Annotated in this window: 28 protein-coding genes, 1 tRNA gene and 3 pseudogenes; 14 read left to right on the top strand and 18 right to left on the bottom strand. The window is 38.1% G+C overall.

Translation table 11 applies throughout. The features are described from left to right. The 3 genes and pseudogenes from HWX04_RS04580 to HWX04_RS04570 all read right to left on the bottom strand — a co-directional run. A pseudogene (locus HWX04_RS04580) lies at positions 1 to 317 on the bottom strand (DUF7146 domain-containing protein); the annotation flags it as partial. 103 nt (positions 318 to 420) lie between these two features. Then, positions 421 to 621, bottom strand: coding sequence for a helix-turn-helix transcriptional regulator (locus HWX04_RS04575; protein WP_175869030.1), 201 nt, complete (start codon positions 619 to 621; stop codon positions 421 to 423). Positions 622 to 795: 174 nt separating this feature from the next. Further along, positions 796 to 1,974 carry a tyrosine-type recombinase/integrase gene (locus tag HWX04_RS04570; RefSeq protein ID WP_175869029.1) on the bottom strand — a complete coding sequence of 393 codons (1,179 nt, stop codon included), beginning with the start codon at positions 1,972 to 1,974 and terminating at the stop codon, positions 796 to 798. A gap of 227 nt (positions 1,975 to 2,201) precedes the next feature. Here HWX04_RS04570 and HWX04_RS04565 point away from each other — a divergent pair. Both HWX04_RS04565 and HWX04_RS04560 read left to right on the top strand, forming a co-directional pair. Continuing rightward, positions 2,202 to 2,599, top strand: a pseudogene (locus tag HWX04_RS04565) (helix-turn-helix domain-containing protein). Positions 2,600 to 3,091: 492 nt separating this feature from the next. Continuing rightward, positions 3,092 to 4,123: an aspartate-semialdehyde dehydrogenase gene (locus HWX04_RS04560; RefSeq protein ID WP_175869028.1), complete on the top strand. Its 1,032-nt coding sequence runs from the start codon at positions 3,092 to 3,094 to the stop codon at positions 4,121 to 4,123. Positions 4,124 to 4,650: 527 nt separating this feature from the next. Here HWX04_RS04560 and HWX04_RS04555 read toward each other — a convergent pair. Then, complete coding sequence (locus tag HWX04_RS04555) at positions 4,651 to 5,289, bottom strand: SH3 domain-containing protein (RefSeq protein WP_175869027.1); 639 nt, start codon at positions 5,287 to 5,289, stop codon at positions 4,651 to 4,653. A gap of 525 nt (positions 5,290 to 5,814) precedes the next feature. Here HWX04_RS04555 and HWX04_RS04550 point away from each other — a divergent pair. The 3 genes from HWX04_RS04550 to HWX04_RS04540 are packed head-to-tail and all read left to right on the top strand — an operon-like array spanning position 5,815 to position 8,368. Further along, complete coding sequence (locus tag HWX04_RS04550) at positions 5,815 to 6,633, top strand: MetQ/NlpA family ABC transporter substrate-binding protein (protein WP_175869026.1); 819 nt, start codon at positions 5,815 to 5,817, stop codon at positions 6,631 to 6,633. Positions 6,634 to 6,681: 48 nt separating this feature from the next. Continuing rightward, positions 6,682 to 7,716, top strand: a complete 1,035-nt coding sequence (locus HWX04_RS04545; protein WP_175869025.1) for a methionine ABC transporter ATP-binding protein — start codon at positions 6,682 to 6,684, stop codon at positions 7,714 to 7,716. After that, entirely contained in the window at positions 7,709 to 8,368 is a 660-nt protein-coding gene (locus tag HWX04_RS04540) for a methionine ABC transporter permease (protein WP_175869024.1), read from the top strand. The genes HWX04_RS04545 and HWX04_RS04540 overlap by 8 nt, the downstream gene beginning before the upstream one ends. Positions 8,369 to 9,624: 1,256 nt before the next feature. Here HWX04_RS04540 and HWX04_RS04535 read toward each other — a convergent pair. Then, entirely contained in the window at positions 9,625 to 10,104 is a 480-nt protein-coding gene (locus tag HWX04_RS04535; RefSeq protein ID WP_175869023.1) for a MaoC family dehydratase, read from the bottom strand. A 162-nt stretch (positions 10,105 to 10,266) separates the two neighbouring features. On the opposite strand from HWX04_RS04535, the gene HWX04_RS04530 reads away from it, so the two are divergent. Beyond that, a complete protein-coding gene (locus HWX04_RS04530; protein ID WP_175869022.1) occupies positions 10,267 to 11,637 on the top strand; it encodes an NAD(P)H-dependent oxidoreductase in 1,371 nt (456 codons plus the stop codon). 181 nt (positions 11,638 to 11,818) lie between these two features. On the opposite strand, the gene HWX04_RS04525 is transcribed toward HWX04_RS04530, so the two are convergent. After that, positions 11,819 to 12,259 (bottom strand): hypothetical protein, encoded by a 441-nt coding sequence (locus HWX04_RS04525; protein WP_175869021.1) that lies wholly within the window; start codon positions 12,257 to 12,259, stop codon positions 11,819 to 11,821. 1,004 nt (positions 12,260 to 13,263) lie between these two features. On the opposite strand from HWX04_RS04525, the gene HWX04_RS04520 reads away from it, so the two are divergent. Genes HWX04_RS04520 through HWX04_RS04510 form a run of 3 tightly spaced genes read left to right on the top strand, consistent with a single transcriptional unit; the run spans position 13,264 to position 16,043 of the window. Then, complete coding sequence (locus tag HWX04_RS04520; protein WP_175869020.1) at positions 13,264 to 14,007, top strand: creatininase family protein; 744 nt, start codon at positions 13,264 to 13,266, stop codon at positions 14,005 to 14,007. 21 nt (positions 14,008 to 14,028) lie between these two features. Further along, the gene (locus tag HWX04_RS04515) at positions 14,029 to 15,060 is read left to right on the top strand and encodes a CobW family GTP-binding protein (RefSeq protein ID WP_175869019.1); all 1,032 of its coding nucleotides are present in this window, start codon (positions 14,029 to 14,031) and stop codon (positions 15,058 to 15,060) included. Positions 15,061 to 15,071: 11 nt separating this feature from the next. Further along, positions 15,072 to 16,043 (top strand): WD40 repeat domain-containing protein, encoded by a 972-nt coding sequence (locus HWX04_RS04510; RefSeq protein WP_175869018.1) that lies wholly within the window; start codon positions 15,072 to 15,074, stop codon positions 16,041 to 16,043. A gap of 1,053 nt (positions 16,044 to 17,096) precedes the next feature. Here the strand turns inward: HWX04_RS04510 and HWX04_RS04505 are convergent. From HWX04_RS04505 to HWX04_RS04460, 11 genes are all read right to left on the bottom strand, one after another. Further along, the gene (locus HWX04_RS04505) at positions 17,097 to 20,435 is read right to left on the bottom strand and encodes an autotransporter outer membrane beta-barrel domain-containing protein (protein ID WP_175869017.1); all 3,339 of its coding nucleotides are present in this window, start codon (positions 20,433 to 20,435) and stop codon (positions 17,097 to 17,099) included. Positions 20,436 to 20,843: 408 nt separating this feature from the next. Beyond that, a complete protein-coding gene (locus HWX04_RS04500) occupies positions 20,844 to 21,329 on the bottom strand; it encodes a hypothetical protein (protein WP_175869016.1) in 486 nt (161 codons plus the stop codon). A 658-nt stretch (positions 21,330 to 21,987) separates the two neighbouring features. After that, entirely contained in the window at positions 21,988 to 22,287 is a 300-nt protein-coding gene (locus tag HWX04_RS08975; RefSeq protein WP_439330025.1) for a hypothetical protein, read from the bottom strand. After that, positions 22,260 to 22,682 carry an autotransporter outer membrane beta-barrel domain-containing protein gene (locus tag HWX04_RS08970; RefSeq protein WP_439330026.1) on the bottom strand — a complete coding sequence of 141 codons (423 nt, stop codon included), beginning with the start codon at positions 22,680 to 22,682 and terminating at the stop codon, positions 22,260 to 22,262. The genes HWX04_RS08975 and HWX04_RS08970 overlap by 28 nt, the downstream gene beginning before the upstream one ends. 277 nt (positions 22,683 to 22,959) lie before the next feature. After that, positions 22,960 to 23,799: a hypothetical protein gene (locus tag HWX04_RS08965; RefSeq protein ID WP_246257426.1), complete on the bottom strand. Its 840-nt coding sequence runs from the start codon at positions 23,797 to 23,799 to the stop codon at positions 22,960 to 22,962. Between the two features lie 9 nt (positions 23,800 to 23,808). Then, a complete protein-coding gene (locus HWX04_RS08960) occupies positions 23,809 to 24,261 on the bottom strand; it encodes a hypothetical protein (protein WP_175869014.1) in 453 nt (150 codons plus the stop codon). Continuing rightward, positions 24,224 to 24,481 (bottom strand): hypothetical protein, encoded by a 258-nt coding sequence (locus HWX04_RS08955; protein ID WP_175869013.1) that lies wholly within the window; start codon positions 24,479 to 24,481, stop codon positions 24,224 to 24,226. The genes HWX04_RS08960 and HWX04_RS08955 overlap by 38 nt, the downstream gene beginning before the upstream one ends. Before the next feature lie 147 nt (positions 24,482 to 24,628). Continuing rightward, the gene (locus HWX04_RS08950; RefSeq protein ID WP_175869012.1) at positions 24,629 to 24,892 is read right to left on the bottom strand and encodes a hypothetical protein; all 264 of its coding nucleotides are present in this window, start codon (positions 24,890 to 24,892) and stop codon (positions 24,629 to 24,631) included. A gap of 889 nt (positions 24,893 to 25,781) precedes the next feature. Continuing rightward, positions 25,782 to 28,817: an autotransporter outer membrane beta-barrel domain-containing protein gene (locus HWX04_RS04470; RefSeq protein ID WP_175869011.1), complete on the bottom strand. Its 3,036-nt coding sequence runs from the start codon at positions 28,815 to 28,817 to the stop codon at positions 25,782 to 25,784. A 343-nt stretch (positions 28,818 to 29,160) separates the two neighbouring features. Further along, entirely contained in the window at positions 29,161 to 32,367 is a 3,207-nt protein-coding gene (locus HWX04_RS04465; RefSeq protein ID WP_175869010.1) for an autotransporter family protein, read from the bottom strand. A 683-nt stretch (positions 32,368 to 33,050) separates the two neighbouring features. Continuing rightward, positions 33,051 to 38,864 carry an autotransporter outer membrane beta-barrel domain-containing protein gene (locus HWX04_RS04460; RefSeq protein ID WP_175869009.1) on the bottom strand — a complete coding sequence of 1,938 codons (5,814 nt, stop codon included), beginning with the start codon at positions 38,862 to 38,864 and terminating at the stop codon, positions 33,051 to 33,053. Between the two features lie 198 nt (positions 38,865 to 39,062). Here HWX04_RS04460 and HWX04_RS04455 point away from each other — a divergent pair, with 198 nt between their 5' ends. The 5 genes from HWX04_RS04455 to HWX04_RS04435 all read left to right on the top strand — a co-directional run bounded on the left by HWX04_RS04455 (position 39,063) and on the right by HWX04_RS04435 (position 42,907). Beyond that, complete coding sequence (locus HWX04_RS04455) at positions 39,063 to 40,013, top strand: siderophore ABC transporter substrate-binding protein (RefSeq protein ID WP_175869008.1); 951 nt, start codon at positions 39,063 to 39,065, stop codon at positions 40,011 to 40,013. A 101-nt stretch (positions 40,014 to 40,114) separates the two neighbouring features. Beyond that, positions 40,115 to 41,071 (top strand): ABC transporter permease, encoded by a 957-nt coding sequence (locus HWX04_RS04450; RefSeq protein WP_175869007.1) that lies wholly within the window; start codon positions 40,115 to 40,117, stop codon positions 41,069 to 41,071. Then, positions 41,064 to 42,014 carry an iron chelate uptake ABC transporter family permease subunit gene (locus HWX04_RS04445; RefSeq protein WP_175869006.1) on the top strand — a complete coding sequence of 317 codons (951 nt, stop codon included), beginning with the start codon at positions 41,064 to 41,066 and terminating at the stop codon, positions 42,012 to 42,014. Before HWX04_RS04450 ends, HWX04_RS04445 begins: the two co-directional genes overlap by 8 nt. Further along, complete coding sequence (locus tag HWX04_RS04440) at positions 42,011 to 42,769, top strand: iron ABC transporter ATP-binding protein (RefSeq protein WP_175869005.1); 759 nt, start codon at positions 42,011 to 42,013, stop codon at positions 42,767 to 42,769. The genes HWX04_RS04445 and HWX04_RS04440 overlap by 4 nt, the downstream gene beginning before the upstream one ends. Positions 42,770 to 42,833: 64 nt before the next feature. Beyond that, positions 42,834 to 42,907: transfer RNA gene (locus HWX04_RS04435), tRNA-Gln, on the top strand. 590 nt (positions 42,908 to 43,497) lie between these two features. Here HWX04_RS04435 and HWX04_RS04430 read toward each other — a convergent pair. Further along, positions 43,498 to 43,767: pseudogene (locus HWX04_RS04430) on the bottom strand (late control protein); the annotation flags it as partial.

Genomic DNA, 43,767 nt, shown 5'->3' with positions numbered 1-43,767 from the left:
TTGAGATCAGCACAAAACTGTTTTGAGAAAGAAAGCGTATGATCATAAGCTTTATCAAAAAAGGCTTGTTTCCCCAGCAAGCCAATTCTTCTAAGCGCTTGTATGATCTCTCTAAAAGAGCAACCAGCATAACAAGTGAGTAAAAGGGGCCCATCATGTCCATTAGAAAGAGATAAGCTAGGCAATTGATCATCATGAGCAGGGCAACGGGCAAGTCCATAATCCCCATGCCAAACTCCACGTAATGCACAAGTAATTTTTTGAGCTGTTGTATGCAATGCATAAGCATTGCTTGTTGTAGCATTTGTAAAATGCATAAAATCCCTTCCTGCTACTTGCATTACAGGACAGATTCTGTTATTTCGGGATTTGCGAAACTCGAAATACTTTGTCTGTCCTATAAGTAAGGCGAAGTTTTCTTTAGGCGGCGTCGTTGCCACGTTGGTTTTTTGCCTTTTCGATTACATCGTCAAGGTCAGATTGTAACCAACGCGCTAAGAAGCCAATCTTTAAAGGCTTTGGTACCGAGCCATCAGCGACCCGCCGCCAAAGTGTTGAAACACTTATATTAAGTATTTTTGCACTCTCACGCACCGTGAGAAGTGGTTCATTTGGAATCATGAAGTCCCCTCTCTATGTAAATGATCGAATCAGCATTGATTTACTATATATAAATAGCAATTCGTAGCAAACTTTTCCAGCAAAAAAACAATATCTTGTGACTTTTTATTCAAGAGGAGCCATAATTTGTGATTATATTATCCGTTATGGATTAAATGTGAAAAAGAGTTAGAGCTATCCACAACTATTGTTTTGACCAGTGACATAAGCCGCCCATTTATCCATATAGATACGACGCTGTTCTAAATAATCAGTCCGACGATAGGCACGCTCCACTTTCCCCCCAACCGTATGACCTAGAATGGTTTCTGCGACTTCATAAGGGGCATCGGTTGTTTCTGCGAGCCAATCACGTAAACTAGAGCGAAAACCATGGGTGCAGGCTTCAAGTCCAGCGCGTTTCATGTAGTGTGACATACATTTCTCAGCAAGGGGACCTCGACCAGTTGCAGAAAAAAAGAAATCATTGCGAGATAAAAGGCGCGCTTGTTTTAAGATTTCTAATGCTTCAGATGATAGAGGCACGCGAAATTCTTTTGTAGCATCACGCCTTCCTTTCATATTCTCAGCAGGAATAGTCCATATATTCCCCTCAACTTGATCCTTATGAATATAACGCAAAGGATTGGTACGAACGCCTGTCAGAATAAGCAAACGTAAAGCCAGTTGTGTTATGGTTGATGCTTCACAAAGTGTTTTATAAAAAGCCGGCACATCTTTCCAATCCATTGCTGGTCTATTAGTGACCTTATGACGCTGTTTACCTAAGAGAGCGCGTGCTTTTTCTGTTGCTTGTAAATCAACATCCAATCCTAATGCAGCCGCATGTTTGAGACAAAGATTGAGACGGTTTAGTGCTTTACGAGCTGTATCAGCTTTTATATGCCATATGGGAGCAAGTACATTGCGTATCTCTGTTTGCGTAATCTCTGAAATGGGAATACAGCCTAATTTGGGGAGAACATAAAGTTGTAAAGGTAGAAACCAGTTCCCAGCCTTGCCGTCACCTTCTAATTCAGCTTTACGACTTTCAAAAGCATCTAAGGCAATGTCTTTTAGATAATGGAGGTTACTTATTGCCTCACGCTTTTGTTTCTCACGTTCTTTAATGGGGTCACGCCCTTCACGAAGAACAGAGCGCCACCCCGTTGCTAATTCACGGGCTTGTTTTAAAGAGACATGTCTTAAAGCACCCAAGCCCATTTCACGGCGCCGCCCGTGAATGGTATAACGATAAAGCCATTGAGCACCTCCATCTTTACGCTTATGAAGAAGCAAGCCGGCACCATCATTATATTTGCCAGCCCCCAATGTTGCGACAGACCTTGCATTAAGACGGTTCATAAGAGGCATTTTTAGTCCTTTCTTCTATAGTTTTTACCCACACGCCAGCCCCGCTTTTGACATGCAAGCAAGTGATATTAATTGATACGATATGAGAAGGTTTGTGATGAAAGAATCTTACTATATTCGGAGCTATGATTCAAGTTGAAAAATGATGATTTATCATTATAAATCAATGTGTTACCAGATCACGGAATACTCATGCGAGGGCGCTTGCAACCGGAGGGGGGCTTAACATGCAAACCAAAAATCCACATTTTAACGATGTTTCTGGTCAAGCAAAGAATTCGTCAAAGACGCACTGCCATAGGACTTTCTCAAAAAGAATTAGGAAGCCATTTAGATGTCAGTTTCCAACAAATTCCAAAATATGAAAAAGGCTTCAATCATGTAGGTGCAGGGCGTTTACAAGAAATTGCCAACATACTGGCGGTTCCCATTACCTTTTTTTATGCGGATATTACTACACAAGAAAATAACCTCACAAAAGAACATCACTCACCCTATAATCAAGAAACCTATAGCGAAAAAGAACATGCCCTTTTGAGAAATTTTAGAGAACTCCACCATAAAAAAACAAAAAGCAATTTTGCAGTTGATTTCTGATGAAAAAAACAGCCGCTTATTTTCATGAATTTACTGAAAGAAAATCAACTGTGCTAAATAACATTGAAAAGAATTTTAACTGTCTCTCCAAAAGGAGAAAGATATCCGGTCTGAAAACAATCTGAGTAGAAATCTTTGTCTTTAGAAATGGGGAGAAGAGATCAAATAATTGAAGATTTAACAGATAAAAGATAAAAAAATCTTCTAACGCAATGCATCATACCATCTTTTAAAAATTTACAAGTGTGAAGAGAAACAATTGACAGAAGATAAAAAATTCCCTTAAGTGCTCTCACAAAAAGATGAAGACTTAGCGTAAAATATTCAATTTTTTTCAATTCTGAAAGATAAAAAAGACAGTATTATTTGAAATAAAACACGTTATTGTGCTGGCAATTATGATGGTGTGCACAAAATGGGATTGTTGAAGATATAATTTAAGAATGTTCCTTAACCAACTCACTCTCTCCTGAGTATAGCGCGGGGAATAAAGATGGAGAGATACGAAGGAGTATAGAAAATGAGTTTTAAAGTTGCAATTGCTGGCGCAACAGGAAATGTCGGTCGTGAAATGCTTACAATTTTAGAAGAGCGTGGTTTTCCTGCGCACGAAATTGTTCCTCTGGCATCACGACGCTCACTAGGGCAAGAAGTTTCTTATGGGGACAAAACTTTAAAAGTAAAAGCACTAGATACTTATGATTTTTCTGACACAGATTTGTGTCTGATGTCTTCGGGGGGAAGCATTTCCAAAGAATATGCCCCTAAAATCGCTGCAGCAGGCTGTGTCGTCATCGACAATTCCTCCACGTGGCGCTATGATGCCAATGTTCCGTTGATTGTCCCTGAAGTTAATGCTGAAGCGATAAGTGCCTTTTCTAAGCGTAATATTATAGCCAATCCCAATTGTTCAACAATTCAACTGGTCTTAGCTTTAAAACCTCTCCATGATGCTGCCACCATTAAACGTGTTGTTGTCTCTACATATCAATCGGTTTCTGGGGCTGGGAAGAAAGGAATGGACGAACTTTTCGAACAATCACGCGCAGTGTTTGTTGCTGATCCAATTACATCAAAAAAATTCACCAAACGCATTGCCTTTAATGTCATTCCCCATATCGATGTCTTCATGGAAGATGGTTATACAAAAGAAGAATGGAAAATGACGGCTGAAACGAAGAAAATTCTTGATCCGAAAATTAAATTAACAGCTACTGCTGTTCGGGTTCCGGTCTTTATCGGTCATGCAGAGGCTGTCCATGTTGAATTTGAAAAACCACTCAGCGCATCTGAAGCACAAGCACTTCTGCGCGATGCCCCTGGTTGTCAGCTTATCGATAAACACGAAGATGGTGGCTATACCACACCTTATGAATGTACAGGAGAAGATGACACCTTTATTAGCCGTGTTCGTGAAGATATCACCGTTGAAAATGGTTTAGCTTTCTGGGTTGTCGCCGATAATTTAAGAAAAGGCGCCGCATTGAATGCCGTTCAAATTGCTGAATTACTCATTTCTCGTCATTTAATAAAACCTAAGTCCGTAAATTAACGACTTATCCAAAAGGACGAAGAGCCCTAGCCGGTCTGTCAAAAGTCCGGCTTCTCTTTAGCAGAATCTTCCCCTACTGTGGATTCATATCACTCCCCTAAAGAACAGTCATTCAGAGCGTTGACAAATTCTACCCTTAGAATATCCTTGAATACCTCACCGCCTTAAAAAACGAAGATCTCTATCTGCACTGCTCTTGTACACAATCGCACTTTTTAAACAGTTTGCACCGATCACCGTCCTCATGCCGCCTTACAACACAACAGAATAAGGACAAAAAGCTTCTCACCATTCTCTTAAAAAATCCAGCTTTTCTTGAAAAAAATTCTATCAAACATCCCCCTAAAGAACAGTAGCTCGAGACGTTGACAAATTTTACCCTGAATATTCTTAACTCTCGCCGCCTTAAAGTTACCCCTCGCCATCTTGAAGCCCTTTATGATACAATAGGGTTAGCAGCATAAAGCATTTTTTGCTTCATGCTGCCATCCTGTTTGTCATTGCTTGTCGTGAGATTGACTTTATCCTTATGGTGCAGGATAGGTCACAACACGGTAACGCGTTTCATTGCGTTCAAAATTTTTGTCATTATCCTTATCTGGAAAGAATGGATTATAAGCATTGACGTGCTTTACAGAGACTTCTTGTGCTGTTGGCGAAGGATTTAAAATTGTCCGTTCATCCCTTTTTTTAACACCTGTGGAATCGATAATCACATCAGTTCTGTACAATTTTTGCATGTTTTTGCGTGTTTTTTGCATTACCGGAAGAGCTTTAAAATCGGAAACAACCTGTTTTACTTTTTCTTTTGGCGATTTTTTCATGGAAGTTGATTTTACAGGCATCTTTGTAAAAGCAATGGTAGGAACATTAGTGACATTGACATAACGTGCAGATGCCCACCCAACTTTTCCATGATAACCAAGAGAACACCAAGTTTTATTGGATAAGCAGCCATAAATTTGCACTTTTGCCCCCATTGGAACCATTGTGATCACTTTATAAGCTGTCGCAGGACCGGTGCGTAAAGATACCTGACCTGATGCAACACGAGCAACGGTTCCAGTTATGGTCCCAGCTTGTGCGTAAGAAACAGCCATTGCCACCACTGATGCTGCCAAAGCCCGTAAAATCATTATCGTTGATAATAAATTCTTTCTTAACATTATTTTTCTTCCTCTCTAACATGTGAAGGGCAAAATATTTTCCTTTGCAAAAATTTGCCGCTTTTAAATCCAGTCATCATCAATTTTTATTTTCCCCAAAGCCTTCCAACCCCATTGCAATAAAATCTCTGCAACAAAATCTCTCTTGTGCCCTCAACCCCTCTACACGACGGCCTTTTGATCTTAATTGCGCAGTAAGTCCCTCATGAATTGATCGCGAAAACATCATCTGATTGCTTGGCGCTTCAATCCATCGTCTCTTAAAGAAGTTTTTAAAGCGTAATTGGTTCCCTCAACCAACGATTACAATAGAAGAATTGATTGCCTAAATTTCAGAGAATTTCTATGAACAAATGATGATGTTTTCCCAAAACTGCGGAAAAGAGAGAAAAAAAGAATATTCTTTTTAAAATAAAAGTGATTGAATATTCTCTAAAGCTTTTATAACTTCAACTTTCCTTAAAAAAATATAGAGTATATTGAAGCTTTCTTCAAAAATCTCTTGGAAAAGAAAGTTAAAAGCACATGACATTAAAATTTTTTTCTCGCAGTCAGGTTATAGGCTTATTCCTCTCTCTCTTTACACTTTTTTTGTCTACTGCTTTTTCCATGGCCGCAGACAAATCAAAAATCAAACTTGGTATTATGGAAGGACACGAAGCAACTGTTTGGCAAGTCGCTGCAGAGCAAGCTAAAAAAGCTGATTTAGAAATTGAACTTGTTTACTTTTCTGATTACGCTTTGCCCAACGATGCTGTTAATGCAGGAGAGATTGATGCAAATGCTTTTCAGCACGCACCTTATCTTAAAAACCAAATGGAACAGCGCGGTTATAAACTTTCAATTGTAGGATACACGTTTATTGCCCCAATAGGTCTCTATTCTCACAAAATTAAAGACATAAAAGAATTGCGCGAGAGAGCACACGTTGGCATTCCTAATGATCCATCCAACGGTGGAAGAGCCCTCCTTCTTCTCAATTCTTTAAATCTTATTAAATTAAAAGACCCTCACGATATTCTTGCCTCTCCACTGGATATTATTGAAAATTCTAAAAACTTACAAATTCGGGAACTCGATACCGGCATGTTAGGGCGAGCCATTGATGATTTTGATATGGGCGTTGTCAATACAAATTGGGCTTTAGTCTCTGGACTAGACTTGCAAAAAGATGTCATCGCATGGGAAAAAACAGAAAATAATCCCTATAACAATATCATTGTTGTGCGAACCAGAGACAAAGATGAACCATGGGTCAAAAAATTAGTTGCTGCCTACAATAGCGAGCCTGTCCGTGCAAAAATCAAAGAGATTTTTGGTCCAGCAGCACAAACATCTTGGTAATTGTGCCTCATATTCTCGTCGTTTTGCTAAACATTCTGGTAATTTTAAATGGAAAAAAACGCCCTCATTTCCTTAAAAAATGTCAGCCGTTGTTTTAACAAAACGGCGGGCATTCCAGCAGTTGATAACTTATCTCTTGAGATCCATACCGGTGAAATCCTTGGTATTATTGGCCGTAGTGGAGCAGGAAAATCAACACTTATTCGCTGTTTAAATGGATTAGAAAAAATTGATACAGGCTCTCTTTTTTTTGAAGGTATCAATATTTCTAATCTATCAGAAACAGAATGGGCGCCTTATCGTCAACGAATTGGGATGATTTTTCAACATTTCAATCTCCTTTCATCGCAAAAGGTGATTGATAACATTGCATTACCACTCAAATTAACAGGAATAAATAAAAAACAACGCCACAAACGTGCGCTTGAACTTATTGAATTAGTAGGATTATGTGGTAAAGAATATTGCTATCCAGCAGAATTATCAGGAGGGCAAAAACAACGCGTTGGCATTGCCCGTGCGCTTGCTGCTAATCCTAAAATATTGTTATCAGATGAAGCAACCTCTGCTCTTGATCCTGAAACAACACAGTCTATTCTTGAACTTCTGGCTGATATTAACAACCGCCTCAATCTCACAGTTGTGCTTATTACCCACGAAATGGAAGTAGTACGGACCATTGCGCATCGCGTTGTTGTTCTCAATCAAGGACGCATTGTGGAAGAAGGACGTGTAAAAGATATTTTTACATCCCCACAAGAAGAAACAACCATTGCCATGCTGAAACTTGTTACACCACAACTTCCTGAAAAATATGCAAAGAATATTAAACCCATCGGTCAAGAAGCTGTTATTGAAATGAATATTGCTGGTGAAATTGCTCAACAACCTTTTCTCCATCTTCTAGAAGATGAAAGCGGTTTAAGAGCACGTATTCTCCACGGAGGCATTGATACCGTCCAAGGAGAAACCATCGGGCGACTCTTCCTTGCTCTTCCTGCTCAAGATCAAGAAGCTTTTAAAAAAGCTGTTCAATGGTTAACCGAAAAAGGACAATATTGCGAGGTATTAGGTTATGTTTAATGTTCTATCTCATGAACTTCCCAATGCCCTTTTTGATACAATCTTGATGACGATAAGTGCTTCTTTGATAGCACTTATTATAGGACTTCCTCTTGGTCTTCTTCTTCATACAACAGCACGTGGTGGAATTTTTTCTTCATCTCTTATCAATCGCCCTTTAAGCATCATCATTGACAGTATTCGTGCCATTCCCTTTATTATTCTTGCATTTTATCTTCTTCCCGTTACCCGTATCGTTGTAGGAAAAGGTGTGGGAATGCCTTCTGTAATTTTTGTTCTCACTATTTCAGCTATTCCTTTTTATGCACGCATGGCCGAACTCTCTTTTAAAACAGTTGAAAATGGTCTCATTGAAGCGATCCGCTCTATGGGTGCAAGCCGCCTTCAAATCATCAGACATGTTCTTATTCCTGAAGCTCTCCCTAGCCTGATTACCGGTTTTACAGTCATGGTCATTTCTCTCATAGGAGCCACCTCACTTGCCGGATATCTCGGTGGAGGCGGTTTAGGAGACATGGCAATCCGTTATGGCTATCAACGCTATAATACCTTCATCATGACCATCGTCATCATTTTGTTGATCATGCTCAATATTATAACCCAATGGACTTCTGATAAAATCGTACGAAAACTTGATAAAACGAAGCATTAAAAGACTGAAGATTTCACACGCCAGCATTATCATCCTCTCAGCCACATCCAAAGTGCCATACCTCACAAGGAGAAACACCCCTTGGCAATCGAAAACGCTCATAAAAAAAATAAGCACTTTTTCTTAAACGATTTTATCGACATAAGCCGCAGTTTATAACTGAGCAAATCGTTTGAATGGCTTCAATATAAAAGGGGATAAAATAAGAGAATCTTACAACATTCAAAACTCTCTCTCACCATAAAAACGATTGAGCAGACAGAACAATCCGCTATGACGAGCAAGGCTATAATACCGCCACTATAATTATGATTGATCACTCTTAATGTATGATTATTGTCTCCCCAAGTATTTGATAAAAAGTAGGAACCTCTCGCCAATCTATTGCTGGCCTATTATTGGTTTTATGACGTTATTTTCTTAAACAAGGTTTGTGCTTTAACGGCTACCTATATGTAAATCAACACCTAGACCGAATGCCACAGGATCTTTTAAACATAGATTGAGTTGGATAAGAACGCTAAACATTGTTCCTGCTTTTGTATGCCAAGCAAGCTAACATATTGCGTATCTGTCAAACGTAATTTCTAAAACGGGAAGATGGGTCTAATTTTAGAAGAATATTAAAGGCGTAAAGGTACAAACCAATTTTCATCTTTACCATCATTTTTTAGTTTGGCTTAAAGGCTTTCAAAAGTACCTAAAATAATAAATAATGGAGATTACGCATTGCCTCACGCTTTTGTTTATCCGTTCTTTAATGGGTCACAAACTGCTCGTAAAATAGAATACCCTAAACGAAATAGACTTTGCTCACATATTCATTGCGCTTGTTTGAAAGAGGTATCAAAGCCTCAAGTTCATTTCGCGACAGCATCCATGAATGGTATAATAATCAATCCATTGAGCCTCCATCTTGACGCTTCATAAAAGAGCAAACCGGCACCATCAGACACTTTACCAGCGCCCAGTGTTGTAAAGCCCCCTCTTGAGACAGTTCATGAAAAAGCATACCTTTTTTGTACAGTTTCACGCCATATAGGTTTACCCGCTTTTAAAAGTGCACATGCGTTATTTTGATTATTTCAACATGGAAATAAGTTTAAAATGAGAGAATCTTACGATATTCCAGACTCGCATTCAGGATGAATGACACGCGATTATCATGATAACTCAATATATTCTCAATTTTATCATCGAAGAAAATTCGAAAAAATTGTATGCCAATTCTTATCAAACAAAGCACTCAAATAATCTTAAGGATTAGAAAAATTTTCCCCCATCACAGCAACAATAAGCCATTGGGCCGTAAGGGCTGGTTTTTTTAACTGTTCCACTTCTACTGTAACCCCATAATGAAAAACCACGCGACCAGAAGGGCGAATTTCTGCCTCATCGAGCACAAAACGAGCCCGCACCCGTGCCCCTGTTTTTACAGGACTCATGAAGCGTACTTTATCAAAACCATAATTAATCCCCATTGTAGCCCCTTCTAACTCTGGAAGAGACTCATAAGCAAGCGTAGACAAAAGCGATAATGTCAAAAAACCATGAGCAATCGTTCCACCAAAAGGTGTCTTTTGAGCCTTTTCCTCATCAACGTGTATCCATTGATGATCATCCGTAGCGCATGCAAATTGATTAATCATATCCTGTGTAACAAGACGCCACTGCGATGACCCCATTTCTTTCCCAATAAAAGTAGTGACATCTTGTACTGTGATTTTTTGCCGCATAACGCTATTCCTATTTTATTTGATAAAAGCAACCGCTCCTCTTGCTTTTATAAAACCCATTGATTAGAGCATCAAGAATAAAAGATTAATTGTCTTAAAAACAAATACACCTTATGAATAAGAAAACTTTTTGAGTAGAATAGTTTTCAAATGGAAAAAAGAATGGCCAGCAATGTGAACCTAACAGGTTTAGCACATGATTTGAAGCAACGTGCAGAAAACCATGCCCCCATCCGTATTGGGCTGATTGGTTGTGGTGAAATGGGTACAGATTTATTATCAAGTATTGCACATATGGAGGGTATAACTGTCGCCGCCGTAGCCACAAGAACACCGTCACGTATTTTTGATGCCGCAATACTTGCCTATGGCGAAAAGGGACATGTCTGTGAAGTTGAAAATGCTCATGCCCTCACACAAAGCATTGAAAAAGGTTTGATTGCTGCAACAGACGATATCGACCTTGTTTTGCGCCATGAACAAATTGATATTATCGTTGATGCAACAGGCTATCCTGAAGCGGGAGCAGAAATTGGCTTTAAAGCGCTTGAAAACAACAAACATCTTGTCATGATGAATGTTGAAGCCGATGTTACGATTGGCGCGTATCTGAAGCATGAAGCAGAAAAACGAGGACTTATTTATACCCTTGGTGCCGGAGATGAACCAACTTCCTGCATGGAACTCATCGAATTTGTTTCAGCTCTTGGACATAAAATTGTTGCAGCGGGGAAGGGAAAAAATAATCCTCTCCTCTTTGATGCCACACCTGATGCTTACGAAGAAGAAGCAATGCACCGTAATATGAATGTGCGCATGTTAGTTGAATTTATTGATGGTTCTAAAACGATGGTTGAAATGGCCGCAATTGCCAATGCCACTGGACTTCTCCCCGATTGCCCAGGAATGCATGGCCCCCAAACAGCATTGCAAGATTTAAACAAGGTACTTATCCCAAAACAAGATGGCGGTATTTTAGAGCAATATGGTGTAGTGGATTATTCAATAGGTCAAGGAGTTTCCCCTGGTGTTTTTGTTATTGCAGAAATAGCACACCCACGTTTACGTGAACGTATGGAAGATTTAAAAATTGGTCAGGGACCTTATTTTACCTTTCACCGCCCCTATCATCTCACAGCAATGGAGGTTCCCCTCACGTGTGCACGCGTGATGCTTTATGGTAAAAAAGATATGGCTCCCCTTAATCATCCCGTAGTAGAAGTTTGTGCTGTTGCTAAAAAAGATTTATACCCAGGCGATCAGCTCGATTTTATCGGTCTTTATACGTATCGCGCTTGGATCATGAACATTGCAGAAGCACGCGCTCACCAAGCTATTCCTTGTGGTCTTTTAGAAAAAGCAACCGTAACAGCTGAAATTAAAAAGAATGAACTCATTACAGTGCATAATACGGCTATTCGTGAAGATCAATGGATTGCACGTCTTCGTGCCAAACAAGATCTTTTACTTCAAAACCCTTCCCGTTCATGTATAAGTCCCCCCTGCTATTGCTTTAATAATTCATCTTATTGATTTATATATAATTTATCATTTTTTTATTGTATGAGAGCCCTGAATACTGGAATATTTTTTATTTATTTAGCAATATTCCGAATAACCTTCATATCAGAGCAAGCAAATAATATTAAAAGACGAATAAAGAGAGTAAGAGTGCTAATCTTATAATAATTAAATAACCATAAACTATAAAAAATCAGCTTTCAGATTCTCTATCACCTATATAATTTAATACACCTATTACTCCCAGAAGAGATACAGTAGTACCTATTATATTCCCTATACATGCAGAAACAATAAATCCTGTAAGCCATAGCCCACCCACCATGACAGCTACACCATCGACAAAGTCCAATCCAAACCCGTACGAGCCATTGTTGTTACCTTTATCATTGCCTTTGTTTTTACCTATACCTATACCCTTCACCAAATAAAATCCATTTTGTTTTTCAATATCATGGATAACAGCTCTACCTACTGCTTCAGTAACAATATTTTTTTCTAATGTTGCAACAATTCCCACTTCTTGAAATTGATTTTGTACAAAACTTGCATTCTCCTCTATAATTTGTACAAAAAAAAGAATAAGGAGTGTAAAAGTAAACGAAAATACACGGTTTTTAAATATTTTAAACATAGCTTCTTTTTCTCCTCTTTTTCTTTACTGAAAAAGTAAAATAATATTTAAAATAAATAATACAATATGTATATATTATTATGTAATTTTATTATAAATATAATACATTATATATTGTATGTAAAGACATAATTTAAACTTGCAAAGAAACACTGCTGAATTCAAAATAATAACAACAATACTGGAAAATTTCTGAACGACCTGCCTAAGAAAATTTATTTAAAAATCAAATAATTATAAAACATAACGAACACAATTGAGCATCGCCTCACATGACGAAAAACCTTATCAAAGTAAAATGTATCGCTCGTTTCTATTCTATTATTATTACATAAAATTTAAAAAAATATTCATAAAGAATACAAATAATTTCTTCATTTTAAAATAAAATCATTTTCTATTGATGATATTAAGTTAAAATAACACAAATAATATTTTGTTATTATGCAATTTCGTCTCACGTAAATTATTCTCATTACATTTATTTTTTCATGAAAACTTATAAATATTAATAAATTATTCAAATTAAAGTAAAATTAGTAAACAATTATTATAAGATGGATATGTAAACTTGAATTAAAAATACAATAATTATCCTAGCCTTCACACCAACACAAATGCTTTAGTTATCCTTTTTGCATAGCAAAAAGAAGAATATTAAACTTCATCTAAAATTACCTCTTTAAGACATAATGAAAAAAATATTTTTCATGACATGATGTGAAGTATTTAAGCTTCCTCAATATTTACTCATCAAAAACAAAAAGATGCATTAAAAACGCTTACAAAAGATACCTATCTTTAGAAGAGGGACGCATATTCCATCAAAAATAATGTTAGCTTCTCTTAATAAAACTTTCACTCTTTTTAAAAAGCCTTCATTTTTAGAGTATCCCTATGGGATTAAAAATACGCTTATTTGCGTTTCTCTTATAGATAGATTAAACAGTGACAGAACCTTTAATCACTTTGTCTGTATTAACTTCTCTTTTGGGCAATAATTTATGGTATCTAACACGCCTTTTCTCGCTCTTTTACCTTTGGGTGCATACGAATATCACGGAGAGCACCTTCCCTTTGAAACCGACTGGATTATTGCTGAAGCTTTTGCAAAAGCCCTCACTTTACAAACAAAAGAGCAATATCATATCGCCCTTTTACCGGTTGAAAAGATTGGTTATTCTATAGAACATATGGATGTTATAGGGACACAAAGCCTGACCTTTTCTGATGCAGTTCAACGCTGGATAGAGATTGGTGAAAACTGCTATCACAAAGGGATCAATCGTCTTCTTCTTCTTAATGCTCACGGAGGCAACTCCCCTTTAATGAGCATTGTTATCACTGAATTGCGAAGGCGCTTCTCCATGCTCGCTGTCGCAACAAGCTGGAGCCGTTTTGGTTTGCCACAAGGTCTGATAGAACCTTCTCAACAGCATCTTGATATCCATGGAGGTTTTATCGAAACCTCTCTCATGCTCTATTTAGCTCCAGAAAAAGTCCATATGGAAAAGGCAAGAAATTTTCATAATAAACAAGCGGATATGATTACCAATTATCGCTATTTACGCGCTTATGGTCCCCATGCCTTTGGCTGGACCATGCGTGATCTAAACCCGCAAGGTGCCGCAGGAAACGCAAGCAAAGCAACACCAAAAGCTGGTGAAGCAATCTTTTCTCATGTTCTATCTCAACTTCGTAATTTACTTGATGATATCAATCGTTTTAACATAAACACATGGCAATAAAAAATAATAAAAGGTTCCCTCATGGAAACGACCCCCTCAAAAAAACTTCCCGTTACGGTTCTCACGGGCTATCTTGGTGCAGGAAAAACCACTCTTCTTAACCGCATCCTCAGTGAAAATCATGGCACACGTTATGCCGTCATTGTCAATGAATTTGGTGAAATTGGTATTGATAATGACCTGATCATTGAATCAGATGAAGAAGTTTATGAAATGAATAACGGCTGCGTTTGCTGCACCGTGCGCGGCGATCTCATTCGCATTTTGGAAACTCTGATGCAACGCTCTCATCGATTTGATGCGATCATTATAGAAACAACAGGACTTGCTGATCCCATTCCTGTTGCTCAAACTTTTTTCATGGATGATACGGTCCATGAAAAAACAATGCTTGACAGTGTCATAGCAGTCGTTGATGCAAAACATTTACCCTCTCAACTGAAAAAAAGCCGTGAAGCTGAAGAGCAAATTGCCTTCGCAGATATTATTCTTTTAAATAAGATTGACCTCATTACCGCACAAGAACGTGCCCATGCGGAATCTCTTATTCTTTCCATTAATCCTCGCACTATACTTTATACAACCCAGCAAACCAATATCCCTCTTGATAAACTCCTCAATCGTGGTTTCTTTGACCTCCAGCGAACGCTAGACCATGATCCCCATTTTCTTGATCATGGAGATACAGACCAATCTAAAGATCATGTGTGTGGTCCCGATTGTCATCATGACCATCATCATCACACAGCCCCCATTCATGATATTACCATCACTTCTGTAAGTTTAAAAACAGGTGCCCTGCAACCAGAAAAGTTTTTCCCTTGGATCCAACAGCTTACGCAGCAACAAGGACCTGATATCTTGCGTCTTAAAGGCATTATTGCCTTTCAAGGAGACGATGATCGTTATGTCATTCAAGGCATTCATATGCTTCTTGAGGGACAACACCAACGCCCATGGCGTGAAGATGAAAGGCGAGAAAGCCGCCTTGTTTTTATCGGACGCTCTCTTGATGCTGAAAAGTTAAAAATTGATTTTGAAAATTGCGCATAAAATGAGTGACAATGCCCAATATAACCCATTATGATCTCCAAAGTTACTGCCTTTCCTGCGGTTTTATAGGCAATAAACCAGCCTTTGTTTCCGTGGAAGGTTTAATTGTTTTTTTAACCCCAACCCCACAAATTTTTGAAATTCACCAAGGAATAATTTCAAGTCATTTTTCTCATGACAATACTGCAATCATCACAGGGGGAGAAGATGGAAAAGTCTGTCAAACCACAGTAGGTGGTCACACAGAATTGCTCAGTCAAAAAGAACGCAAATGGATCAATAATGTTGCTTTTGGCCCCCAAAAAGCTTTTGCTTTTTCCTCCTCACGTCTTGCATTTATGCATGTTGGAAAAGAACAACAAGAGCTCACGCATGAGCGCAGTGTAGAAGGTCTGGCTTTTGCCCCAAAAGGTTTACGACTTGCCGTTGCCCATTACAATGGTGTTACGCTTCATTGGCTCTCAACACAAATATCTCCCACCACATTGATATGGAAAGGCGCTCATTGTGGTGTTACCTTTTCACCAGACAACCGCTATGTCATTTCCACGATGCAAGAAAACGCCTTGCACGGCTGGCGTCTTACCAATCATCAACATTTACGGATGAGTGGCTACCCAAGCAAAGTCAAAAGCTGGTCTTGGAGTGCAAAAGGAAAATGGCTCGCAACATCAGGTGCTTCTGCTGCAATTGTTTGGCCCTTTCATACAAAAGACGGCCCCATGGGAAAAGCACCCCTAGAACTTGGAACACGAGCAAATGCACTTGTGAGCACCGTTTCATGCCATCCAAACAAAGAAATTGTCGCCATAGGCTTCAATGATGGAATGATTTTAGCGGCACATTTTCGTGATGGAAAAGAGATCCTACTAAAAGGTTATGGAAAAAGCGCTATCTCAGCACTCAATTGGGACCCAACAGGACAAAACCTCACCTTCGGTAGTGAAAATGGTGAATGCGGTATGATCAATATCACTGATTAAGCCAAGCACCAACAAGCACAACCATCACCGATAACAATATCCACTCAATCCTCTAGAAATCTAAGCCCCCGCGCATCTCTAGAACTCTCAGAAGTTCCACCCAAAATCCCCCAAGTCTTTATAATCATGAAGCCTTCTATCTTGCTAGCACCTCCCTTTAGACAAGAAAAGGCCTTCAACATGTTTTTTGACCTTTTAACATTGGTTTCCTCCATACAAGATATAAGCTATATTCTGCTGAAGTTCCAAGAACAGTGCTTTTATGAGAGTGTGCAGCCCATGGCATAGGTTATTATAGAAAAAGGTGGCTTTATAGGCGATGGGAGACGGTATTATAGGTAAGTATTCTTCATCGAAAAGGACTTTTTATTCCTACGATCAGAAGAAGGAAACTCAACATTCTTTTTTTAAATAAAAATTTTTGGACCGCTGCTCCACACCTCAAAGGATGGAACTCCCTACTCATTCTGATCAAAAGTCCGGCTTCTTATCTAGACATAAATTGGTTTATAATGAATTTAATAAAGTGTATTCATTGTTTTATATGTCGAATGAAAGCCCTTTAAATCAATAAAATTTTTTCATTTCAAATCTTTTTATATTGAAGCAACCACAACCATTTTCTTACACATTACCAATAAGGAGCCCGTATTGATACAACATATTTAAGAAAAGACTAAAAATACTTCTTATAAACACTTTCGAGTGCTAAAATCACCGCGATATTGAAAGCTGAAAAATAGAATGATGATGCCCACTTATTACAACAATGGAAATAATCTCTCTCTTATCAAAGTTAAAGTCTATCATTTGCAAAAAAGAAAAAACACCCCTAAAAGCATAACAAAGAATTCTTTACGTTTTATGATGATTTGACCTAAAACTCTCTCAGTCTTTTCTAATAAGTATCTTCAACCATAAATCAAATAAATCATTTATTGTAACCTTTTATATTCAAAAATAATCATATTGATGAAGGAATATAAATTTTGAGATATTTAAAAAGTAGAAAAAGATTCTGCCTTTCATATAAAAATACATAGTGGAGCTCTTTTAAAAAAGATGGCGCAATCCAGCAGAGAAACTCGCTCCAGAAAAACCAACTTTCTTCAATCGATGCTGATAAGTAACATCCCCATGAAGAGAAAGTTTTGATGAAAGACGCGCATTAAACCCAAGCCCAACTTCCAAAGAAGAACCAAAAGAACCTAACTGGAAATCATCTTTAAAAAAAACAAATTGCTTATCTTCAAAATTATGCAAATAAGAAAGCTTACTATAAAAAGAAACCTCACGTCCCTCTTCCACAACACCTAGCGTTTTACTTAAACGCCCACCAACACGCCCCATCCATTGATGAAATTTTCCCAAATCAACATCAATATCATCAACATCATACGCTTGATGAAACTGAAGATGCTGATATATAACCTGAACCTGTGGATCAAAAACAACACCCTTATACCCTATTGCAAACGTTTTGCCACTCGTTAAAGATCCACTAAACTGTTGCCCCTTTAACGCCACAACCTTGCCCCGTGCAAGCGTCAAAACATCCCCCTTTAAAAAACCATAGGATAACACACCATCGATATAAAAACCTGTATCATGCTGTAGACTTCCATAGGCCCCAACAGACCATTTATTAAATGCACTGTTTTTACTTTCTTCAACTTCCTGAGGTGCTAGAGAAAGATTTCCATAGTTCCCCAAAACCCCAAAGAGTGTACGACTGTATAAACTCTCAATTTCGTTTAACAAAACACCTGCTTGAAATGCATTATAATCGAGCTCAGCGCTATAGCCATATTCAAAAGCAGATAAATTGGAAGCATAATGATGGCTTCCTCCATAAGCATGTAGAAAAAAGGCTGTGTTTTTCTCATCTTTCCAAGAAGAATGAAAAGCATCCCGCATTGTCTTTAACGTCTTATTTTGCGTATTCATATCCATCAAACCCGCATGGAATAAAGCATTTGGTAACAGGAGATACGTTGGCAATTGAGGAACAACAGCTCTAATTCCTAGTTCAGGCTGCGCATCAAACGGGACAAGAAAATGAGACGAAAGTGCAACAGGAGCAAAAGGTTTAGAAGGCTTTGGTTCAACTGCTGCAAAAGGAGGAACAACAGAATCCGTAGATGAAGGAGATACCGGAACAGAAGTCCCAGAAGGCAAAACCTCATCCGTAGAAGTTTCAACCGGAACAGCCGGCATAGGCACAGCAGAGGGATCCTCTGGAACAGTTGGTACAGAGGGAAGCTCAGGCAGAACAGGTTTAGAAGGAGTAAGTGTAGAATCCGTAGGGACAGATGTTTCAGACGATTCAGATCCTTCAAGCAAAGAAGATGTAGATGGTATAAGCGGAGGCTCAACAGTAGGAGGTTGTTCAGGTGAAATAGTCTCTGTTGGTCGTTCAGAAGGGACCGTTTCTGCTTCAGAAGGGGGTAAAACTGTAGACGTCGGTTTAGAAGCAGAATCAGAAGTATCTAACTCAGAACCAATATAAACACTTTCGAGACGAAAATCCCAAAAATCTCCTTCCCCTGCAACCAATCTATTCTTTGGATCCGCTGCTCCAAAAGAAGAACTTGGACCATAGCCACGAAGTTTATATTGATAAGGAAATCCATTCACTGTAGTATAACTATTGGCGAGCTTAAAAGAACTTTCCTCTGCCGTCCCTGCAACTTGAATGAGTGAAATACTTTGACTGCCTTTACTGGCTGCTTCTTTATCTAAAGTTTTTTGAAATTTTTCCATCCCAATAAGGGTGGTTCCCAAAACATTCCCGTAGATCAAAATACGATCCGTTTGTTGAAGGTCAAATAAACCATCATTATTCATAAATGTGCTCATCTTAATCTGAGCATTACCTTCTGCACTGTATACTTTATTCTCCCCGTCATCCATACCAGCTTTTTTATTGATATTATCTAAGGCATGAATATCGTCTTCATTGTATATTTTGTTTCCAATATGCAATGTTTGATAATCTTGAGAGACATATTTCTCAAAAACAACGGTACTATCAACAAGACTTAAAGTAGAAAGCGATGAAGGCGTAAAGTCCGCTTTTTGTGAGCCTTGATATTTACTCTTCGTAAGATACCACGTTGAACCATTTTTTAACTGCAAATCAATACGAGATGTATCCTCAATGCGCGCTCCCCCTGTAAGGGTTGAAGAATACGCTTGAACAAGAAAAGAAAAATCATTTTCAGCTTTTAGGAGTAAGTCACCAGAGATTCTTGTGTTTTCCGATAATTCAAGGGTAGCTTCAGCCCCATAACCAGAATCCCCCGTACCATAAACGGCGATCCCCTCTGGGACTGAAAAAGTTGTCTTTGATAACTGAACAAATGTCTTTTCCAGAGCAACACCTTGCGCTCCCAAATTTCTCATATCGCCCCACATATCATTGGAATCTAATCCATAAAAATACAGACCATAGGTTTCCTTACCCTGAACAGAAATTTTGGATTTTTCAATCTTAATATTCGTCTTCTTAAACGCATCAGCTAAATTAAATCCTTGCCTCAACAACCAACCTTTATTATGTACATTTCCTGAAGCATTTTTAATCAAAAAGCCATGCATATCACTAAGTTCAATAGAACTATTATTCAATTGAACAAAACCACCTTGAGAGATATCAAAAGCTTCTGGTAATTTATTGACACTTGTCTCACCAATGATAACAGTTTTTTGTTTTCCTTTGCCCTTAATGACAGAACTATCAAAACTATACTCCCCCCCATAAAGTGATAAAAACGAGCCTTTCCCATTAAAAATAACGGTACTCCCTGACAGCCTAATCTTTGAACCAAAACTGCTAATCAGCGCCGTCTCTTCTATACCATTCAATTCTTTTGGTGTCGTTTCTTTTAGTGTCGTTTCAATCTTGACACGCACTACAGCAATATCTGTTCCTTTACCCAATGCAGAAATAGCATGAGCCCCCCCCATAATAGTGCCGTCTGTCATGCGAATAATCGCACTTTCAGCATGAAGAGCAGGTATATTCTTAAAATTTGAATTCGTTAAATTAAGATGAGCTCCCTCTTTTGCCAGTGCACCATAGCCATATATTTCATCTGCGCTATCACCCGTAACAGTTATCTGCGATGCATCAACAACTGTACCTGCTTTTTCTACATATAGAGCTGAAACAGGAGTATAGTCAGAAATATATTGTTTAGAATATTCTAAATGATAAGTTTTATTTTTAATCGTATGTTTTTTACCATCATTGCATTTATAAACCTGAGCGTTTGGATCACAGAGATTTTCTAAATTATTAGAATTCGCATTAACACTCATGATTGGCAAAAAAGAAACAATAGCCGTTGTGATAAATAAAAATCTATAATCCTTTAATACATTAACCATAATTCTATTCCCAATTTTCTCTTCCCCTCCCCTACGACTTAAAAATAAAAAACACGCGCAATAACGCTAACTAAAACATCCCCAAAATAAGAAGTATAAAACTTAGATATTCATTTATACTTCAAACAACACTCCATAACTTATGTAAAACTCCTCTTATATTTCATGAGCATCTAAAAACGATATTGTAAACTGCCTGAAAAAATCATCCCTAAAAAGTTGCTTTTCTAAGACGATGCTAATATTACCTCTCCATACAATGCAAAGTTTGAAGACAACTGGGCATTCAATCCCACTCCAGTTTCCAAAGAAAAACCAAAAGAACCCAAATGGAAATCATTTTAAAAAGAAACAAATTGTTTATTTTAAAAATTATGCAAATAAGAAAGTTGACTATAAAAAGAAACCTCACGTCCCTCTTCCACAACACCTAGCGTCTTGCTTAAACGCCCTCCAACACGCATCAGCCTCGGCATAAAAATTCCTATCAATGCACAGCTCCCCGTACAAAAAAGGAGCATCAGCTTCAACGCCCCCATGCGCGTTAACTTTAACATCTAAGAACAGACCAGCAAAGAAAGGCGCCCCTTCTAACGCAGTAATATAAGACAATCTTTCAGCATACTCGATATAAATAGCTGTATCATTAGGAATATTAGAGTTTGTCTTCTTGAACTGAATCTCTCCCAATGCAGCCAATGCCTCTGCTTCTATATATTCCTCTTGTGATGAACTTTCTTTTACATAAAGCCGGCGAGTTTCACACCCATGAAGAGTAATATCTGAATTCTCAAAAACAACATCAGAATAACGCCAACCCCACGAACCATATAAAGATTGACCATCCAATACGCCATATCTTGTCGCGCCACCAAGAATGAAAACGGCCTCCATACTCTCCATCACGAGACCATTAATATTTGAAACATTAATCTTACCATCCTTAACAAGAAGAAAACCATCTTGCTTTAAGCAAAAATAGCCTGATTAAAGACATGATCATAAGCTCTTATATTTTTATCATTGACCGTGTTCTTATCACTTTCAGAAATGGAAACCTTATCCAAAACAATCTTCATTTTTTACTGTGCGAACACCTTTGTTGAAATTATACCTGTGTTTTTTTACGCCAAAGCCCCATCAATCTTCAAACTTCCTTTTTCTCCCACTTTAATGCTTATTCGACCAAACTTTTTTGCCTTCGAAACAACAGAAAATCGCTATCAGCAGTATCTAAACGAAGGTCCCTCCACGACCAACGCTTCTCAAAAAGCATCACATAAATAGGATCTCAAAAGAAAACCACATGAAGGTGCTTCCTGTGCATTCACATTTATATTTTACACAAAGAATAAAGAAGATGTCGTAAGAGCATATAAACACACATGACGTTTTACTACTTTCATCATTATTGACTCTAAACTTTCCTTATTTCATCTTCATAAAAAAACCGAAAAATACATCTGGCTTATCGAGATATTATTCCTATTATGTGTTATTTACATAATTCGTTTTGTATTATATGTAAAGTTAAAAAACAGAAAAAACACAATTAAAAATGATAGCTTAATCCTCCAGAAAAATGCGTTCCCTCAAAGCCAGCTTTCGTAAATTTATGCTTATAAATCAGATCACTATGAAAAATAATTTTTTGAGATAGTTGCGAATAAATACAAAATCCAGCTTCTAAAGAAGAACCAAAAGAACCAAGCTGGAAAGTATCTTTAAAATACACATATTGCTTATCATCAAAATTACGAACGAAATGAAGTATACCATAGAAGGAAAGAACCTGTGCATCTTTCGTCAATGTCAGTGTTTTGGTTAAATTCCCCCAATACGCATCCCCCAATGATCTGGTCTTCGCATATTAATATTAAAATTATCAATATCACGCGTTTGATGAAACTGAAGATTTTGATAAACAAAATGAACCTGTGGTTCAAAAATAAAACATCGACAACCTATCATAAATGTTTTACCAGCAGTTAAGGAAAAGCTTAAGGGCTTGCCTCTCAATGCAGCCGTTTTGCCTCGCTCACGTGTAAGAACATTGCCATTAAACAAACCATACGAGAAGAAACCATCCATATAAAGACCCGTATCATGTTGCATACTTCCATATGCTGTGATTGTCCATTTATCAAATATACTTTCTTGACTTTGTTTAACCTCTCGAGTCCGCAAAGAAAGTTTGCCATAATTTCCCATAATTCCAAAGGATATCGTACTGTATGCATTTTCAATTTTCTTGAGTAAAATACCTACCTCTAGTGCATTATAATCAAGGTCGCCTCCATATTCAAGTGCAGAAAAATTTGAAGTATAAAATTTAAAGTATAATGGTGATGTTCCCCGTAACCACGTAAAAATAAAGCGGAATTTTCATTAATTTTCAATAACGACCGAGAAAAAATTCGCAGTGTTTGTAACTGCTTATTTTGGTTACTGATATCCATCAATCCAGCATGAAATAAGGTATTTGGCAAAAAAATATAAGTCAAAACCTGTGGAACAACGGCTCTCACATTTTGCTCAAAATGAAAAGAACGCTCAGAAAAAAGGGGGTAACAGAAGAACCAAATGCAGGAGAGACAACAACGGAAGGAGTGGAAGCAACAAAGGGCGAAACAGATGAACCAGATGTCGGCACAACAGGATGAGCTTCAGAAATAACAGGAATAACAGGTGCAAGAGAGGGAGAAGAAGGAGGAGAATTTGGAATACCCAGCACAAAAACATCATGAACATCAGGTGTGGTCGTAAGACGAGAACCCCTATCAAGAGAATCTACAGATGAAAAAAGATTTGGCTCTCGTAACTTTTGCTGAGAATGAGAATCGATAGCCTGCTCTTTACCTCCAGTAATATTAGGATGAGTTTTAGGAAAAGAAGGAGCAACGAAATCAAGAACAGGAAAAACTTCAGTGAGATCAAGAGAAGAATAAACAACAAATTTACTTTCAAGGCGGAAATCCCAAAATGTTCCAATGTTTTTAAGCATTCTTTGATTGGAATCTGCCACCCCTATGGTAGAGCTTGGACCATAACTCTTAAGATGATATTGATAAGGGGAATCTTCAAGTGTGACATATCCCCCCTTTAACTGAAAAGAATCTTCAGCAGTTTGTCCATAAACCTGAATAATGCAAATCCCTTGATCATTACCGCCTTCTCCCGTCCACGCCCCTGAGCTTCTAGAACCCCTATACACATGGACTGTTGTTTTTCCTTCAAGATCACCATTGATTAAAAGCCGATCAGTTTTCTGCTCTTCAAGCTTTTCCCCTTTATCCCAATATGCATTAAGATAAAGATTTACATTACCTTGCGCTTTATAGACAGTCCCTACTCCTTTTCCGATGAGAAGTGTCTAATAACCATCTGTTGTTTTGGATTTTAGTGCTCCAAAAATAAGAAAACTATTCGTAAGTTCAACTAATGAAATAGAAGAATAATCTTTAAACCTAAAATGAAAAGCATCAGAGTTTTTTGATTGTTCATATTTTGGTCGCGATAAAATCCATTTTGAACCATTTTTTAAAGCTATCTTGGCTGTAGAACTTTCATCAACATATGCACTTCCTACAAGGGTAGAAGCATCAGCTTCAATACTGAGATTGGAATGTTCAACAGCTTTCAGGAGTGAATCGCCAGAAACTTTTGAATGGTGTAAGAGTTTAACAAAACTTTCAAATTCTCGGCTATACAGAGCTGTACTTTCTGGAACCATAAAAGTTGTCTGGATCAACTGGACTGCCCCTTTTCTTGGTATAATTGTTTTTTTATCATTCAAGACAGCTTGCCAAAATAAAGTGCATCCCATGAAATGCATTCCCTCTCACAAAAACATTGGAATGTTTAATATGAGCAGCATTATGATCATTCCCTTGCAATACAAGGCCATGAGCATTGTTAATTTTTCCTCCTTTCATATACATTTTTGCACCATTATGACTCAAAAGACTTATCTCATCAGCCGATGTCCTAACCTCTGTCTTAGTCAAAGAAACAAATAACTTCTCACTCGAAACACTGATCCCCATTCTGATGGCTTTAATCACCCCGTCTTACATTTCAAAAGCGCCCTCCTCACTAACATCAACCTCTATCGACACATTATTTAACATGGAGTCAAATAGAGCAACAGCTCCCCCTTTTGACACTTTTACACCTGTCATCCAAGCGCCTTTTTAGGAATGGACATTTGCCTTCGAAACACTGTTAATGATGATAGCTTTTCCCTCAATGAGTGTATTTTCCCCTGTTGCCTCTAAGGCAGCATCAGAACTTTCACTCGTGAGTTGATAGGTTTTCTGAGAAATTTCATGCGTTTGACCATCGTTACAGTGATAAAATGAAGCACTTTCATTACATGAATATTGCTTCTTCTGAGAGGAAACTTCACCGACATCAGCATTATGGATAAAGAAAAAATAACCGTTGTAAAACAACATAAAGAGAGATGATTTTTGAGCATAATTTTTTACAAACTTTCTTCCCCTTCTCTAAAAACAAAAAACACGCATTCATTTAATAACTTTGGTTACGCGTAATCATATATTTTATGTAAAGCCATAATTGAAAATATTACAATTTAAAATTGTATTATTTGTAAAAAAGCGTAAAAATATAGATGAAAAATAAAAGCTCTTACCCCAAAACAGTAATCTCAAAAGAATTTATAAATTTACACAAAAGGAGATGACGTATTACCTCACACTTTATATTGCGTTCTTTAACAAAGGCACGACCATCACGAAGAATAAAGCGCTCCAAACAGAATATAGATATGTTGCCAATTCACGTGCTTGTTTGAAAGAAACATCTCTCAACGCATCAAAGCTCATTTCGCAATAGCGCCGGTGAATGATATAATGATAAATTCATTGAGCATCCCACCTTTACACTTATGAATAAGTAAACCGATAACATCCCCCATTTTATCAACCTTCAATGTTGCGACAGCCCCACTTGAAAAGGTATTTTAACGCCTCTCTTATCCAGCTTTATCTATACGGCTCTCTCCACTTATAATGTGTAAACGAATGGTTTTGATCAATTTAACACAGAACAAATTTGAAATGAGAGAATCCCACGATATTTCGTGTTTCTCATGCAATATACAAAGACAATGCATTAATATAAATAAGTATCTTGCATAGAGGGAAAAAAGCCAAAACTCGAAACAAGAAAGCCTTATCTCATCTCTCAAAAGAAACAGATTTGCTGATGCAAAAAAACGTTCTTTAAAAAACTTATTTTCAAAGTTGCAAATAAAACAATAAAAAGGCCACAAGCAATGCTTGTGGCTTTTTTTAAAAATTGTCCCCAAAGGCAATCATCCTAAAAACGATAACGCAATCCACCAGAAAAACTAATTCCAGAAAAACCACCTTTACTCAACTTATGCTGATAAACCAAATAGCCATGAAGTGCAAAATTTTCAGATAAGCGAGCATTAAGACCAAATCCAGCGTCTAGAGAAGAACCAAAAGCCCCCAACTGGAAAGAATCTTTAAAACGCACAGATCTTTCTTTGCCAAAATCATGCGAAAAATGAACCTTCCCATAGAAAGAAACATCACGATTCTTTTCAGGCGCAGCAAGAGTCTTGACCAAACGGCCCCCAATACGCACTATCCATTGATCAAGTTTACCCATCTCAATATCAAAATTATCAATATCACGGACCTCATTAAAATGGAGATGTTGATAAACAATCTGAGCTTGTGGATCAAAAACAAGACCTTCATATCCTGTGGCAATTTTCTGACCACTCATCAAAGAAACACTTAAAGGGTTGCCCTTTAATGTTGCTGTCGTCCCCCGTGCTAGAGTGAGAACATCTCCCTTAAACAAACCGTAGGATAAAAGACCATCGACATAAAATCCTGTATCATGCTGCATACTTCCATAGACTGTAGCCGTCCATTTATCAAATGTACTTTTTTGACTTTGCTCAACATCCAAAGGTTGCAGACAAAGCTTTCCATAAGATCCCATAACCCCAAAGGATATGACATTCTCAACATTTTCAATTTTTTGTAGCAAAACACCCGCCTCTAATGCATAGTACCCTAGATCGCCTCCATAACCATATTCAAGCGCAGATAAATCTGAGTCATAATGGTAACTTCCCCCATAACCACGCAAAAATGAAGTAGGATTTTCACGAATTTCCAACATTTCACGAGGATTAACACGTTGTATCTCCAACTGCTTGTTTTGATTGCTGATATCAATCAAACCAGCATGAAACAAACTATTGGGCAAGATGAGATAAGTGGGCACCTGCGGAACAACAGACCTTACCCCTCGTCCAAATGGGAAAACAGTTTCAATCTTAGAAAGATTATCCGGAGAAGATGCGGGAACAATATTCGGAGAAGGTGCTAGAACAGTATCTGTAGAGGATGATGGAACAATATCCGGAGAAGGCGCAGAAACAGTATCTGTAGAGGATGATGGAACAATATCCGGAGAAGGCGCAGAAACAGTATCTGTAGAGGATGATGGAACAATATCCGGAGAAGGCGCAGAAACAGTATCTGTAGAGGATGATGGAACAATATCCGGAGAAGGCGCAGAAACAGTATCTGTAGAGGATGATGGAACAATATCCGGAGAAGGCGCAGAAACAGTATCTGTAGAGGATAGTGGAATAATATCCTCAAAAGAAGTATGCACTGGAAGCTTACGTGTAGCAACCATAGCAGTATACCCATAATCAGCAGATGTTTGAACATAATCGTTTTCTAAACGAAAATTCCAAAACGCCCCTCCGTTCTGAGCAAATTTCTGTTTAACATGCTCATCCTTTACAGTCTCATCTGGACTATAAGAACGAAGAACATATCTATAAGGCGCACCATCTAATGCAACATATCCTCCATTAAGTATGAAAGAATTATACGCTGCATTTCCATAAACTTGAATAATTGAAACACTATGCGCTTTTTTGTTATTTTGTACTAAACCTCCTGAAACAGCTTGTATATGTAGCATAGTTTCTCCATCAACATCACCATGAATGAGAAGGCGATCCGTTACTTGATCCTCACTTCTATCACTAGGATTTAAACGTGCATTCAAATGAATCCAAGAATCATCAAATGCCCGATAAACAACACCGTTTCCATTCCCAATATAAAGCGTTTGATAGGCATAAGCAGTGCTAGATTTCGGTTTTGTAAAAGTAATAGAACTATTAGAAAGACTAACCGATGAAATAAATGAAACACCTCTATAAAGAGGATCTTCTAAATTTTTATGTCTTGGTCTCAATAAAGCCCACTGTGACCAATCTCTCAAGACAAGATCAACCGTCGAACTGTTATCAACCTGAGTTTGACCAACAAGTGCTGCAGCATCAGCTGTAACCTTTATAGAAGAGCCTCCCTCTGCCTTTAACAATAGATCTCCAAAAATCTTTGTGTCATTTAAAAATATGTCAGCTTTCCCAGATTGACTACTGTAAAAAGCTATACCATCTGGAACGATAAAACGCGTATTTTTCAAATCAACGCGTGCTTTTTGTCTCTGCCCCTTTGATGCTGTCTCTCCTTCAAAGTGTATACCATAAAATGCATTCCCTTTCACTGTAATATTGGAATCTCCAATATTAGCCTGAGGACCTTTATTTCCCTGCAATAAAAGCCCATGCGCATCACCCACATCAACAGAACCTTTCATAAAGTCAACATACCCATCCCCCAATATATGAAAAGCAGCATGACCACTCTGACGTCCCACCCCTTGCACTCGCTCTCCTTTACCGCTCATAGAGACGTTCTTTAAAATAAGCGTTCCTTTTTCTACTGCTTTAACCCCAATACCACCGAAACTCACTTGAGTCTTTGTTAAATGAACTTCACTTCGAGATTTCCCTCCTGCCAAAGCCCCCACTTCGATTGCATCAATCGATCCGCCAGATATTCCGATGACACCCTCCTGAGATTCAACCCCCACTAATACACCACTCAACGTAGGATTGACGAGAGAGACTCTTCCATTTTCTGATACCTTTACACCATATTTCCAAAAGTTCTTTTCCGAATTATTCTTTTCATCCACAATCCCCTTAACAGTTATATTCTTACCCCTAATAACTGTTTCTCCCTTAGACACCTCTATGGCTCCATGAACATGAACACCACGAGCATTTTGATCTGTGAGAGAATAAACTTTATTATTAATTTCATGCTCATCACCATCACTACAGTGATAAAATGCTGCCATCTGATCACATGAAGACTGCTTTTCCCCAGAAAGAACTTGAGATTTGGCATTACGTGCAAAAACATCAACATGATGCGTCAAAAGAAGAAATGCTGTCGTGAAAGTGCACAAAGAGAAACGATTTTTTAATATATTAACCATATAATTTCACCATAATTTTGCCCCCCTTACTAAGAGCAATACATAACGTATCAAAAGAACTTAACCATCAGAAAAATTTAATACATTTTGTTATTTCAATATAAAATTATTAATATTTTTTGTATTTTATGTAAATATGGAGCTAAAAAATATGATCTCAATCTGCAGCATTACAAAGAGTTTGTAAAAACATGACCGAAAAACAAAAAAAGTTGAGCCAAAAAGCAACATATTAAAGATATGCAAAATAATACTTTATAAAATCATTATAACAACAAAACGAATAAAGAAAAAACCACAAGTATACCTTGTGGCTTTTTCAGAGACTATCTAACTAACAACACTAGAAACGGTAACGCAATCCCCCAGAAAAACTGGTTCCAGAAAAACCAGCTTTTATTAGCTTGTGCTGATAAGCCAAATCACCATGAAGTGCAAACTTTTGAGACAATTTGGCATTAAAACCTATTCCAGCTTCCAATGAAGAACCAAAAGCGCCTAACTGAAAAGCATCTTTAAAATGCACCAATTGTTTTCCTCCAAAACCATGAGTAAGATGGAGTTTGCCATAGACAGAAATAACTCTATCCTCATCAGTTGCAACCAACATCTTTGTTAAACGTCCTCCAAGACGGGCTATCCACTGATGAAGCTTTCCTAACTCAATATCAAAACCATCCACATCATGCGCCTTATTAAATTGAAGGTGTTGGTAAACAACCTGAACTTGCGGATCAAAAATAAAACCGTCCTCTCCTACCATAAATGTTTTACCAGTAGTTAATGAAGCACTTAAAGGATTTCCCTTTAATGTTGCTGTCTTGCCACGTGCCGTTGTTAGAACATCACCCTTCAATAAACCATAAGACACAAGACCATCAACGTAAAAACCTGCATCATGCTGCATACCACCGTATGCCGCAACTGACCATTTATCAAATGTACTTTTTTGACTCTGTTCAACATTCAAAGGTTGCAAAGAAAATTTCTCGTAAGACCCGATAATTCCAAAAGAAGTGGTACCATACATATTTTCAATTTCTTTTAGTAAAACACCTGCCTCTATGGCATTATAATCAAGCTCGCCGTCATAACCATATTCAAGCACGGATAAATCGGAATCATAACGATGATTACCGCCATAACCGCGCACAAAAAAGAGCGGATTTTCACGACCTTCTGACAAACCGCCAGAAGCAATCCGTAAAGCTTCCAACCGCTTATTTTGATTGCTAACATTCATCAAACCAAGATGGTGTAAGACATTAGGCAAAAGAAGATAAGTAGGAACCTGCGGAACAACAGCCTTAACTTCCGGCTTAGGACGAGGATCCGGAGCTGGTTCTGGAGAGGGTGTTGGAGCAAGAGGGGGTGTTGGACGAAGATCTGGTTTAGGTTTAACATCAGAATCTATCGACTGACTTTCAAGACGGAAATCCCAAAACTCTTCGCTCCCTTCAACTAATCTCTGCCCCATGCTTGCTTTTCCCAAATGAGATCCTGGACCATAAGCATAAAGCCTATACTGATAAGGTAATTCGTTTAATGCGACATAACCACCTTCCAACTTAAAAGAACCCTCCTCTGCTGCTCCAGAAACCTGAACGAGTGAAATCCCTTGCTCATTTCCACCGCTGCCCGTATATCCTCCTGGACTTCCTGCAACAGCAAGCACACGGAGCATTGTTTCTCCAGCAACATCACCATGAATTAAAACACGATCCGTCTTTTGATGGTCAAGAGAACCACCAGTATTCAGATATGTATTAAGAGCAATAGAGGCACTGCCCTGTGTTTTATAAACATCCCTCTTTCCCTTTCCAATATAAAGGGTTTGATAACCATCAACCGAAGAAGATTCTTGCCTTTTAAAATTAATAGAGCTCCCATCCATAAGACTGACAAGTGAAATAGAAGAAGTATTTGCAGTATCATGTTGATTTCTTGGCAACTTTTGTTGTAAAATCCACTTAGAGCCACCTCCCAAATAAAGTTCGGCATTAGAATCTTTATCAACGTGTGTGCGACCTTCAAGCGTAGAGCCATCAGCCAAAATCGTTAGAGAAGCCCCTTTCTCAGCTTTTAATAAAAAATCCCCTGAATGAAGAGTGCTTTTTAATAAACTCACCACACCAGAAATAAGGTTTTCACCATAAAGAGCCGTATCATCTAAAACAGAAAACTCTGTTGTATCCAAATTAACAACTTCTAATCGTGGTGGAACTTTTCCTTCCTCTAATGAAATCTCCTCTTTTTTATCCCCACCTTCATCCCATGGCTTCTTTCCCCGAAAATAGATCCCATAAGATCCTTCCCCCTTCACGGTAAAAGAAGAGGTTTTAATATTAACTTCACTCACAGGAACTTTTGAATCAGAATCCTCATTCGATAAATCTTCAACTTCCTTCAAAGGAATAGAATCGACCTTATTTTCTAATAATACACCATGGACACCCTCCGCATGAACAGTACTGTCCTCTACATGAACAGTCCCCAAATCCACGTACACAACCGAATGATTATCTGAATTTTTTTCTTTACTCTTTCCAGTAACCTTAACAGCACCAAGACCTACCTTCCCACCTAACACCGAAGAAATCCCATAGCTGTGCATAAAATCAACTGTCCCACCTAACATCCAAACTTCTGACTTTTCATAACTTAAAATACTGGCAATCCCATCAGCGGTCTTAATGTTTGTCCCTTTAAAAAAAACAAGCGACTTGTCTGCTGCATCAACCCCCTCTTGACTCGCCTCAATCTTTCCATTATCTATTTCAATCTCACCATTAGTCGCACGAAGAGCTACAATTGTGTCTTTGATAATCGGTTTTTTCAGAACGATCTTACCGCCCTCTAATGCGTGCACACCCACTAGAAAAGTTTCATCAGCAATTTCACTGCTAACTGTTACATTTTTTCCCTCAACTTTTGTCTTTATACCCTTCACCGTTATAGCAGTAAGATCAGGGGGATAGTAAGAAGCATTTTTACTGGTAATTTTATAAGTCTTATTATCAATTTCAGGATCCCCGCAATTATCGCATATATAATATAATCCACTATAGTAATAGAACTTAGGATTCACAGCTCTTCCATCAGAATCCTCATCTTTAACAGAATTATCGACATTACCCTCACGCCCTCTCTCTCCACTCTTTCCACTTAACTCACGATAGTCACTTCCCCCACGAATACCATCATCATTATTGCCAACATGGATCCAATTATAATAATTATTCTGTCCACTCGCTCCACCAAGAAGAGGCTTATTCTGGTTATTCCCACTAAGATTATTACCATAGATAGCCCCCCCACTGATAAAATTATCATTAAGAAGACCACTGATAGGGTAGCCCTCCATGCTATTGTATGGAATAGTAGGAGTCATTGGCATGATATATATATCGGGTATATTGCTAGTATCGTAAGAAGACATATTACCACGCTCTCCAGCACTTGCAGCAATAACTATTCCATTTTGGAGCAAAGAAAGGATAGCTGTTGTACAAGCACATAAACATACATGATTTCTAAACATTTTAATCATAGTTCCCTCGAAACTTTTCTTCCCCTCTCATTGAAAACAAAAACACTCGAAAAGCATGCCGCTATGCACCTAAAATATGAACGGTGTAACCATTAAGACATGTCTCTCATGCTCATTTGAACCGTGCGATGAATGATCCCTATAAACTTGGCAGAAGCTCTACGCGCAAAACCACCCATAGGGGAACAACAACAAAGCACAATTTATGAGTGTATAATGCATTCTGTATTTCGTGTAAAGAAAAAATAAAATCAATACGTGTAATTAATTAAAGGCACAATTTAGCCTTGTGAACTTTAAAAAATTACTCCACAACGAGATGGATGAAAAAATGATTTAAATCAGTGAACAAAAAACTCTCAAAAACGCGTTTAGAAAGCACCAAATATTATATTTAATAATATCAATACGGTATCCAAAAAGATAAGATAACACATCCTAGATTCTTGAACGTTTAAAAAGCCCATACACGTAAATCACTCTATCACTTCATAAGTTGCAGCAACAATTTTAAGAAAATTCGCTTTAGCATAGAAAAACGTGCTCATACGCACAATAAACTCAAGTCTTTTTTATGCATATCAAGAAGACGAGCAACTTTTAAGAACAACACATATTCTTATAAAGAAAAAAGGCAGCACAATGTGCTGCCTTTTTTTAAAAAGTACACCCTGTACCTTATATTAGAACTGATAACGCACGCCTCCAGAGAAACTTGCTCCAGAAAAACCAGCTTTATTAAGCTTATGCTGATAGAGAACATCTGCATGCAGAGAGAACTGTGGCAACAATTTGGCATTAATCCCTACCCCAGCCTCAAGTGAAGAGCCAAACGCTCCTAACTTGAAAGCATCACTGAAATGCACAGACTGTCTTTCTCCAAAACCATGAGCAAGATAAAGCTTACCATAGAAAGCAACAGCATTCACGCCTTCAGAACCTGTAGGAATCTTGATTAAGCGTCCACCAACACGTGCCACCCATTGATCAAGGTTACCCATTTCAATATCAAAATTGTCAATATCACGGGCCCTATTAAACTGAAGATGTTGATACACAACCTGAACCTGCGGATCAAAGACAAAGCCTTTATATCCCGTCGCAATTGTCTGACCACCGATCAAAGAAACATTCAAAGGATTACCTTTCAATGTTGCCGTCGTACCCCGTGCAAGAGTAAGAACATCACCTTTGAACTGACCATAAGATAAAAGACCATCGACATAGAAGCCCACATTATGCTGCATGCTACCATAGACTGTAGCCGTCCATTTATCAAATGCACTCTCCTGACTTTGCTCAACATCCAAAGGCTGCAGAGAAAGTTTTCCATAAGTTCCCATAACTCCAAAGGATAGAGCACTATCAGTAGTTTCAATAGTTTGCAGTAGCACACCTGCTTCTACACCACGATAATCAAGATCACCACCATAACCATATTCAAGTGCAGATAAATCTGAAGTATAATGGTAACTTCCACCATAGCCACGTAAATATAAAGCAGGATTCTCACGAACCTCTACCATTCCAGTAGCAGTCATCCGTAAAGTCTCCAACTGTTTGTTTTGATTGTTAATATCCATCAAACCAGTATGGAATACGCTATTAGGCAAAACGAGATAAGTTGGCACTTGTGGAACAACAGACCTTACAAATTGTTCAGGAAGAACAGCCGATACAGAAGACTTAACATATTGATTTTCTAAACGGAAGTTCCAAAACGCTCCACCATCCCTAACAAACTTCTGTTGAACATGCTCCTGTTTCGAAGTCGCTTCTGGAGCATAACCACGAAGAGTGTATTTGTATGGAGAGTTCCTTAGCGCAACATAATCACCATCGAGTTGGAAAGAATCTTTCTTCGCTTGACCATAAACTTGAATAACAGAAACACTGTGACCAATCTTGGCATTTGTTTGACCGTTTCCTACATTGCCCGCATCTCCTCGTACATGTATTTTTGTTTTTCCAGAAACATCACCATGAATGACAAGTCGATCCGTTACTTGTTGAGCATTTGAATCATGAGGGTTTAAACGTGCATTGAGAAGAATTACAGCATCACCCTGCGCCTCATAAACTGTGCCGTTTCCATTTCCAATATGAAGGGTTTGATATTTCCCTCCAGATTCTGAAGGTGTAAAATCAATAGCACTATTTACAAGCCTCACAGAAGAAACGCATGAATCTACACATCCTGAATCTGAAGCAGCCAAACTTTTCTGGACAGTTCTTTTGAGAAGCCACTCTGAACTATTGACCAAGTCTAATTTTGCATAAGAACTTTTATCAACGCGAACACCGCCTGCAACAATAGAACCATTAACCGAAAGCGATATATTAGAATCATTTTCAGCTTTCAACAACAAATCACCAACAAGGGTTGTTTTGTTTTCTAATGAAACATGACCACCAGAGTTATTACCATAAATAGCGACACCATTTTCAACTTCAAAATCAGTTGCTTTCAGTGAAACTGTTCCTGCTATGCTTATAGGTGCTTTTTCCTGTTTGGATACAGCACTGCGCTTAACAATATTTAGACTTTGCTGACTCTCTTCTTTCTGTGTTACCCCATCAAAATATATACCATAGGTTCCATTACCTTCCACGTTAACAGTAGAAAACTCAATATTCGCGTGATTCACAGAAGAACGAACCTCTGAAGATCTTCTTCTTCTAGAAGAACCTGTCTCAACCACATCATCACGCTTCATAACCCACAAAGCATGAGCATCAGTAAGAACATTTCCATTCTTAAAATCAACAGAAGCATTATCACTCAACAGAAAAGCTGCACGACCAAAATTATCGGTAGAATCTAACTTTGCCGCTTCTTTTTTTACAGTAATGTTAACTTTGTCTAACTTAACACTACCCCCATCTTCTGACCTAACAGCCACCCCCTTTGTCTGAGTGATAATCCCAGAGTTCATGGTTATTGCACCAGCTTTACTCGCTAACCCCGCTACAGCTAAATCTCCCGTTACGTTAATTGTCGTATTCGTCAAATCAATAGATGACCCAGAACCTGCCAAAGCGCCCACATAACGAGCATTAACCGATCCATCATTCATCTTAACTTTCCCGCCACTTATAGCTTCAAGCCCAATCACAGAAGACGTAATGGCTGATTTATTATCCAAAACAACTTCTGCTTTATTTTCTGCAAGCACAGCACTCACAGCCTTTAATGTATTAAGATTAGCATTATTCTCGTTCTCAGCCCCTGCACCACTAATTGTGGCTCCCTCTAACTTAATAACTGTATTCTGACTTTTTGCATGCATAGAATGCTGAGTGCTATCACTTACCTTTAATGTAAGATTGGTTATTGTATGCGATTTACCATCATCACACGAATAAGGAGTTTGCAATGCCACCCCACCATTATTCCGTGTAGGATCACACGTAGAAGAAACAGCTTCTTTACCACCATTATTAAGCAGAAGAACACGTCCAATAGGTCCATTAGAATCTCCAGCAGATGTCTCAGAAATCACAGAAGCAGAAGGCTTCGTAGAAGTTACTGATCTTATAGATGGAAATCTATTCGATATAGTATGCTCAGCTGTTAAAGAAATCCCATCTGTCGATATCACAAGAATATCGCCTGTATCAGATCTCGCACCTGAACCAACTCCTGGAAGTGTTAAAGTTATCGAACTTCTACCTCTAGATGAAGAAGATGAAGATACAGCCCCTTCATTATCCCTTGTAGTCTGATTGGCGGGAGTATTAGGTGTACCAAGTGTAACAATAACTGGATCAGAATGACTATCCCCTTCTTCATATCCTTCATATCCACCAATTGTATGATCTTCAGTTGTACCATCATCTTCATTACCTATCTCAGATCTCTGAGATCCAGAGTTTTCATTTTGTGTAGAAGCAGGAGATGGAGAACTTACTACTACAGAAGTCCCATTTCCCTCACTTCTCACAGACTCACGAGATGATGACACGGAAGGAGTATTTTCTCCTCTCACCAAATCTCCAGCTAAGTAAGTAATACCAAGATCATAAGGCAAATTTTTATCTTCTAAACGAAAGTCCCAAATCTCACTATTTCCTGTAATCAATCTGCTCTCAAAAGGCTCCATTTTCGGAGGAAACTTTGGGCCATAAGCACGAAGGACATACTGATAAGGGGTTCCAAGCGTAATATACTCATTATCTTTTAAAAGACGAGATCCCACTCCTACTAACCTAAAAGATCCCGCCTCTGCCTTTCCAAAAACTTGAATAAGAGGAATACTATATATTGTTCTCTTGTCTTTCTCCTCCCAACCTACTGTATAAGCCCTCACCTTTACCGCAGTTGTCCCTGAAACATTACCATGAATCAAAAGCCTATCAGAAATTTGACCAGTACCCTTACCAGACAAATCCACATTGAAGTTAATTACAGAATCTCCCTTCGCGCTGTAAACTGTGCCTGTTCCTTCTCCGATGCGAAGATTTCGATATTCAGTAACAGTACCACTACCGTTAGATTTTTGCTTAACTAATTTTGTTGAAGTAACAAATGTAATATTACTATTGTCAAGACTTACAGATGAAATACACGAATCTATACAACGCTGATTTTCATCTTCTGAATCTTCATAGAGACTCTTTGTTACATTCCACTCCGATCCATGAGATAAAAAAAGCTTAGCTCGAGATTTCTGATCAACACGAGTAGCACCTGAGAGGATAGAGTCGCGAACAAAAACTGATAGATCAGCAGAATTTTCTGCTTTCAACAAAAGCCCACCTGAAACTTCTGAATCTTCTTGTAAAAAAACTTCACCCTTTAAACCATTATTATAAATAGCTACGCCATTTGGAACTTTAAGAGCAGTATCTTGTAAGAGAACCATATGTTCAACCGCATCCATATAATGTATACCATTACCGACACGATCAAAATGTATACCATAAGAGTTTTTACCTGTAATTTTAATAGATGAAGATTTTATAACAGCATTTAAATAAAAGGAATCAGATAATGCATCAACACCAAGCACCATCTTTTTATGTTCTATAACATCATTCATACTAGAGTGAATATCACTAAAAGCTTCAGAAATGATTGAGAAAGAAGGTGAAGAAGAAGTGCCTCGATTTCCTTCATCGTTGGGTAAAAAAATTTCTCTACCATCACCTAAAGAATCATTGGGAAATACGCTAAAATCTTTTTGCATATTTGCTTCAAGATTGCCTTGGACGCTTCCAGCAATCTGCAAAAAAGTAGTATCGGGAATATTAAATGTCCCATTCTTAAACGAAATATAACCGTCACGTGATAGCAAAACAACACGTTTAAAATCTACTACATCAGAGTCCTGCTGCTCTACTCCACTACCCTCTAGCTGTACTCTCGGCTTTTGCACTTTATTCTGTAATCCAGAAGTAGTTATTTGAATTTTAACCTCATCCAATAAAACAATTCCCATTTCTGAAGCGATAACTCCTACTGTAGCATCCCCTAAGGAAAGTGTCCCTTCTCTCATCTTTATTATAGATCTATCATCACTCCACAAACCGATTACGTTCGCATTAACAAGCGTACTTTCCAAAGAAATAATTCCTTCAGAAGAAGCCATAGCATCCACATAAAAGCTATCAAGAGAACTACTATTCATAGAGATCATTCCATGACGAACAGCTCTAATTCCATACAAAAATCCATCAACCACAACATCTGACAACTTAATCTCAGCACCAAAATTAGACTTAGCATCTGCAAATATAGCGCCCATATCTTCATCCAGCAATACAGGTTTAGACACACTCTGAACACTTTCGCGTTCATTAGCTACAATAGATATGCCAGATACACTAACAACTGTCGGAGTAACTGCAGACGAAGAACTTCTTACGGATACAGGACTGCTTACGGATATAGCACGACCATACTTATCTGCCGTAAGAGTTAATCGATCATCACCTCCAGCTTTTTGGAGGGTATACGTCTGACCATTATTACAGAAAATAGGAGCACTCGGCATAGTACTTTGGCTCAAAGAAATATTCTTTTCCCCCAGAGAACAACGCGTAGTGAAATATGGTGAGCCAACGACAAGTTCTGGTACAATCACTGCAGCACCATCTCTAGCGCCTTCTAATGCGCCACTATTGAGACCATTTTGACCTGCCTCACCTGCTTGACTACCTGGTACACCTGACCCTGGTACACCTGCTTGCGTCACGCTATCCCCTCGTGTTTGCACATTTGTGTCTTGTGTTTGCGTTGAAGTAACTGGTAATGCTTTTGGTAATGTTTCTGATTGAGAAGCACTATTATCCGATTGAGAAGTATTACTACCAGTCACATATGATAAGCTAGGAATAGAGGCGATTCCAGGAATATATGATGAAACACCTTTAAGTGATGCAAATGAAAATGATGGCAAAAAACTAAAAGCAAAAGCATTTACACCTTGTAAAAGGAAGAGTGCGCTCGTTGTCAGTGCATACAAGCGTGTACGCTTTTTAAATACATTGATCATATGTTAAACTTTCTAAATAATGTTGCAAAAACACTAGAATTAAGTGAAAATAAAGTAAGTGAACAGTTTGTAACATATGTTATTCAACTTTACAACATAGTGTTATTTATTGTTGCATCGTTTTGTGCATAAAAATGCCTAAGTTAAGTTTTTAAGTGCGCAAACCTTTGTAATATCAGATAAAAGGATAAAATCACGATGATAAAATATATGAAATGGGTAACTTCTGTTTTACTGGTTGCAACCAGCTTTGCAACATTTTTATGGACACAGACGAGTATTGCAAAGACGAGTACTCAAACAAATGTAACGATTAATCATGTTTCAGGCACAACTTCTGTTCCAGCCTCTCCGCAAAAAGTTGTTGTATTTGATATTGCCGCGCTTGACAATATGAGCCGCCTTGGAATTAAAGCAGTTGTCGGTATTCCTGAAGGAAAAAAACCTTCATACCTGCAGCAATTTAATGATGAAAAATATGAAAAAATTGGGACTCTTTTTGAACCAGATTATGAAAAAATTGCTACTCTTCAACCCGATTTGATTATTATTTCCTCCAGAACCCAAGCAAAATATAAAGATTTATCCAAAATCGCTCCAACGATTGATCTAACTGTAGGAAACGAAAGCACTCTTGAAGATATTAAACGAAATGTGTCTATCCTTGGAAAAATTTTTGGTAAAGAACAGGAGGCAGAAAAGGAAATTGCAAAACTCAATGAAACTTTAGCTGAAGTCCGTAAAAATACCCAGGGAAAAGGTACAGGGCTCATACTCATGACCTCTGGTGGAAAAATCAGTGCTTTGGGACCAAAATCACGTTTTGATATTTTCCATTCCGCTTTTGGAATTGCTCCTGCAACTGATAAACTCACCGTACAAAAACATGGACAACTCATTTCTCCTGAATTTATTCTTGAGACCAATCCTGATTGGTTATTGGTAATTGATCGAGATGCCGCAATTGGACGGGAAGGACAATCCGCAGCACAACTGCTCAACAATGAACTTGTTCACCGCACAACAGCAAGCAAAAAAAACCAAATTATTTATTTAGACTCTTGGAGCTGGTATCGTGCAAGTGGTGGTTTAACGGGACTTCTTGAAACTGCTAAGCAGATCAATGAAGCCTTTACAAAGAGCAAATAAGAGCACGAAAGAACTTGCTTGCACTATGAATAAAATTTAAAAACAAAGGTTGTTTATCAAATAACCTTTGTTTTTTTAAGTTTTAGAGAAAATGATTTAACGTGAAGAATTACTGGATAACCATAACGCTTCTAATTCTCTTGTCTATCCTCAGCATTTTTGTTGGTTATTCTGATGTCACACCTTCTGACCTCTTCGCAGCCGATCCCCATGCGTGGCTTATTTTTTGGCAAACGCGTCTTCCTAGAACCATTTCAATCCTTTTAGTAGGCGCAGCGCTTGCACTTTCAGGCATGATTATGCAACTGTTGACACGCAATCGCTTTGTTGAGCCATCAACCGCTGGAACCGTTGAATCTGCTTCCCTTGGCATTCTTTTTATTATGATTTTTCTGCCCGATAGTCCTGTTTTAGGAAAAATGGTCGTTGCAACGCTTTTTGCCATGGCGGGCACTTTACTTTTTATATTTTTATTGCACTGCATTCCTCTAAAATCTGCTCTTATTGTACCTCTTACAGGGATTATGCTAAGCTATATTATTGGCTCTTTATCCAATGCCATTGCAGATTATGAAATGCTCCTTCCTTCTCTTCAAGCTTACTTATTTGGTAGTTTTGCCATGATTCTTGAGGGAAAATATGAACTTTTATGGCTATCCCTTCCCCTTTGTATTCTAGCCTATTGTACTGCTGATCGCTTTACGGTTGCCAGCTTAGGAGAAGATTTAACCAATAATCTTGGATTGAATTATCGTGTTGTCATGTTTTTTGGTCTTTTTATTGTTGCTTCAATCACTGCTGTTATTGTCTGTACCATCGGCCGTATTCCTTTTGTTGGATTGATTATTCCAAATATTGTTTCAAGTTTCATGGGAGATAATATGCGCCATACCGCTCCTTGGGTAGCCATCAGCGGTGCAGGATTGGTCTTGATTTGTGATCTTTTAGGTCGAATCATTCACCCATCTTTCGAAATTCCCATCAGCACCATAATGGGCGTAATCGGTAGTTTTATTTTTATGATACTGCTTTTACGCTGGAGAAAGCGTCTTGGATAGAAGAAAAAAAACAATATGTGTACTAACAACGCTTATCATCATAGCATGTACTGTCATTAGTCTTTACGTGACGTGGAATATCAATGTTTATACATGGGCATTCCGTCTTACAAAACTTATCTCTTTACTCCTCATTGCCTATGCAATCAGCGTTTCTACGGTTTTATTTCAAACAATCGTCAATAACCGTCTTCTAACCCCTTCAATTATGGGATTTGATCAGCTTTATATTTTAATAAAGACTGTTTTGATGTATTTTGTAGGTTCTCTTTCTTTGCCCTTTTTGAATGAAGAAGGACAGCTCGTGCTTGAAACCCTCATTCTCATTCTTTTTTCCATAAGCCTTTTTCGTTGGCTGTTTTCAGGAAGCCTAAAGGGACTCCATTTGACGCTTTTAATTGGCGTTGTTTTAGGCGGCTTTTTTTTCAGTTTACGAATGTTTATGCAATTGCAATTAAATCCAGATCAAATGATGAATTTAACAGATATTATGTTTGCAAATTTTAATAAATTTAATACATCGCTCATCAGCTTTGCCACAATTATTGTTTTCATTGTGAGTCTTGTTGGTTGGCGTTCACGCTATCTTCTTGATATTCTTGCTCTGGGTCGTGAAAATGCGCTTAACCTTGGAATAGATTATCACAAAAGCGCTACAGCTATTCTGATTTTTGTTTCTATTCTTGTATCTATTTCCACTGCACTGGTAGGACCGGTGACTTTTTTTGGATTACTCGTTGCCAATCTTGCTTATGAACTTTCCCCACAGGCAAAACATGGAGTTGTTGTGCCAATTGCAATATTATTGGCAATTATTTGTTTGGTGGGGGGACAATTTATTTTAGAGCAAATTTTTCACATGGCAGGACGTTTAAGTTTTATCATTGAATTTTGTGGAGGGATTGTTTTCTTAATGTTATTGATGAAGGGAAAACTAAAATGATTAAGATCAATCATCTTTCCAAGGCTTACGGAGCACGGTTGATTATCGACAATTTATGCCTTCATCTTCCCAAAGGGGGGATTATTTCTCTTATTGGGCCTAATGGATCGGGGAAATCCACCCTTTTAATGCTGATAAGACGTCTTTTACCGCATCACAGCGGTACAATTAATATCGACGGCTTTGATATTGATAAAATGCCCCATGATATTTTGGCACAAAAGCTGTCAATTTTGCGTCAAGATAATCCTTTATCCTTCCGTTTAACCGTCTACGATTTAGTGAGTTTTGGACGCTACCCTTACTCAAAAGGTTGGTATAATAAAGAAGATAGACAGTTTATCGACAGTGCGCTACGCTATCTAGGCTTACAAGATTTAAAAGACTGTTTTTTAGATAAGCTTTCTGGGGGGCAGCGTCAATGCGCTTTTATCGCCATGGTTATCTGCCAAGATACTGATTATCTTCTCTTAGATGAACCATTAAACAATCTGGATATGAAACATGCCGTTTCTATGATGAAGCAGTTACGCCGCACAGCTGATGAACTAAAAAAAACTATTCTTATTGTTATGCATGATATTAATTTTGCCTCATCTTATTCAGATATGATTGTTGCACTAAAAAATGGGAAAGCAGTCTATTGTGGGACTCCCAAAGAAATTATGCGGCCAGAAGTTCTTAAAGACATTTATGATATCGATATTCAAATCACAACAATCAATGATATTCCTATCGCTCTTTATTATCGATAATCATAAAGATTTTTTACGCTTGCCTACATTGTAGAATCTGCTAGGGATGATAAAATTGGCTTATTGGGGAATAGTTTAATGGTAGAACAGCGGACTCTGACTCCGTCAATCTTGGTTCGAATCCAAGTTCCCCAGCCAAATTCAATGTAGCTTGCCACTAGGTTTTGTATATTTTGCCACTCGGTTTTATACCAATTTATTTTGTTTCACATGATTTTTAAGGGGCTCTCAAAGGGTCTTCAAAGGCCTTTCAAAGATCATTTAAAGCCCCTTTAGTGAGTCTTTATTTTTCTTCTCTTAAAGGTCGCAATTTTTGATGATCCGTCACGAGTAGGAATTGTATTACAAGAATCGCATTATTTGAGAAGCAGCATGCATAAAATGGTATCTCTTTTTTTAGCGTAAACTGCGTGATAGCTTTTCGGTTTTCTAAGGCATTATTAAAAAACAAAAGAAGCTTTGAAGAATTCAGTCAACTTGACCGTATTGCGTACCATTGATGCATTTGCGCAATGTTTGCACAATTGCCCTTTCTGCAATTGAGTAAACATTACCCTATTGCTGGAATCATGCAATTGGATCACCTTAATTCTATTGCTCCTCTAAGGAATAAGGACATCTTGTCCCAATTGCTCTCTCCCACCCAAAGTGCAAACCTTGCACGTTGATCTCAAAAAGCATTACAACCGATCAAAGGGTCAAGTTGTCCCTTTGATTTTCTGTTCTGATCAAGTTTCCTTTTCTCCTGTTTCCTTTCCTTGATCTGGTGCCCCTCAAAGGTAATTTCTGTGGTGTATCCGCTTTGCTTTTCATAGCGATGGGTTACGGTTGCAGCTTTCCCTGGGCCATTGATTTCGCCTCGAAAACCTTGAAGCAAAAGCGGTTGACCGGCCATGATTTCAGGGCGCCCCTCAAGGCTTAAAGAGCCACTGCCCATGGCTCGACAAAGCCTATCCGATTCGGAAGCAGCCGCTGCTAAAGCTTCTGCCTCACAAGGG

The organism is Bartonella gabonensis (assembly GCF_903679515.1).
GTDB classification, from domain to species: domain Bacteria; phylum Pseudomonadota; class Alphaproteobacteria; order Rhizobiales; family Rhizobiaceae; genus Bartonella; species Bartonella gabonensis.
Note: the sequence above shows the minus strand (reverse complement) of the source record. Positions and strands in the feature narration are given on the sequence as shown.

Bases quoted from the DNA above. Each gene is read 5' to 3' on its own strand.
- HWX04_RS04575 (WP_175869030.1), bottom strand. From the start codon at position 621: ATGATTCCAAATGAACCACTTCTCACGGTGCGTGAGAGTGCAAAAATA.
- HWX04_RS04570 (WP_175869029.1), bottom strand. From the start codon at position 1,974: ATGCCTCTTATGAACCGTCTTAATGCAAGGTCTGTCGCAACATTGGGG.
- HWX04_RS04560 (WP_175869028.1), top strand. From the start codon at position 3,092: ATGAGTTTTAAAGTTGCAATTGCTGGCGCAACAGGAAATGTCGGTCGT.
- HWX04_RS04555 (WP_175869027.1), bottom strand. From the start codon at position 5,289: ATGTTAAGAAAGAATTTATTATCAACGATAATGATTTTACGGGCTTTG.
- HWX04_RS04550 (WP_175869026.1), top strand. From the start codon at position 5,815: ATGACATTAAAATTTTTTTCTCGCAGTCAGGTTATAGGCTTATTCCTC.
- HWX04_RS04545 (WP_175869025.1), top strand. From the start codon at position 6,682: ATGGAAAAAAACGCCCTCATTTCCTTAAAAAATGTCAGCCGTTGTTTT.
- HWX04_RS04540 (WP_175869024.1), top strand. From the start codon at position 7,709: ATGTTTAATGTTCTATCTCATGAACTTCCCAATGCCCTTTTTGATACA.
- HWX04_RS04535 (WP_175869023.1), bottom strand. From the start codon at position 10,104: ATGCGGCAAAAAATCACAGTACAAGATGTCACTACTTTTATTGGGAAA.
- HWX04_RS04530 (WP_175869022.1), top strand. From the start codon at position 10,267: ATGGCCAGCAATGTGAACCTAACAGGTTTAGCACATGATTTGAAGCAA.
- HWX04_RS04525 (WP_175869021.1), bottom strand. From the start codon at position 12,259: ATGTTTAAAATATTTAAAAACCGTGTATTTTCGTTTACTTTTACACTC.
- HWX04_RS04520 (WP_175869020.1), top strand. From the start codon at position 13,264: ATGGTATCTAACACGCCTTTTCTCGCTCTTTTACCTTTGGGTGCATAC.
- HWX04_RS04515 (WP_175869019.1), top strand. From the start codon at position 14,029: ATGGAAACGACCCCCTCAAAAAAACTTCCCGTTACGGTTCTCACGGGC.
- HWX04_RS04510 (WP_175869018.1), top strand. From the start codon at position 15,072: ATGCCCAATATAACCCATTATGATCTCCAAAGTTACTGCCTTTCCTGC.
- HWX04_RS04505 (WP_175869017.1), bottom strand. From the start codon at position 20,435: ATGGTTAATGTATTAAAGGATTATAGATTTTTATTTATCACAACGGCT.
- HWX04_RS04500 (WP_175869016.1), bottom strand. From the start codon at position 21,329: ATGGAGGCCGTTTTCATTCTTGGTGGCGCGACAAGATATGGCGTATTG.
- HWX04_RS08960 (WP_175869014.1), bottom strand. From the start codon at position 24,261: ATGGGATGCACTTTATTTTGGCAAGCTGTCTTGAATGATAAAAAAACA.
- HWX04_RS08955 (WP_175869013.1), bottom strand. From the start codon at position 24,481: ATGGGGATCAGTGTTTCGAGTGAGAAGTTATTTGTTTCTTTGACTAAG.
- HWX04_RS08950 (WP_175869012.1), bottom strand. From the start codon at position 24,892: ATGTTGTTTTACAACGGTTATTTTTTCTTTATCCATAATGCTGATGTC.
- HWX04_RS04470 (WP_175869011.1), bottom strand. From the start codon at position 28,817: ATGGTTAATATATTAAAAAATCGTTTCTCTTTGTGCACTTTCACGACA.
- HWX04_RS04465 (WP_175869010.1), bottom strand. From the start codon at position 32,367: ATGATTAAAATGTTTAGAAATCATGTATGTTTATGTGCTTGTACAACA.
- HWX04_RS04460 (WP_175869009.1), bottom strand. From the start codon at position 38,864: ATGATCAATGTATTTAAAAAGCGTACACGCTTGTATGCACTGACAACG.
- HWX04_RS04455 (WP_175869008.1), top strand. From the start codon at position 39,063: ATGATAAAATATATGAAATGGGTAACTTCTGTTTTACTGGTTGCAACC.
- HWX04_RS04440 (WP_175869005.1), top strand. From the start codon at position 42,011: ATGATTAAGATCAATCATCTTTCCAAGGCTTACGGAGCACGGTTGATT.